Origin of the sequence: Deinococcus sp. QL22, assembly GCF_023370075.1 — a bacterium.
Taxonomy (GTDB): domain Bacteria; phylum Deinococcota; class Deinococci; order Deinococcales; family Deinococcaceae; genus Deinococcus.
Genome location: NZ_CP097150.1, coordinates 57,672 through 115,342 on the forward strand (window position 1 = coordinate 57,672; position 57,671 = coordinate 115,342).

The following is a 57,671-nucleotide window of genomic DNA, read 5'->3' on the forward strand; positions in this document are numbered from 1 at the left end:
AACAAGCGCATCGCCAGAAGTGCGCACAGGGCAAGCGAATCACCCTGACAGGATTAAGTACGCCCCGGCTCCGGGCACGGGCGGCTGGGGCAGAACAGGAGGCTTTCGAGGCTGGCCAGAGCAGGCTTTTCCTGCCCTGCTCCTTATGTCTCCAGGAGAATTCAGTATCACCTCTGGCCAGAACTGTCCTGTCGTCCCTGCGACCCTTCTACCCGGTTCTGCTCAATGGCCCAGCGGGTCAGTTCCACGCGGTTGTGCAGGCCCAATTTGCCCAGCAGATTTCCGACGTGCTTGCTGGCGGTGCCCGGACTGATGCCCAGCAGCCGCGCGACCCGGCGATCCGGATGCCCCTGCGACACCAGCGCCAGCACTTCTCGCTCCCGTGGCGTGAGCTCGAACAGCGCCGGAGAAGATACTGGACGTGCTTCCTGGATCAGCGCCTGAGCTCGCTCGATAATGGCGGGCAGCTGCAGGCGCTCGCCGCTCGCCCAAGCTTTCTGAAAGCTCGCCTCGCCCAGCGTCTCACGGGCCTGAGCCAGGAAGTCCCGGACGCGGCGATCCAGGAGACTGCGCGACTGCTCATCCGTCAGATCCCCCATGAAGGCCACGAACTGTGTGACGCTCTGCCAATCGTGGAGGTCGGCAGCCAGGAAGACCAGTCCCCAGCGGAGCGAATCCTCGACCATCCCCCGGAAGCCTTGGTCGGCTGCGTCCTGGAGGCAGGACAGCAGCTTCGGCCCGGCTTCGGAAGGGCGGTGGAGGTGCAGCAGCGCCAAGCCGACGAACACCCGAGACTCAATCTCGAACATAGCATTCCCAGCGGCCTGGAATCGCCACTGGGCTTCCTGCGCCAACTCCAGAGCCCGCGGATAGTCTCCCAGTCCCAACAGACTCAGGGCCATGCTGAGCCGGGCGTTGGCGTGGAACATCCGCTGCATGCGGCTGGGCCTGCGGTCGCCCAAGCGCGTCAGGTACTCCCGCAACTGCGTTTCCTGAAGTTCGAGGGCCTGTGCGCTGCGGCCAGCGTCGTGTTCCAGTCCCGCCAGGTTGAGCTGCACCCAGGCAGCACTCTCAAAATCCGCCACCTCTTCACACAGCGCAAGGGCCTCGCGCAGGCATACCTCCTGCTCCGAAAAGCGTCCGCTGTGATTCAAGCAAAACGCACTGACCTGGAGCGCGCGGATCAGAACAGGCCCATCAGCCGGGCGCGGCAACCCCAGCACCCGGTCTACCAGCGGCGTCTCCTGGACGGTCAAACCAAAAGGTGCCCACAGCGTCCCGATGGTTCCCAGATAGCGGTAGGCGAGGTCGGCCTCGCTCTGGGCCACCGTCCAGACCATCCCGGCGCGGATGTTGGGGTAGTGAATCAGGTAAGCGGGGCGGTCGTCGGTGTTGACGTTGACGTCCTCCCAGCCAAAGTGGTGCTGTTCAAGCCTTTCCAGGAAATACCGAGCATGCCGCTCGCGCCAGACCACGGCCTCCGGGTGGCCCTCCAGATGTTCCAGTGCCAGTTCCCGCAGGGGTTGGAGCATTTTCCAGAGGGTCTCAGGCGTGTCCAGACGGTGCAAAAAGCTCTGAGACAGCAACGATTCGGCCCGGTCGAGCACGTCCGGCTCTCCCCAGACGGCGGCCAGCGCCTGCGGGCTGAAGGGTCCCTCAAAGACCGCGCAACACTCAAAGACGGCCCGGTCTGTGTCGTCCAACAGGTCGTAGCTCCATTGCACGGCGGCCCGTAGGGAACGCAGGCGCTCGGGACGATCCCGAAAGTCGGCTTTCAGCACCTGCAGAGGGTGTGCCAGCCGGGCGAGCAGGTCACCCAGCACGTAGCTGCGCGTCCGCACGGCGGCGAGTTCCAGAGCCAGCGGCACCCCCTCGAGCACCTCGCACAGCTGGGTGATCTGCACTGCGTTGCCGTCGTTCAGCGCAAACGAAGGCGTCAGGGCCTGGACGCGCGCCACGAACAGCTGCACGGCGGGGCTGGACATGGCATCACGGAGACTGTGGGGCAGCGCGAGGGGCTCAACGGGGTACTCGACCTCATCATGCAGCTGGAGAATGGCCCGGCTGGTGACCACCAGGTGGAGCAGCGGCGACGCAGTGAGCAGATCAGCCAGCTCGGCTGCAGCGGGCAGGAGCTGCTCAAAGTTGTCGAGCAGCAGCAGGGTGCGCTGCCTGGCCGCGAACTCTTGGAGGCGTTGCGCGGCTGTTCCGGTGAAGCCGCTTTCCGGCAGGGCAGCGGCGATGTGGCCCAGCACCCGCTCAGGGTCGCGGAGGGCACTGAGGTCGATGAACTGAACGTGGTCGAACAGGGCCAGCTTCGTCTGATCGTGTAGCGCGTGGGCGAGGTGAAGCATCAGGGCGGTTTTGCCGATGCCGCCGGGCCCGCGCAGGGTGAGGAGCCGCACGCCACGGTGCAGCAGGGTCAATAACTGGCGGAGGTCGGACTCGCGGCCATAGAGCGGGGCGAGCGCGGCCGTGGGCGGCAACCCCGGCAGACGATCCATACACCAGTCTAAACCTAGGAAAGGGGGGATGGCTGAAGATCAGCCGTTCGTTGTGAACCTTAATCGATCGAATCCTGCAAGCCATTATACACTGCATTGAATGGTAAATAAGCCGTCTGGGTGAGGGCCAAACAGCTGTCGATGCATAATCTTGACCGTGGCCGCATTCCACGATATCTTTGAGAAATCAAAGGCGATCCTCCGGGGTCGCCTTTCTTCGTTGGCCTTCACCGTGCCCACGAGTTTTCTGGCGCTCCAGTCACGGCTCAATGCTGGAGTTTGCTTCTCGTTTCTTTTGATCCCGCCGCCATTGATATTCCGCCAACAAGGTGTTGCGCTCAAACTCCCAGGATTGCGTGACCAGCGCGTTGAGGTGCAGCTGTTCAGCCCAAACCTGAAACCAGATTTTTGGGGCGGGGAAGTCATCTCCTTCGTGGGGTTGCGCGACTCAGTGAACGTGAAACGAACTGATTGGGTTCACCTTTCTGTGAAAGGCTGAGTTCATAAAATAGGGGTCAGGCCGCATACGCGACTGCTTCTGCCCCACCTACCATGCCTTCCCCAAGGCCACCAGCGTCTCCAGCACCTCGCCCACAGACGCCGCGCGGGCATCTCTTTGGACTGTGACGGCTGTACGTCAACCCCATCAGAGTGAGTGATATGCGGATTTCAGTTCATAACAGCTTTTGAACGACCAATCAAGTCCTGTTATACCTGGATTGTCCCCATGAGTTCTGGTCTGAACGTACGAAAAGGCGTCGGAATATGGGTCGCTCCATCCACCCGTACTCCTCCAGTGTGTTTACACTGATTCATGAACGGACAGAAGGTAGCGCCGTTTCCAACGGCCCTGACATCTCTCCTCGGCCGTGAGCAGGATCTTCCCAGGCTCACGGCACTGCTGCACGGCCCCACACGTCTCCTCACCTTACGAGGCCCCGGCGGCATCGGGAAAACAGCACTCGCGCTCGAGGTGGCCCGCACCGTGCAGGCAACGTTCGAACTCGGGGCCGTCTTGGTTGAACTGGCCGCTCTGGCCGATCCCGCTGATGTGCTCCCCGCCGTGGCCCGCACCTTGCGGATCCCTCTCCATGGCCGGACGGCCACCGAGGCAATCGCGTCTGACCTGCAAGACCGCTCCATCTTGCTTGTGCTCGACAACTTCGAACAAGTGCGCTCTGCCGCCCTGGACGTCAAGCAGCTGCTGGACGCCACCACCCGCCTCAAGATTCTGGTGACCAGCCGTGTCGCGCTGCATCTGCACGATGAACAGGAATACCCCGTCGAACCACTGGGACTCCCAACTTCTCCCCGCAAGGTGTTGTCCAGTCCGGCCGTTCAGCTGCTGCTCGACCGCATCCGCCACCATGATCCAGCTTTCGTCCTCACCCACGTCGATGAGCGTGCTGCCCTGCAGGTCTGCCAGAGTCTGGAAGGCATTCCCCTGGCATTCTTCCCGCAAGCGGGAATGACAGCTCTCGGCAAAGCCGTTCTACCAAGGCTTGCCCGGGAGGGTGTTCCGGGTGCTGACGTCTTGCACGGCCAACCAGATGCCCAAATCGCGGGCGATGACCTCAGAACCATGGTCGCTGCGCAGAAAGATGGGGGCACCCCTCTCTTTGATGACGTCGTCTAGGACGGCGTTCACGTCCATGGACGTGAACGCCTTTGCGACGCGGATCGCGAGCGATTGCCGACTAAACAACCCTGCACTGAAAGTACAGGGGTTTGGGAGCGACTAAAGTCGCTTTGACGCCATGACGCTTACGCCACTCTCTTGGACGAGTCGCCTGTCATTCGGTATCGGTTGCAGGGTAGTTTTTACCTCCTCTGGAGTGACACCCTCTGACAGGACCATAGACCAAGACACTTCGCCCCAGTCAGCGGATACGCTGATTGCATCGCGAAGGAGATCGTATGCCCGGACGGAACCACAGCCGCGAATTCAAACTTGAGGTCGTCAGCCAGATCAACAGCGGCCAACAGACGACCGCCCAGCTCAGTCGCACCCACTCCCTGGCACCGGGTCTGATGTACCGATGGCGCAAAGAGGTCGAAGCACGTGGTGAAGCTGCGTTTACGGATGGGGCTACCACGGATCGCAGCGACGAACTTCGCATTGCCGAGCTGGAACGGTATTGCGGTCAGCTCGCTCTGGAGAATACGATCCTGAAAAAATCGTTAGCGACGTACCGCTTGAAAAGCGGCACCAAATGATCACGGATGCGCGCTGCGCGCATCCGACGGTGTCGGTACGTCGCTTGTGTGAGTTGCATGCGGTCAGTCGGTCTTGGTATCTGGGTCAACAGACTCGGACAAGGGTGAATCCAGATTTGGATCTCACGAAAGAGATTGAAGCCATCGTGTTGAAGTGGAATGGTTACGGCTACCGACGCGTGACCCATGAGTTGGCCCGTCGGGGACATCGAACCAACCACAAGCGCGTCTTACGGGTCATGAGGGCACAGGGGTTGTTATGTCGTCCCAAACGACGGTTTCAGGCCACCACGGACTCGACGCACAGCGAACGTCGTTTTGAAAATTTGCTGCCGACCGTGGTTCCGACTCACCCCAACCAAGTCTGGCAAGTTGATCTGACCTATGTTCGGGTGAAAGGTGGTTTTGTGTACCTGGCCTGCGTGTTGGACAGCTTCACCCGAGAAATCGTGGGCTGGGCCATGTCCAGGTGCATTGACGCGGCGCTGGCCTTGAAAGCACTCAACAACGCGCTTGGGGCGCGCTGCCCAAGCCCAGGCTTACTGCACCATTCTGACCAAGGGTCTCAATATGCAAGTCGCGTCTATGTCGATCGGCTTCGGGAGGCTGGGTTAATCCCGAGCATGTCCAGAAAGGGAAACCCATACGACAACGCCCGCATGGAAAGCTTTTACAAAACCCTGAAAACAGAAGAAGTCGATCTGCAGGACTATCTTGATTTCGACGACGCACATTGCCAGATCAACCACTTCATCGGTCGGCTGTATAACCAGGAACGTCTGCATTCCAGTTTGGGGTATGTCCCACCTGCCGAGTTCGCCACTCGGTATCATTGCGCCTAGAAGTGACTTGACTGCTGGCCCGGTACTTTGGGTTCATTCCACCTCTGCCGAAATGCCTGATCTCACAGCCGCTTGCACTCCAGTACATGGCTTCAGACCAGCGCGTTGGAACAGTGAATTCATCCGTGAGGGTAAGGATGTTCAGGGTGGTGCTTCCGAGGGTCTGGTCGAAGATGAAGTCGTACGTCCACACGTGATTGGGGAACTCTGCCTTCATGGGGATGGTGTTACCGGTGCGAATTTTCCGGCTGGGGTTCTTCTTGATCACCAGTCCCGCCGCTCGCCAAATCCGTCTGACCCTTTTGCGGTTGATCGTTTTGCCTTCTTTGACAAGCAGCGCGTGGATGAACCGAGAACCGCGTCGTGGATGTGGCTCTGCCAGTTGACGGATCCGATCCAAAAGTTCACCGTCCTGACGTGGGTTGGGGCGATAGTGCCACGAGGATTTGGGTCAGCCCACCAAGAAGCAAGCCCGAACGGGCTTGACCCGGTGTGCGATCAGTTCTTGCACCAGGGCACGCTTCTCGCTGGGCGTTATCGCTTTTTTGCCAAGACCGCCTTGACCGCCTCAATCAGGGGGCGCTGCTGGCCGACGATCCGTAACAGGCGTGCATTTTCCTTTTCCAATTGACCAAGCCGCTTGGCTTCATCCGGCGTCGTGTCGCCGTATTTCTTTTTCCACGTGTCATACGACGCCGGACTGCATCCGAAGTCCCGGCACAATTCCTCTATGGGCTGTTGACCTTTCTTGGCGTCCTGCAGCAACTTCCCGGATTTGCTCTTCTGTGAACTGCTTCTGTTTCAGGACGTCTCCTCGCCTTCCAGCCTGACAAATCAGGGCGGGGATGGCGAGCCTTCGTCTCTCCTTCACGCCGTCCAGTTTTCGGGGGGCACTCCACGTCCGTATTACCCCAGCGGTCTGCCTCCATCAACGGCAATGATGCAGCCTGTACTGAATGAGAGGAGGGTCGCGGCGGCCAGCACGGCGCGGGCCACCTCTTGCGGCTGCGCCAAGCGGCCCAGCGGCGTGCGGCCCAATTGTGCCGCCACTATATCCGGCATCCGTTGGGCATATTCGCCGTCTACAAAGCCTGGTGAGATGCTCAGAACCCGGATATCGGGGGCTAGGGCGCGGCCTAGACTGCGGGTGACGGAGTCCAGCGCAGCTTTGCTGGCACAGTAGGCCACGTTGCTGCCCACACCCGTCTGCCCGGCGACGCTGCTGATATTGACGACCAATCCGCGGCCCTCAGCACGCAACAGCGGTGCAAACGCACGGGTACAGGCAAACGCGCCGCGTACATTGATTCGCAAGATGGTATCGATCCGGTCGTCGGTGAGTCCATCCAAATCGTCATGCGGAACAGGCATGGTCACACCAGCATTGTTGACCAGAATGTCGAGGCGACCTTCAGTGAGGCGCACACTCTCGGCGGCGGCGCTCAGGGTGGCGCTGTCGTCCACGCGGGCCAGAAGTGCGCGGTGATGTCCTGGCCCGCTCAACTCGGAGGCCAGGGCCGCTGCCCGCGCCTCGCCTCCCGAAAAGCCCACCAAAACGCTGGCCCCGGCCTCGGCCAGTGTCCGGCAAATCACTGCGCCAATACCTCCCGCGCCGCCTGTCACGAGGGCCACCTGTCCAGTCAATTCGCCTGCGGTCATCCCATTTGCCCCTTTGCCGTGTCTCGCCAGATCAGTTCGCCGGGATGCAGGCGTGGGCCGTGTCCCGGCTGTGGGTCGTCGAGGGCCAGCAGCGCGTCCTCGATCATGGTTTCCAACGGCTGCCGGATGGTGGTCAGGCGGTAGGCCAGCCGCGCAGATTCCTGAATGTCGTCAAATCCGATCACACTCACGTCTTCCGGCACACGGCGGCCCAATTCCCGCAGAGCGTCCAGTACCCCGATGGCAATGATGTCGTTGGCCCCAAAAATGGCGTCTGGGCAATGTCCGTCGGCGTGTATCTGCCGGGTCGCTTCGACTCCCCAGTCGTACTGAAAGGCGCGGGCAGGCGCGGCCAGAGGACTCAGCCCGGATTCGGCCAGCCGCTCGGTAAAGCCGCGCAACCGGTCTTGGTGGGTAGAGGTGTCGGGGTCGCCGCCGATAAAGGCCAGCCGGGTCGCGCCGCCGTCCAGCAGGACTTGTGCGGCCAGCCTTCCGCCCGCATGGTTGTCGCAGGCCACCGACAGCAGATCTTGCCCCGGCAAGTGCCGATTGAACAGCAAGACTGGAACGCCGCCCCTGGACACGTCTCCCAGGCTGGGCGGGGCCGCATTCAGGCGGGTAGGAAACACGATAGCGGCCTCTATCTGGTAACGGCTGGCCGCGTCGAGGGTGTCCTGCACGTCCCGGCGGGCGTCGTGGGTCAGCAGCAGCGCCCGCTTGCCTTTGGCCTCCAGCGCCTGTGCGAACTGTGACAGGGCCTGCGGATAAAACGGATTGTGCAGCTCGCCCACGATCAGTGCCACGATGCCGCTGCGCTGCGTGACTAGGCTGCGGGCAATGGCATTGGGCTGATAGCCGAGTTTCTGGGCCGCTTCCAGCACCCGCCGCCGCGTTTCCGGGCTGATGTGCGCCCCCGGGGTAAAGGCCCGTGAGACCGCCGACTGCGACACGCCAGCCTCGCGCGAAACGTCGTGCGACGTGACCCGTTGTGCGGGGAGAGCAGGGGATCGGTTGGTCATGGTTCTCCGCACAGCATAGGCCACGCACTGCCGGACGGGACAGAGCAGACGGCGATTCTGAGTCCTGAGCATCATCGAATGGTGTCGATTAGTGGGCGTGCTGATTATTGGGTGTACTGCCGAGCTTCCCAACTCAGGAGGTGGGCGTCCTTTCCCGTCACGCTCACGGTTCAGTCTGCCGCCCCGACTGGCCCGGCTTGGACAGGCTGACTGTACCGTTCCACCCGCAAATCGGCCTGCCGCTGATGCCCGGCAAAGCCTTCTATGCCGCAAATGACCGAGCAATGCCGCCCGATGATGACGCTGGCTTCACGGGTGGCCCGCTGATAGGTCACTGTTTTGAGGTACTTGCCCACCCACAATCCGCCCGTGTACCGAGCCGCCCGTCCGGTGGGCAAAATGTGGTTGGTGCCGATTGCTTTGTCGCCGTAGGCCACGTTGGTTTCTGGCCCCAAGAAGAGAGAACCGTAATTGGTCATGTGATGTAGAAAATAGTTGGGGTCTCGGGTCAAAATCTGCACGTGTTCGCTGGCAATTTCGTCGGCCACGCGCACCATTTCGGCGTCGTCTTCGGCCAAGATGATCTGGCCGTAGTCCTGCCACGCGGCCCGCGCCACGTCTGCGGTGGTCAGGATGCCCAGTTGCCGCTTAATTTCCAGCAGCACTCCGGCGGCCAGGGCTTCAGAGGTGGTCAGCAGTACGGCGGGACTGTTGGGGCCGTGTTCGGCTTGCCCCAGCAGGTCGGTGGCGACCAGTTCGGCATCCACCGAGTCGTCGGCAATAACCAGCGTTTCGGTGGGGCCTGCCAGCAGGTCGATGCCCACCAGTCCGAACAACTGGCGTTTGGCCTCGGCCACATAGGCGTTGCCGGGGCCAACCAGCATGTCTACAGGCGCAATCGTTTCGGTGCCGAGGGCCAGGGCCGCCAACGCCTGAACGCCGCCCATGATGTAAATTTCGTCGGCTCCGGCAAGGTGCATGGTAGCGACGGTGGCCGGGTACGGTTGGCCGTCCTTGGGCGGAGTGACCGCCACCACACGCCGCACGCCCGCGACTTTGGCGGTGGCGACACTCATGATGGCGCTGGCGACCATCGGGTAGCGCCCGCCCGGTACGTAACACGCCACCGAATTCATAGGCAACACCTTGTGGCCCAGCGTCACACCCGGAATGGTTTCGATCTCGACTTCATGAATAGAGTCGCGCTGCGCCTGTGCAAAGGTTCGCACCTGATCCAAGCTAAACCGGATCGACATGAGCTGTTCTTCGGGCACCTGGGCCACAGCGGCGGCGATCTGTTCGGGCGTGAGGCGAAAGGCCTGCGGACTCCAGCCGTCAAATTTTTGCGACAACTCGCGCAGTGCCGCGTCGCCGCGCGTGCGGATGTCGGCGATGATGCCGCGCACTGTCTGCTGAACCCCCTCGTTGATGCTGAGCTGCGTTTCTACGTTCATACCGGACTTGAGGATGCGGGCCATGTGAGTTCTCCTGAGCTGAAAAAGGGTTAGAAAAGGTTAGTAGGAAGGCGTGCCGGAAGGGATCGGCAGGGCGCCGCGCAGATCGCTGAGGACACTGCGGGCCGCGCCAGAGAGCAGCGCAACATCCGAACCGGCGGTGACGAAGCGGTAGCCCAGCGAGATGACGTGGCGGGCGAGGTCGCCGCCCTGCGTAAAAATGCCGGGAATCAGGCCACGGGCGGCGGTTTCTGCGGCGATGTGGGCCACCGCCTCTGCGGTTTCTCCGGTGCGGAAGTCCAGCGAAGCGGTTCCAGTTAGGCTCAGGCTCAGGTCTGCGGGGCCGACGTAGACCCCGCTGAGGCCGGGAGTGTCCAGGATGGCCTCCAGGTTGTTCCACGCGGCGCGGGTTTCGATCATGGCGAAGATCAGCGTTTGCGTGTCGGCCCGCTCTGTGTAGGCGTCGCCGTACAGCAGGCGGGCGCGGGTGGGGCCGTAGCTTCTGCCGCCAAGCGGTGCGTAACGGCAAGCGTGCACCAGGGAACGGGCCTGTTCAGGAGTGTCGATCATGGGGCAAATCACGCCCACGGCTCCGGCGTCCAGCGCCCGCATCAGGTCGGGGGGATGCAGCCACGGCACCCGCACCAGCGGCGCAGCAGGCGTGGCGGCAATGGCCTGAAGCGCCGGCACCAGTCCGCCGTCCCCGATCAGGCCATGTTGCAGATCGATGGTCAGGGCGTCGTATCCAGCGTGCCCCATCAGTTCGGCGCTCACGCCACCGGGTAGATGCAGCCAGCCGTTCAGCAGGGTTTCCCCGGCACTCAAGCGGGCGTGCAGGCGGGCCAGAGCGTCAGGTGCGGCGTTGTTAACACTCTCAGGCATAGGCCACCTCGCGCAGGACTTCCGAAACAGCGTGTGGGGCGTCAAGGGGCAAGTAGTGCCCAGCGTTCGGCACCACCTGAATGACCGTTTGCGGGGCCAGTTGCTTCATTTCTTCGGCCAGATGCGGCGGGGTAATGGTGTCGTTTTCTCCGACCAGCACTGTCAGCGGGCCTCCCCAGTCTGCCAGCGTGGGGCAACTGTTGGGCCGCAGACGGAGGAAGGACAGTTGCTCCAGAAACACCTCTGGCCCCACCCGCCGCGCCATGTCCAGCACGGCCTGACGATGTAATCCCACAGCCACCGAATCCACCACTTCTGCAAACTTTCCCGCCTGTACCTGACGTTCTTGCGCCCCCCACACCTCCAGTTGTGCGGCGGTGGGGGCGTGCGGATTGGCACTGATCACGGTCAGGCGGGCCACCCGCTCCGGGGCGCGGCGCAGTACCTCGAAGGCCACGATGGCGCCCAGCGAAAACGCTACCAGATGCACAGCGGCGGGCGCATCCTGAAGTGCCACGGCCGCTGCTTCGGCCAAACTGTGGCCCTGCACCGCGCCACACACCCGCGTTCCGGCAGGCAACGCCACCGCCCCCCACAAGGCCGCGTCGCACAGGGTTCCCGGCAGCAACAGCGCAGGTACGGGTAGCGCAGGCAGACTCATAGGTTCAGGTATCCCCGAATTGGCCCAGCAATTCCCGCTCCAGCTCGGCAAAGTTGTCGGGCTTGATCATCTTGCCGTTGTCGCTGGCCTCGAAGCCATATTCGCGGGCCTTGCGGATCACTTCGGGTGCCCAGTAGGGGTCTTTGCCCTCATAGGCCTCGTGCTTTTCGAGCACCGCAAAAATCCAGCTTTCGCCCTCGTCGATGCACTCGAAGCCGCGCCACAATTTCGCGGGCAGGGTGATGTAATCGAACTCTTCCAAGATGGTTTCGCCGTCCACCTTGTCGGCGTGTTCTCCCCAATAAAAGCGCCAGCGGCCCCGCAGCGGCAAAAACGATTCGATGTAATCGTGCGTGTGGTATGCCGGGCCGTTGCCCTGCCGCGCCCGCACCACGCCCACCTGAAATCCGTGCGGAGAGGTGATGAACGGCGCGTAACTGTCGTTTTCGCTGGCGGTGTCGCCAATGACCGCGTAGTTGTGGCGCTGGTGGCCGGGCAAAATAGAATCAATAAACATCAGCGGAATCGGGCGCGACTTCAGGTCACGGAAGCGCACCACGTTGCCGGTCATCGCGCCGAGGTCTTCTGGCGCCTGAGCAGGGGTGGGCAAAGCAGAGGTAGGCAGATCGGAGGGAGCGGGATCGGAGCCGGGCAGCGTTGTCATGGATTCTCCTGTGGACTAGGACCAGCGGATTGAGCAACAGCCCGTAGCGTGAGTTTGGAGCGACCTGAGAGCGGCGCAAGACCTGCCGGACACTGCTGGGGCCGAGGCCGGAAGCCAATGGAAAAGGGCGGAAGCGGAAGCTAAACCACTGACAAAACGCAATTGTGCATACGTATGCATTACCGTACTCTGCGTTGATCCGTTCGTCAAGGAGGCTCCAGCGCAACCACTCGCCGGCTGCTGACGGGGCGTGTAGACCGCTGCAATAGTAAGGGACTTGACAAAAGCAAAACAGCACATCTATGGTATGCATACGTATGCAAAACACGTGAGGGAGGACACCATGCCATACCTATTCCGGTCTGATCCGAACCCCATCAGAGCGTGCAGGGCGCTTTGATTACCTCAGACGTTTCCCGCCGTATTCCTGAACTCGTGGCCTGTACTGGGCAGTAAGGCGACCACATTCCGGTGGCTGAGGGTAGCGGCCGCACAGAGCATAGGCATGCGGTAGTGAGCGGGCCTGCCATACGGCAACAGTAAACCGCCTTTCTGATCAACGCAGGTTCGCCTGATCTCGGTGAACGAGCAGCAACCTTCCGACTGATGTGGATGCTCAAGATTTATTTCGGGAACTTTGGTCTAGCGTGCCTCGGCGCGCTCCCAGTCACAACGTTCTGTCATGAGACGCTTTTCAGACCCTCAATTCAGTAAGGCTTTGTCAGGAGGAAACGAGATGATCACAGCAGACAAGAAAGTTCGGCAGCGTATGGGATTGGCTCTCGGAATGCTCGGCGTGTTGGCAATCGGTTCGTTGGGCGGCGCACAAACGGCTGCCAGCTACGGCCTGAAGCCCGGCAAACCCTACGACGGCACCAAACTCAAGTTCCTGATCTGCTGCTTGGGGGCTGGGCAATTTGCGCAGCTGTCCAAAATGACCGGTGAGGGCAGCGAGTTTCAGAAGCTGACGGGCATTACAGCGCAGTGGGAAAATACGCCCTACGAAGGTCTTCAGCAAAAAATTCTGATTGAGGCCACCACGGGCAGCACCTACGACGTCGTGGCCTGGGTCGACTCCTGGGGCGAAGCATTCAAGTCTCAGATGTTGCCCCTGAATGACCGGATCAAGGCCGACAAGATCAACATGAAAGACTATCCGAACTCGTACATCACGGCGTCGAGCGACTCGGCGGGCAATATTGTCGGCATGCCGTTCCGGGGTCACCCCTTAGTCTTGTTTTACCGCAAAGACGTCTTTGCAGAGCTGAAACTGCCTGTGCCCAAAACGTGGCAGGACGTCGTCAAAACCTCTCAAACCATCCAGCAAAAGAAGCCTGGCCTGACTGGTCTTTCGACCATGTACGGCGTCAATGCCGGACAAAATCTCTTTTCATGGACGAGCATGTTGTGGGGCAACGGCGGCGACATTCTGGACAAGGGAAACCGGCCCGTCTTCAACAGTGCCAAGGGCGTGCAGGCCACGCAAACCTACATCAACATGCTCCGGAAAGACAAGATTACCAACCCTGCAGCAACCACGTTTGGCGAGCCGGAATCATCTACTGAACTCCTTCAGGGCCGCGCCGCGATGTGGGTCGGCTGGTGGTGGTACTGGGCACGCTTCTCCGATCCTAAATCCGTCTCCAAAGACGTGCTGAACAACGTGGGCTTTGCACCTGCGCCCGGTTGGGCTGGCGGCTCGACCCAAAACTACGCCCTGATCTGGCCCATCGGCATTTTCAAGAACTCCAAGAAAGCCGACGCAGGTTGGGAATTTATTAAGTACGTGACCAACACCACTATTCAGAAACGGGTCGCCTCTAACCGCAGTATTCCTGCTGAAGCCGACAACACCATCGTGACCTTTTCGGGCATGAACGACGCCAAAGTGAACGCAGCCAACGGCGGCATTCCCAAGGTCGGGGCACAGGCGCTCCGTACCGCCCGCACGCTGCCGCAGGTCAAGACGTGGGCCGAAATTCAGAGCGTGCTGGAAGTCGGTATCAATCAGATGGCGACGGGCGCACAAGTGAAAGTGACCCTCGACCGCATGGCGAAGGAAGTCGACGCCATTCAGAAACGGGCGGGGTATTACAAGTAAACCCAGTTCGGTGAATTGATGAGGGGGCCGGACCTAGACTCGGCCCCCAAATTCATTCAGCCGCACAGAGCCGTCACGATTCGCCTACTCAACGTTGGGTTTTGCTGAGGTGAGCACTATGGATATTCCTCAAACGTCCGCAGACGGTTCGACCAACAAGCCGGGAAGTGCCCCTGTGCTGCTCATCAACAAACCTTGGAAGCCTCAGAGCGCCTCGCTCCGTTGGGTCATGTTGGCTCCGGCCTTGGTGGTCATCGGCGCGACCATCATCTATCCGCTGGCCGCGTCTTTCGTGACGTCGTTCCGCGACTGGCGACTGATCAACTCGCCGACGCCCGGCCCTTTCGTGGGGTTCGACAACTACACACGGGCTCTCACAGACGCCAATTTCCTCAATAGTTTGCAGGTCAGCGCCGTGTACATTTTTATCTCAGTTGTTCTGACACTCATTATCGGTTTGGGCATCGCGATGCTGCTCTCCAAGCCCACCAAACTCAACACTTTTGCACGGACGCTACTCATCTTTCCCTTTGCGGTCGCGCCTGTTCTGAAAGGATACAGTTGGAAATTCATGCTCAACCCGGAATACGGCATATACGCCAAGATGATCGGTGACGTTTTTGATCCTCTTAAAGGATATGTGTGGCTGGGACACGAATTTAGTGCGCTGATCGCCATCGCTATGTCGGAGGTTTGGGGCTGGGCACCATTGTTTGCGCTGATGTTTATCGGGGCACTGGGTTCGATTTCCACCGAGATCAACGAGGCCGCCAAAGTTGATGGAGCCACCAACTTCCAGATTTTTCGCAGAATTACCCTGCCACTGCTGGCTCCGGTGATCTATATCGTGGCCCTGCTGAAGATCATTTCGGCGTTCAAGATGTTCGACCAAGTGGCCGTTATGACCGGCGGCGGCCCCGGCGACTCAACCCAAACCCTGTATTTTCATGTCTTCCAAACGGCTTTTCGCAATCTGGACATGGGGTACGCATCGGCCCTGTCTTACATTTTGGTCGTTTTGATGGGCATTATCGCCACGTTTTACGTCCGCACACTGATGTCCAAGGGGGACTGAATGCAAAGTTCTTTGAAACCCAGCTCAGGCAAACCTGGCGTCTTGAAACCCAGCTCAGGCGCACGTGGCCCCAGCCCGCTGGCCCGCAAACGGTTTGGTCAGGGAGTCGATATTTTCGCGACCCTGATGGTGATTTTCTTTGTCATGTTTCCGCTGGTCTGGATGATTTTGGCGGCCTTCAAAACCGAAATCGATGTGTACTCGACTCGGCTGTTCTTTCAGCCGACCCTCGATAATTTCCGCGCCGTTTTCGCCCACCCCACGATGCTCGGCTCGCACACTTGGATCAGCGTGATGGTGTCGTTCCTAACGGTGGCTATTACGATTCCTCTGGGGGCTGCCGCGTCTTACGTGCTGTCCAGACACCGTTTCAAGGGCCGCAACACGCTCTTTTTGCTGATTTTAATTACGCAGTTCGTTCCAGCAGTCGTGGTTGCCATTCCTTTTTTCAACCTGTTCCGCACGCTCGGCCTCATCGATACGCCGATTGCGCTGGTCATCGTGTACCTGTCGTTTACCTTGCCCTACGCCATTTGGATGCTGCGCGGTTTTTTTGATTCTCTGCCTGTCGAAGTCGAGGAGGCGGCGTTTATCGACGGCTGTAACGAGTTGCAAACCCTGCGCTACGTCACTCTCCCGCTGGTCATGCCGGGCCTGATCGTGGCGGGCGTGTTCGCCTTTATTTCTGCTTGGAATGAATACTTTTTTGCCCTGATCCTGACCAAATCCGATTCGCTGACACTCCCGATTGCCATTCAAACCATTTCTGGGCCGCGTGGCCCGATGTGGGAGCAGGTCTCGGCAGCCGGGATCATCGTGATGGTGCCGATTATGGTGATGTCGCTGTTTATCCGCAAATACTTTGTAGAAGGCATCACGGTGGGGGCCGTCAAGTGAGACGGATTCCGGGCAAGGCACGGACAGGCGGTGGCTTTCCAGGTGTGCGGTCAGCACACGGAATCCAGATGAGGCTGTGCGTGTGACCCGAAAAGCTCAGTCTATTCGCACAGGCCAGCAACCCGCTTCAGATCAACGCAAGGCGCATCTGCCACGCAAAAGGAAGGTTATGGAAGACACCGCTCCCCTCGTTTCTGCCCCTGCCCTGCCCGTGTTCGATTTTGCTGACCGCCCCGACTATTCCGAATTTGTGCGGGCAGCGAACACAGGCAGGCGGCAACCCCTGGCGGGCTTTGACCCCGACTACACCGATATCGTGGATTATATCGTGCGCTGCACCCATAAAATCTGGGAAGAAAAAGCAGTTGGCCTGATCTATTCCCACTACGCCCACAATATTTTGGTGCACTATTCCAGCGGCATCATGTACGGGCGGGAAGCGATGGTGAACAACACCCTCCAGCGCATCGCCCTGTACGCCGAACGCCGCGCTTACGCCGACGACGTGATTTGGAGCGGCAACGAGAATGACGGGTTTTACAGCTCGCACCGGGTATCCAGCACGGGCGTTCATACCGGCTACAGCGAGTACGGCCCGCCCAGTGGACGCCGGATTCACCGTTGGGGCATCGCCGATTGCTTTATCAGAGAAAACCGGATTGTCGAGGAATGGCTGGCCTCCGACACCCTGACCGAGATTCGGCAGATGGGCTTTGACCCGGTGGCATTGGCAAAACGGGCGGTCTTGCCGAACCAACCACACACACATGGCGAGTTAGACCGCTTGCCCACCGGCCAGCAATACCCGACGTTTCTGGATGTCCCGAGTGCCAATGACGACCCACAAGCCTTTGTCGCTGCCGTGCTGCACAACATGTGGAACGCCCGCCTGATCAATATGGTGCGCGAGTATTACGCCCCGAACCATGTGGCCTTCGTTCCTGATTCGCGCAAGCTCTACGGGCATGGCGACTACGAAAACTTTGTGATCACACTGCTGGCTTGCTTTCCTGATCTGGCCATGCATATTGATCATCAATGCGTGCTGGGCGACAAGCGGCGCGGATTCCGGGTGGCGACGCGCTGCACGTTTCAGGGCACGCACGAGGGCTACGGCCCCTACGGCGCACCCACTGGGCGGCGCATCTTCCTGATCGTGATCAGCCACCACGTCATCCGCAACGGCCAGATCGCTCAGGAATGGACGATTTTCGATGAATTCGCGCTGCTGAAGCAACTTCACGCCCAAGTGGCAGGCTGAGTGGTGAGTCAGATCGCCCGCACCTTCGACGTTGCAGACCGTCCCGATTATTCCAACTTCGCGCTGGCCGCTGGCACGGGCCGCCGCCAACCGATGCACGGCTTCGACGCCGATTACGTGGACATCGTGGATTACATCGTGCGCTGCACCCACAAGATCTGGGAAGAAAAAGCCATCGGGCTGATCGATACGCACTACGCGCACAATATTTTAGTTCACACCGGAAATGGCGGCACCATGTACGGGCAGGAAGCGGTGGTGGCGCACACCCTCCAGCGCATTTCTGGCTTGGCTGACCGCCGCCTGTACGCCGACGACCTGATCTGGAGCGGCAATGAAACGGACAGTTTTTACACTTCGCACCGCCTGTATACGGTGGGCCGCCACACCAGACACACCGCACTCGGGCCGCCCACCGGACGCCGTTTTCTGCTGATCGGCATGAGCCACCACACCATTCAGGGTGGCCAGATCGTCAAGGAATGGACGGTTTTCGATGAATCTGAACTCCTCAAACAGTTGTACGGCCAAGTGGAGGCTTAATCCGTGTCAAAAGAACTTCCCCTTCCCGTCTTCGATTTTGCTGATCGGCCCGATTACGCCGACTTTGTGGACGCTGCCAACACGGGTCGTAGGCAGCCGATGCAGGGCTTTGATGCCGACTACGTGGACATCGTGGATTATATCGTGCGCTGCACCCACAAAATTTGGGAAGAAAAAGCAGTGGGCCTGATCTATACCCACTACGCCCACAACGCGCTGGTGCATCTGCCCAGTGGCGGCATCATCTACGGGCGCGAAACGGTGGTCAGAAATACCCTGCAGAATCAGGCAATCTGGGGCGATCTGCGGGCCTACGCCGACGACGTGATCTGGAGCGGGAACGAGGACAAGGGGTATTACAGCTCTCACCGCCACGTGAACACCGCCACCCACACGGGCTACACCGAATATGGCCCGCCCACAGGCCGCAAAATTTCCTACTGGGGCATTGCCGATTGCCTGATCCGCCGCAACCTGATCGTGGAAGAATGGCTGACCCACGACGGCGTGACGATTATCAAGCAGATGGGGTACGACCCGCTGACCCTGGCAAAGCAGACCATTTTGCCCGCCAAGCCACACACGCACGGGGAGCTGGATCGGCTGCCGACGGGTCAGAATTATCCAACGTTTTTGACCGTGCCAGACGCCAACGAAGACCCACAAGCCTTCATTGCCGCCATCTTGCAGAACATGTGGAATGCCCGCCTGATCAACATGGTGCGCGAACACTACGCCCCCAACCATGTCGCCTTCGTCCCCGACTCGCGCAAGCTCTACGGACACGGGGATTACGAGAATTTCGTCATTACCCTGATGGCCTGTTTCCCTGATCTGGTAGTGAATATCGACCACCAGTGCGTGCTGGGCGACGAGCGGCGCGGCTTCCGGGTGGCGACCCGCTGCACGTTTCAGGGCACGCACCAGGGCTACGGGCCTTACGGCGCACCCACTGGGCGGCGCATTTCGATGATCGTGATCAGCCATCACACCGTTCGGGGCGGCAAAATCGTGCAGGAGTGGACGGTGTTCAACGAATTTGAACTGCTGAAGCAACTGTATGGGCAGATCGGTGAAGGCCATGCCCTCTGAACCATCCGCTGACTTGGATGCACTGGGCCTGAATCGGCGCGACATCAGTGAATTGCTTGAACCGGCGAACGTGGGCCGTCAGCAGATGCAGGGCTTTGACGCCGATTACGCCAACATCGTGCAGTACATCATTAGCTGCACACACAAAATTTGGGAAGACAAGGCCATTGGGCTGATTTACACGCATTACGCGCACAACGCCTCTGTTCACCTGACCGACGCCGAGCTGTACGGACGCGATCAGATGGTGACAGGAACCCTGCGGACGCTGGCGGCTTACCCCGATCTGCGCCTGTACGGCGACGAAGTGATCTGGAGCGGCAACGATGTGGAGGGCTTTCACACGTCCCACCGGGTCACGTGGAGCGGCCACAATACGGGCCACAGCGTCTACGGCCCACCCACCGGAGCGCGGATTCAGCGGCGCGAAATTGCCCACTGTATCGTCATCAACAACCGCATCGTCGAAGAATGGAGCGTGCAGGACGAGACCGCCCTGATCCGGCAACTGGGGCTGGATGAGGTGGCACTGGCGAAAACGCTGGCGCAGGCCGAGGCCGACAGCGGCGTACCCGCCTACGCCGCTGGCCTGGGCGAAGTGCCGCGCCGTACTGGGCAGATGCACCCGCCGATCTCGCTGGACGGTGACCTCGCCAACCCCGCCGAGTTGCCGGGCCTGCTGTACGCCCTGGTCTGGAATGCCCGCATGCTCAATTTCCTGAGCGAGTATTACGCGCCGGACGCAGTGATCTGGGTGCCGGGCAACCGCCGCCTGGAAGGTTCCGGCGACCTAACCGCCTACATCCTGCAACTGCTGGCCGCCTTCTCAGATGGGGCCATGCAGCTTGAACACGTGAACTGGATCGGCAGCGAAGCCGAGGGCTACAGGGTCGCGGCCCGCTGGACATTTCAGGGCACGCACGACGGGCCGGGCGGTTACGGCGTCCCCACGGGCAAGCGCGTGCGTGTTCTGGGCATCAGCCACTTCGAGTTGCAGGGCGGCAAGATCGTCCGCGAATACATGGTCTGGAACGAATTTGCCTTGCTGAAGCAGTTGCATTGGCCAGGCTAAACGGCCATCTCTGTCCTTCCTTAGACCCTTCGACCTTAGACCCTTATACCGCCCCCGACCTACCCGGAGTTCACATGGAATATTTCAAAAAAGCCCCACCGCAAGCCGCCGCCGTCAACCAAGAAATCCGCGACACCGTGTCCCAGATCATTTCGGATGTAGAAAAAGAAGGTGTGGACGCCGTTCGCCGCTACAGCGAGAAGTTTGACGGCTTTGCGCCCGCCGACTTCCGCCTGTCGGAAGCTGACATTCAGGGCCAACTGAGCGGCATCGACGAGGACGTGGCCCGAGCCATTGACTTCAGCATCGCGCAGGTCAAGCACTTTGCCGAATTGCAGCGCCGCACCCTCACCGATTTTGAGGAGGAAACGCTGCCCGGCGTGACCATTGGGCAAAAGCAGATTCCGGTGAACGCGGTGGGATCGTATATTCCCGGCGGGCGGTATCCGATTCTGGCGTCAGCGGTGATGACCATCGGCGTGCCGAAAGTGGCGGGCGTGCAGCGGATCGTGGCCTGTGCGCCGATTCAGCGCGGCACGAGCAAGGTCAATGCGCTGCAACTCTACGGCATGGTCAAGAGTGGAGCCGACGAAATTTACGCGATTGGCGGGGCGCAGGCGATGGCGGCCATGGCTTTTGGGCTGGACGGTGCGCCGCCGCTGGAGGCTGTGGACATGATCGTGGGCGCGGGCAACGCGTATGTGGCCGAGGCCAAGCGCCAACTGTTCGGCGTGGTGGGCATCGACCTGTTGGCTGGCCCCACCGAAATCTGTATTTTGGCCGATGAAACTGCCGACCCCGAGAAAGTGGCCGCCGATCTACTGGCGCAGGCCGAACACGGCACCAACTCGCAGTCGGTACTGGTTACGTCGTCGCGGGACATGGCCGAGGCCGTGACCCAAGAGATTGAGCGGCAACTGGCGACGTTGCCCACCGCGGACGCTGCCGGACAGTCATGGCGCGACTACGGCGAGATTATCCTTGTCGCAGACGACGCCGAGATGTTGAAGGTGTCCGATCAGGTGGCCTCCGAACATCTGGAAGTCATGACCCGCGACCCCGACTGGTATTTGCAGCGGTTGACCAACTACGGCTCGCTGTTCTTGGGTCAGAACGCCACCGTCGCGTATGGCGACAAAGGCATCGGCACCAACCATGTGCTGCCCACCAGCCGCGCCGCACGCTACACCGGGGGCCTCTGGGTGGGCAAATTCATCAAGACCGTCACGTGGCAGCGTGTCAGCGACGCCGCCAACCACACCGTCGCCCCGCCCTTTATTCGCATGGCTGACACCGAAGGCATGATCGGTCACGCCGATTCCATGCGCCTGCGAATCCAGTAAGGTAACCCGCCCTGGGGCCAGCAAGGACACGCGACTTGCTGGCCCCGTCGTCTCAAGCTCAACTATTTACGGAGAGCCTATGTCAAGAGTGCTGCCCATCGCCGTCGTGCAGGACGCACCGAGATTGCCCACCGAGCCTCTACAGAAATTTAGCGAATCGGTGGAAACGTTGGTCAGGTCTTTTCCCCAGACTCAACTCCTGATTTATCCCGAACTGCACCTGTTTGGAAACGCGCCGGGCCATGCCGAGCTGAACGCCAGCGCCGAATCTCTGGACGGCCCGCGCATCAACACACTCGCGCAATTGGCGGGCGACTTGGACGTCTGGCTGGTGCCGGGCAGCGTGTGCGAACGGGGGCCAGCGGGCCAGCTCTTTAATACGGCAGTTGCCTTTTCGCCGCAGGGCCAACTGGCCGCCTCCTACCGCAAGGTGTTTCCGTGGCGGCCTTACGAACCCTTTGATCCAGGCGACCGTTTCGTCACCTTCGAGATGCCCGGAATCGGCACGGCGGGATTTTCGATCTGTTACGACGCCTGGTTCCCGGAAGTGACGCGGCATCTGGCGTGGATGGGGGCCGAAGTGGTACTGAACGTGGTCAAGACGACGACCTGTGACCGAGCGCAGGAAGTGGTAGTGGCGCGGGCCAACGCCATCGTCAATCAGGTCTTCGTGGTCAGCGTGAACTGTGCGGGGCCGACGGGCACAGGCCAGAGCGTGATCGTGGATCCCGAAGGGCTGGTGCGGGCCTCCGCTTCCGGCGCAGACTGCACAGTGTTGACCGACGTGCTGGACATGGAGCATGTGGGACGGGTTCGCAAGTACGGCACGGTGGGCCTCACGCGCCCCTGGAGTCAATTTCAGCCGGGGGACGCTCCGCTCAGGCTGCCGCTGTACGGCGGGCAGATCACGCCAGAGCGCTGGACGCCAGAACGTGACCGCTTGCCTGAATAAGTACAGTGGAGCTACCTCCGTGTTGCGCACTTGAAGAAACGCCTTGAGAACGCGTTGAGAATCAAGGCGAATTGATAACCGACAGCGTCGACATTCGACTCTGGGCTGTAAAACACCGCCAGAATTCGAGCAGCTCAACCTTCACGCCGTGGCATCACTGCAAGTCCGTCCAGCTTTTTGGGGGCACTCCACACCGCAAAGCCCCTACCGATCAGCTCCGTAACCGCATGCTGGGTCTGCTGAATCAGAGTGTTGGACTCCGTTTCCTGACTGCGGGCCAGTTGAGCAAAGCGTTCCAAGGCCAAGGTGCGGGCTTCGAGCTCCGTGTTCTGGGTGGCCAATCTCCGGGCCTGCTCGGTTCGCTCCAACGCGAGATTGAGGCCGCGCCCACGGCACGGAAGACGGCCCGGTCGCGCTCCGCACAGTGGTGGTGTCTCAGGCCGAGCGAGAGAATGGCCTGAACCTCGCCCGCCAGCATCAGCGGGTAGTTGGTGACGGCGCTACAGGCCCCGGAAGGCTGGATCTGACCCTGGGCGGCGTCCCAAAGGATCACAACCTCGCGGGCGTTCTCCGCGGGGCGTGTTGACCCGGGTGCTCAAGCTCAGACCCTTAAGAAATGTGGGCTGGCGTGACGCATCCAATCCACTACGCAGCGGGGCATAGTAGAAGCATGTCAACTGCCAGCGCGAAAGTGGAGCGGGCCAGCCAGCAGGTTGCGCCGGGCCTAGAAGCTCTGGCCCGTTTCGGGTATGCCAGCAAGGGCGTGGTGTACGGCACGGTGGGCGTTCTGGCCCTGAATCTGGCGCTGGGAAGTGGGGGCACCACCACTGATAGCAGAGGAGCTTTGCTGCGTTTGCAAGACCTTCCGGGAGGCAGCGTCGTGCTGTGGCTGCTGGTGGTTGGTTTGGTCAGCTACGCGCTCTGGCAACTGCTGCGGGCCATCCTGGATCCAGAACACCAGGGGACGCAGGGCAAAGGACTGGTTAAACGCACAGGGTATCTGATCAGCGGCGGCGTTTACCTGACCCTGGCTGTGTTCAGCGCCCGCCTGGCCGCCCAGGGTAGCGCCCCCCGCGACCAGAACAGTGAAGCCCAAGCCGCCTCGCAGGTGCTGCAACTGCCGGGCGGCCAGCTGCTGCTGGGCCTGGCTGGTGTGGCGCTACTGGCGGTCGCGGCCAACGAGCTGCACAGTGCATACGGGGCCAAATTCATGAAGCGTATGGCCCTGACCGACAGAGGCGCGCAGTACCAGGGCACCCTGAAACGCATCGGCCAAGTGGGGGTTGCGGCGCGCGGTCTCATCCTGAGCATCGTGGGCATCTTTTTGCTGGTCGCGGCCTGGCGGGATCAAGCCAGCATCGTCATCGGCACCTCCGAGGCGATGGGTTGGCTGCGCGAACAGACCGCCGGACAATTCCTGCTGGGGGCAGTGGCACTGGGAACGCTGTGCTACGGCGTGTGGTGCATTATTCAGGCCCTCTACCGCCGTATCAAAGTACTGGGCTGAGGCCAGCTGGGCACCGTATTTCCCGTGCGCTGCGGACGGTAGGATTCTGGTGCGACGGAGTCCCTTTGACCGCCGCGTTGGCCTTGTGACAATCCGTGTGGATTGTCACAGCTGCGCAGCAAAGCCAGGAGCGAGCCCTAAGGGATGCGTGTTGCTTCATCTCGCTCGCACCCATCGCTGAGCCTCAGCGCACAGTCATGCTCAGGTATTTGGTGGTCAGGTATTCCTGAATCCCCTAGGGGCCGCCCTCTCGCCCATAGCCGCTTTGCTTGACGCCGCCGAACGGGGCCTGCGCAGTGCTGGGAACGGGGTCGTTCATGCCCACGATGCCGTATTCCAAAGCCTCGGTAATGCGGAAAGCCCGGCCCAGATTCTGAGTCCAGAGGTACGCGGCCAGCCCAAATTCGGTGTCGTTCGCCGCCTGCACCGCTTCTTCTTCGGTGTCGAAGATCAGCACCGGAGCCACCGGGCCAAACGTTTCTTCGCGCATCAAGACCATGTCGGGTGTCACGCCGGTTAATACGGTGGGTTCAACATACAGGCCTGCCCTGACTGCGCCGCCCGTGGTTACGTGTGCACCCTTGTCCTGCGCGTCCTGCACGTGGCGCTGCACCTTCTCCAGCCCCTGCTGATCGACCAATGGCCCGATCTGGGTGCTGGCGCCGAGTGAATCGCCCACTTTCAGGGCAGCCACCGCGTCTGTCAGCTTGCGGGTAAATTCCTCGGCAATGCCGCGCTGCACGTAAATTCGGTTGGTGCAGACGCAGGTCTGCCCGGCATTGCAGAATTTGCAGGCGATCACGTCCGGCACCGCCTGATCGATGTCGGCATCGTCGAAAATCAGGTAGGGCGCATGGCCGCCGAATTCCAGCGACACACGCTTGAGGGTCGGCGCGGCCTGTGCGGCCAGCAGCCATCCCACCTCGGTGCTGCCAGTAAAGGTGATTTTGCGGATGCGGGCCTCCTGCATCATCACCTGCGTAACGGGAACGGGGTCGGAGGTGGTCAGCACGATAAAAGTGTCTGCCGGGCCGCCTGCTTCCGTCCACAACGCCTGCATTTTCAGGGCGGTCAGTGGCGACTGCTCGGCGGCCCTCAGGATGATGGTGCAGCCTGCCACCAGTGCCGGGGCGATTTTGCGGGTCGCCATGGCCGCCGGAAAATTCCATGGGGTGATGGCGTAGACGGGGCCGACGGGTTCATGTGTCACGAACAGCCATTTGTGCGCCGACTGACTGGGCATGGTGCTGCCGAAGATCCGCTTGGCTTACTCAGCGTACCACTCGATTCTGGCGGGCAGGAGTGGCGCTGCTCAGCCTGAACCAAGATGACCGTGACCAGATGGAGGAGGCGTCGACTACGGCACCTACCCGGCTCGTTCAAACTGCACCCGCAGGCTGGCTGAGCACGGGCGAAACCAAAATGGAGGCCGCTGAGGTGGCAAGCCTTCGTCTCCACTTCATATCGTGCAGTTTTGGAGAAGCTCCAGTCTTCGGGGGGGGCGGTTACGCTGAAGCGAATGACGGTTATGCTGAAGCGAATGAGCGTGCCTAAGGCTGAACTGAAGCAGGGTTTGATCTTCATTGCGCGTAACATCGCCACCATCGTGTGGGTCGGCTGCGCCCTCTTCGGGTTCATGTGCCTCGGCGCATTTCCTATCACTTTGGGTCATGCAGCCTTAAGTGCGTGGCAAGGCGACCTTCCCCATGCCGCCCAGTATCTCGGAGGCGCACTCCGGGCTCTGTTGATCGCTGTGGCCCTGCTCATGCCCGTGGTGTACGTCTATCGGTGGTTTGGGCGGGGCGCCGAACAGACCTCTTTGAAGGTTAGATTAAAGAGGGCAACTCACGGTCAATTCGGCCCGCATAACTAAGTAGGTCGAAGTTAACCGATTGATTTACCGAGCGAAGCGAGTATTGAAGAAAGTACCTTGCACTGGAAATAAGCTCGTAGAGCCGCTTGCGGAGCGGTTCTGGTAGTGTCCCGGAAGCGAAATGCGGGCCGCGCCTGTTCATGACGACTGTCCGTTTTCTTGTGGTGTGATGCAGTGGGCCGGGCTACCATCCCGTTATGAAACTCCTTGCCTTAGGCGTTGCGCTGCTCTCCAGTGCGGCTCTATCGAGTACGCTGCTGGACTTTCAAGCCAGTGAGCCTGCTTGGTATGCCCGCAACGATACCGTGATGGGCGGCGTCTCCAACAGCCGCGTGCGGGTCGGCGGCGGCGTGCTTCAGTTCACGGGTCAGGTACGATTAGAGAATAACGGCGGATTTTCCGGCATTCGTTCCAACCCCGCCCCCTTTGACCTGAGCCAGTTTTCAAGCCTGACACTGCGGGTCAAGGGAGACGGCAAGCCCTACGCCCTGCAACTTGGCACCAGCACCTCTAACGGCGTCACGTACCGCAACGAATTCAATACCGTGGCAGGGCGGTGGATCGAGGTCACGATTCCGCTGAACTCGCTGAGGCCCACCCGCTCGGGCGAACGGGTCGCGGGGCCGGTACTCAATCCCGGCAAGGTGGTGTTTTTTGGCCTTGTGATCGGCAACAACCGCGCCGAACGGTTCGCGCTGGAAGTGGACTGGATCAAGGGGCAGTAAACAGGAGGCAGTGAAGACCGGCTTTCATTCCCCATCACCGCACCCTCAGCTCCGGAGAGCCTGGCCCACTGTTTTTTACATCCGGCGCTGTACCGAAGGATGCGGAATGGATACCTGCTGGATACGAGGTCACCCCCTAGACTGAACTGGAGACTGAGCGCGATGTCTGATCATTCAGAGAAAGCGGGGCGACAGACGTTATTTCAACGGGCTGAGCCCCTGATGCTTTCGGACTCCGGGCAGACTGAAACGTTGCTGCTGAACCCCCTGGCCTGTGCCCGCGCCGCCCAAGATCAGCCCGACGAAGCCCTCGCCTTGGTGGTGCTGCGGCGTACGCGACATCGGTTTGGCGGCCATACCCAAGCGGCCCGGTGACACGTTCTCTGAGCCAGCACAATTCAAACAATTCATGCGGATTCCGGTTGAAAACGCCCTATCGCAGGGTTCGTATGGGGCACCTGCAAACCCTATTGAATGAGCGGCAATTGGCTCAACTAGGCTGGAAGGAGGAGGTGACGGGGAGAACGCTCCCGAACGAATTTGAAGGATTGTTGGGCAAATTAGAGCTGGTTGTACAGACCAAAATCAAACGCTCTTAACGTTAAGAGCAGAGTGCAACTTGAGGCGATCATTGGGAACCCCAGCTTGCTCTGAACGCCAACGCTTTGAAGCCGCAGGATCGTGTTGTCGAGATAAACAGCGCTCTGGGCACCGTGGGGCCAGCAAAATCAAGGTGAGCCACATGCGGCGGGAATGTGATGATTCGCAGACACTTAATAAGGTTCCGAATGTCATCCCAAACGTCTTTGGTAGAAAGTGTCGAAAAGCGGGGAAAAGGTAGACGGCGGGCGATCAAATCCTGTCCGGCAGTCTTATGAATTCAAGCTCTGTACCGGACAACTTCACTTCAAGCGGTGCCCGATGCATGAAAAGGAGTAGTCAGCAGCTGGATCAGTCCGCCTGACTCCGGCAGATTCCACCGCAGGGCATGGCAGAGCCGTTCGGCGCCCTACCGTACGAGACCCAAGGCCGCTCGGCCCTGGGCCTTCACCTTGACCTTGAGCTGAGTGTGGATCCACACGCTCACCCGCAAGCAACTGACCCAGGCGAGGATGACCAGCCCAAAGAGGCGTTCCAGGCGCTCGGGGCGAGTGATGCCCGTGCGCTCCACATCAACGCCACGAACCTTGAGGCTGGCGAACGTGCATTCCACCGACCAGCGCGCCCGATACAGAACACATGTGTCCCAGACGTTGAACTCCGTAGCGATCACGACCTGCATGACCTCGCCGTACACCTAGGCGTTCTCCGCCAGGCACCGCACTTCTGCGACCTTGAGGTCACCGAACCACTCATCCACGCGCAACTCGTCGATCATGGCGTTCTTCCGGATGCGGATGGCCCGCTTGATGCTCTTCCGTTTCAGGAAGCCAAACCATTCCCCGCCGATGAACTCCCGGTCGGCAACTCAGCCCTTCCAGCGTCCCACTGGAAGGGCCTTCAAGGGTGGTGAAACAAGTTGAAGGCGCTTCGCAGTGTCGCTGTGTCCATCGTGATCCAAGGCGATCCAGACCAGAGGCACCGTGTACCCGTGCAGGACAACACCGAGCACCAAGAGATTGAGCGGTGATTCTCCGCGTTCCCATGTCGTGCGATCTAGGCTAAGCAGCCGTTTCCCGGAGGGCAGCAGGGCCAGGAGGAACGTGAGGAAGACCGACTCGGTCAGTTGTGGGTCCTGGCATCCACGTTCCACCCGGCGTTTCTTCGCTTCTGGAGAGCTGGCTCCAGGGCGATGGGTGCAGAGATTGTTCTGGTTCACACTCTGGGCAGTGCCCATCGCGAGGATGACGTCCACGACACGCTGCAGCGTGTCGTACCGGAGGAAGGGAACGCAGGTTTTGAAGTGGCGCGTGAGTTCGGTACGCTGAAGATCGGCGGGTTTTGGAGTCGTCACACACCCAAAACACCGCCGTTTTTCATACCGCTTCGCAACCATTCATACGTTTATAGATTCCTCGTTCAGCACAGCCTCAATCTGAAGTTGTCCGGTACAGAGGAATTCAGGAGAACCGGACACCGTTCGTGGAAATCTTCATCTGTTCACTAATTGGACAAGACATAATTCAATCAAGTCTTCACTTGTTAACTCCCCCCAATCCCCCCCAACAGCGAGCTAAGTTAGTAGGAGACCCCACAGAGTTGATCCACTGCGGTCATCACACTAATCAAGACTCATGTTGACCTCACTTCATTCATGATTCATGTACGGCCTCTGTTTTCACTGAGCAAGAGCGCTTTATTTGTACTGAAGAGTTAATTGATTCCTGGCGATGCCATCCACAGAGAAGAGACGGTGAGTGGCCGATCAGATGGCATCACTGCGGATGAGCAAAGACGGCGTCCCAGCCGAATACACACCACACGACCGCCTTAGGCGGCAAGACCCAGACTCCTCCACCACGTTCTCGACGTTGTGGAGAGAGCCAACCTGTGGCTTGCCGTATCCAGGCCGCGTCCTCTCACGACAGGCTGCCCGCGGCAGTCCGGTCACACTCAAGGAGCCGTTATGGATGACATGCAACATCTCTCCCACACCTGGAACTGGGGGTACATCGCCCTCTCCTACGTTATTGCGGCGTTCGCCTCATATATTTCACTGGAATTGGCTGGCCGCATCGGCAACCACCGAGATGGGCGCAAACGGCGACTGCTCGCTCAAGGGGCGCTTCTCGGCTACGGCATCTGGGCCATGCATTTCGTCGGCATGTTGGCCTTTGATCTGAACGCGTTGGTTCAGTACAACTTGCTCCTGACTGTGGTCTCAGGCTTGGCCGCCGTCGCTTTTATCACGGCAGCCCTGTTTATCGTCGATGTCAGCACACCTACGCTGGGCCGCTTTCTCACCGGTGGCGTGGTGGCGGGCTTCGGCATCAGCGTCATGCACTACGCCGGCATGATGGCCCTTCAAACCGGCGGAGCTTCCACATACCTTGCTTTCCCGTTCATCCTCTCGGTCATCATCGCTATTGCCGCCGCTACCGTCGCTCTGTTCCTGTTTGCTCAGGTCAACAGTGAACGCGCCCTGCAACTGCCCAAAAGAACGCTGCTCAACCTCAAAGTGGGGGCTGGGATGGTCATGGGGGCGGCCATCGTGGGCATGCATTACACCGGAATGGCAGCCATCACCTTCAGCGCTGTGTCCACGGCCTTGCAGACCACCGTATTTGCCACAGACACCACCGTTTTAAGCATTCTAATCTTGTTCGCGACCTTCCTGGTCTTGGGCCTAGCATTGGTCTATATCGTGACTGGCAACGATGACAGGCCATTGGTGGGCAGAAGCGGGGACTGATATTTCGGAGGTTCAACCTATCCTGCAAGGTTGAGAAACCCAAGATTTCCGCCTTGGCGTGCCACCATCAACATAGATTCTCTGTCCGAACCAATGCAGTCAATTCACGCTGATATAAGACCACCGCCGATTGAATTCCAACACAACGGGATTCAATCGGCGGTGACTTTGGCCTTGCCCACTCCCTCCCTGCGCGCTGTTCCAGTCAAGGGTGAGGCGCGAAAACACGGTGTCCTTAGGTCAGGATGGCGAGAGGTTGGAAACTGTCATAACCATTGTTCACAGGCTCTGCGTCTGCTAGCGCCGCTTGTCGTCTGCTGACTTTCGCCTCAGCCAGTGCTGCACGGTGCCGACCAGGCCAGCGCGGAAAAACAGCACGGCCAGTACGAACACCAGCCCGGTCACAATGCCTACCGGAAGGTTGGCGGTCGTGAGCAGGTCGCGCAGCAGCAGCACCAGCCCCGCGCCAATGACTGGGCCAAACAGGGTGGTCGTGCCGCCCAGCAGCGTCATCATCACCACTTCGCCCGACGTGCGCCAGTTCACCACTTCCAGACTGACGACCCCGTGCCCAAAGGCGTACATGCTACCCGACAGCCCAGCCAGCCCCGCGCTGATCAAGAAGGCAGTGAATTTGAAGCGGAACGGGTTGTAGCCGATGCTTTGGGCACGTTGCTCGTTGTCACGGATGGCCTGTAGTGCCTGACCGAACGGGCTGCGAACCATCCGGTAGGCCACCAAAAAGCCCGCAGCAAACAGGGCCAGACACACGTAATAGCGGGTGGTGCTGTTGGAAAAGTCCAGCCCCAGAAAAGAAGGCCGCGCAAAACCCTGAAGACCGTTTTCACCGCCCGTGACCGCTGTCCATTGCAGGGCCAGAAACGACACCATTTGGGCAAACGCGAGCGTGATCATGCTGAAGTAGATGCCGACGCTGCGGACACTGAGAAAACCGATGGGCACGGCCAGCAGCAGCGCACTAAGCAGGCCGCCCAGGATCGCCACCGGCACACTCTGGCCATGACTGAGCAAAAAAGCGGTGGCGTAGGCGCTGCTGCCCCAAAACGCGGCGTGACCGAACGAGAGCAGGCCGCTGAATCCGAACAACAGGTCGAACGCCACAGCAAACAGACCCCACGCCAAAATGTCCAGCGCCAACACCGGATACACCAGTCGGGGCAACACCAGCAGCAGCAGCCCCAGCAATACCAGCCAGACGGCCCGGCTGATCCTGTCCCGCTGTGAGGTGGCCGCCCGGCGAGACAGCACGGTCACCTGGCCCCCTCCGGCAATCCAAACAGACCTGTGGGCCGTACAAGTAGGACGATGGCCATTAGCACGAACACCAGCGTATTGGCCATCGGCGGGTACACGGCGGCCCCCACTGCGGCCAGCACGCCCACCGCAAAGCCGGTCACGATGCTGCCCAGAATGCTGCCCATACCCCCGATGACCACGACAGCAAAGGTGGTAATGATCAATTCCGCGCCCATGTAGGGTTCCACCGAATAGATCGGCGCGGCCAACACGCCTGCCAACCCCGCCAACCCTACGCCTACCCCGAAGACGCCCGTGACCCATTTGCCCACGTCGATGCCAAGCGAGCGGGTCACCACCGGATTTTCCGTACTCGCCCGGACGATGGCTCCCACACGGGTTTTCTCGATCACGAACCACGTGACCAGACAGACCACCAGCGCGATGGCGATCACGAACAGGCGGTATTTGGGGAATACCACGAAGCCGAGATTGACGACTCCGGTCAGAACTGCGGGCGTAGTGTAAGGAGCGCTGGACACTGCGTACTGCGACAGCATCACCTGTTTCACGAGGTCTTGGGTCAGCAGCGTGAGGCCGAAGGTGAGCAGCAGGTTGTAACTCGGCTCTAGGCCGTACAGCCGCGACAGCAGCGTGCGCTCCAGTACCATGCCCAGCAGCGCCACCAACAGGGGGGCCAGCACCAGCGAGGGCCAGAAGCCCAGGCCGAGAATCTGCCCCAGCGCAAACGCCACGAACGCGCCCAGCATATACAGCGCCCCGTGCATAAAGTTGACGATACGGAGCATGCCGAAGATGACCGCCAACCCCAGCGACAGCAGGGCATAAAACGCGCCGTTGACCAGCCCGTTGAACACCTGAATCAGGAGGAACTGGGTGTTCACGAGCGCGGGCTCCGGCCCAACTCTGTCACAGCTGGGTCTGCCTCAGTTGGGGCTGTGGGCGTCACCCAAACCCCCATCAGAACTTGCATTTGCTTTCGGCCAGCGGCATGAACGCTTTAGCCGCCGGAATGGTAGCGACCTTATTAAAGTAATCGCCGTTTTCCTTGGCCTGCGCCTTGGGTTTGATCTGCACGGTGTACACGTCCAGAATCATGCGGTGGTCTTGGGGCCGGATGTACGCGCTACGGGCAAAGAAATCGCTGAAACGGTGGCCTTCCAGCGCTTTGACCACGGCGTCTCCATTGTCACTCTTGGCCCGCGCCACCGATTGCAGATAGGTCGTGCTGGCGCTGTAGACCCCGGCCTGTGCCCAAGTCGGCTTTTTGCCGAAGGCTTTTTCAAAACGGGCGGCCCAGTCGCGGCTGCGCTGGTCCAGGTTCCAGTACCAAGGCACAGTCGCAATCGCTCCGGCAAAGGCGTCTTGTCCCAGCGCCGCCACATCGGTTTCGAACAGCAGGCCGATGCCCAGATTGATGCCCTGCTGCCGCAAGCCGAACTCGTTGTACTGCTTGACCACGTTCACAAGGTCGTTGCCCGCCTGCATGGTGCCGAAGATTTTGGGTTTCAGGCTCTGCGCTTTCAGGAGGTAGGTGGAAAAATCGGTGTTGGGAAAGGGAGTCGCGTCGCTGGGAGCCACTAATTTGCCCTTGTTTTCCTGAATGGCCGTCGTCATCTGGCGGTTGAGATCCTGCCCAAATGCGTAGTTGGGATAAATGATGTACCACGACGTGCCGCCCCGCTTGGTCACAGCGCTGCCCGTGCCGTTGGCCAGCATGTAGTTGTCGTAGGCGTAGTGGAAGGTGTATTTGCTGCACTTCTCGTTGGTCAGGGCAGTGGTGGCCCCCGTGACCACAAAGGTCGGAATTTTCTTGGTTTTCGCCACTTCGGAGGCCGCCAACGCCGCGCTGCTGGTGGGCATATCGACCAGCATGTCCACATTCTGCCGGTCAATCATCTCGGCGGCCTTGTTGCTCGCCACGTCTGCTTTGTTCTGATGATCGACCCCGATCACCTGCACCTTGCCTGCGAAGCTCTTGTTCTTAGCCATAAAATCTTCGGCGGCCATCTGTGCGGCCTTCACACTGCCCTGCCCCGACAGTTCCGAATACACGCCGGACAGGTCGGTCAGCACCCCAATTTTAATCAGGTTGTTGCTAAGCTTGAGGCTTTGGGCCGATGCAGCACCGAGCGGCGACAGAACCAGGCCAGAGAGGGCGGCGGTGGCGATCAGGGTCTTGATGTTGGAACGCTTCATGGTGAACCTCCGGTGGAGTGAAAAACTGTGGGAAGGGAGAAGAAATTCAGGTGTGGAGGAAGGGCATGTCAGACGCTCAGGTAGCGCACGAGGTCGTCACGGCGGGCCTGCACCTCGTCCCGCCGCACCTCGTCCACGATCCGTCCGTCTACGAATACGTAATGGCGGTCAGCCAAGCGGGAAGCAAATTTCAGGTTTTGTTCGACCAGCAGCACGGCCAGCCCTTCACCGCTCAGGCGCTCCACCATGTCCCCGATGCGCTGCACGATCACGGGCGCGAGGCCTTCGCTGGGTTCGTCGAGCAGCAGCAATTTTGGGCCGCTGCGGAGCACGCGTACGATGGCCAGCATCTGCTGTTCTCCGCCCGACAACTTGCTGCCGGGATGCTGCCCACGTTCGCGCAGCACGGGAAAAGTCTCGTAAACCCGCTCGGCACTCCAGCCGCCGGGCCGCGCTGGAGGCAATTCCACGTTTTCGCGCACACTGAGACTGCTCAGAATCCCGCGTTCTTCGGGCACCCACGCCATGCCCCGTGCGGCGACCCGGTGGCTGGGCAGGCGCAATACGTCTGCACCGTCAAAAGTCACGCTTCCGGTGCGGCTTCTGAGCACGCCCATGATGCTTTTGAGGGTGGTGGTTTTGCCCGCTCCGTTGCGGCCCAGCAAGCTGACCACCTCGCCCGGCATGACCCGCAGATTCAGGCCGTGCAGCACGTGGCTCTGGCCATAATAGGCGTTCAGGTCGCGTACTTCCAGCAGGGCCGCCGTCATGCGTGCGCCTCCTCGCCCAAGTACGCCTCAATGACCCTTGGATCACGCTGAATCTCGCTGTATGGGCCGCTGGTGAGCACCTGGCCGTACTGAAGAACCGTGATGCGGTCGGCCAATTCGCTGACCACGCTCATGTTGTGCTCGACCAAGACCACCGTGCGGCCCTGCGCGACCTGCCGCACCAGCCCGATCACGCGGGCCACGCCCTCAGACCCCATGCCGGAGGTCGGTTCGTCAAGCAGCAGCACTTTGGGCCGCTGCGTCAGCGAAATCCCGATTTCCAACTGGCGCTTTTCGCCGTGACTGAGGTCGGCTGCGAGACGGGTCTGTGCGCTTTCCAGGCCCACTTCGGCCAAAATCTGGTCAGCCTGTGCGCCCAGCGTTTCTAACCGGGACAGCGGTGTCCAGAACTGGTGCGGCAGGCGCGTGACAGATTGCAGCGCCACCAGCAGGTTGCCGCGCACACTCAGGCTCTGAAACACGCTGCTGATCTGAAAGGAACGCGACAACCCACGCCGCACGATCTGATGTGGCGGCAGGCGGTCAATCCGTTCCCCGAACAGCCTGACCTCGCCTGCCGTGGGCCGCAGGAAGCCCGACAGCAGATTAAACAGTGTGGTCTTCCCTGCCCCGTTCGGCCCGATGATGGCGTGTATTTCTCCCTGCTGAATTTGGAGGCTCACGTCGTTCGTGGCCCGGAAGCCCCGGAACTCCTTGACCAATTGACGGGTTTCGAGCGCCAGTAGAGGCGCGGCGCTGTGGTTTGCGTCGGTACTGTGGCTCAGGTCGGAGCCAGCCTGAACCGCCGAAGCTGGCTGGTGAGAGGCCGAATGACCCGTCATAGTCGTATGGATAACTGGGTGGATGCAGTGTGGGGCATCATCCTGGTCTGGCCTCCTTGTGTGGGTTGTCGGTACAGGCCAGAGGCTACGCCCGACCCGTTACACCAGCGTCACACCCAGTTTCGAAGGTCCCGTCTCCAACCCTCAGCGGGCCGTCCAGCCCAGATCCAGGTCAAGTACCGCGCCCGTCATGCCCCACGCGGCGGGACTGGCGACGTAACTGGCGAGGGCGGCCACATCCTGCGGCTCCAGCAATTTCTTGATGGCGGCGGGTTCCAGCATCACGCGTCGCTCGACTTCCTGAACGCTGAGGCCACGTGTGCGGGCCTGATCGGCCAACTGGCCCTCCACCAGCGGCGTGCGGACGTATCCCGGACAGATCGCATTGACCGTAATCCCCTGCTCGCCCGCTTCCAGCGCCGCCGTGCGGGTCAGCCCGATCAAGCCGTGTTTGGCACTGATATAGGCACTTTTGAACGGACTGGCGACATGCCCGTGGATGCTGGCCATATTGATAATCCGGCCCTGCCCGGTGCGCCGCAGGTGCGGCCAAGCGGCTTTGGTCAGCACAAACGGTGCGGTCAGCATCACGGCCAGCATCGCGTCCCAGCGGTCTTCGGGAAAATCGGCAATCGGGTCGATATGCTGAAATCCGGCGTTGTTGACGAGCACGTCCAGTGCGCCCAGTTTGGCGAGCATCTCGCTGACGGCGCGGTGGCACTCGGTCCGCACTGACAGGTCAGCGGCGATAAAGGTCAGGCCGTGCTGCGCGGCGATATCGCGGGCCTGCGGACGGTCGAGATCAAGGACAGCCACACGCATTCCATCGGCCTGAAGGCGCTGGGCAATGGCGAGGCCGATGCCACTCGCACCGCCCGTGACAAGGGCGCAGCGTTCACCGTGTGCGCTGGGTTGTTCAGAGGTCATGCGCCGGAGTGTACGGGCGGGGCGTCACTGGGGCGTTACCGGGTCAGGGTACGGTACAACCCCTCGGTTTCCGGCAGGGCCTGAAGGCCGAGGTCTGCCAAGGCGGTGCACAGGCCCGCGTACACCCGCTGCACCGCCGATTGGTTGGCGCGGGCTTGGTGGGCACGCATCAGGCTGCGGGCGGCGGGTTCGTGGGCCGGATCGAGGGTCAGGGCACGTTCGGCGGCGCGGGCAGCACGGTCAGGCTGACCCGCAGTCAGGGCGGCCACCGCTTCCTCGGTCAGTGCGTCGGGCAAGCAGGCAGCGTAACGGGCGGCCACCTGCTCGGCAGCCTCCAAATCGGTGGGAGCCAGAGCGGGAGGCAGGGCCAGCAACGCCTCCAAGCGGCCCGGCGTGGCGGCTGACTGCTCCAGCACCGCCTGCGCCGCATGCAGATCAAGGTGCAGGTCAGGGCCGTGGCGCAGGCGAATCCACTCGCCGCGCTCCAGCAGCGAGCCACTCGGCCCGCCCTCTTCCAACACCTGTCCGAGGGCGTGCAGCGTCACCCGGAAATTTCGTTCGCCCACCCCCGGATCGGCCCCCGGAAAAAGGGCTTCCTGCGCGGCCTCGCGGCTGAGGCCCCCGGAATGCACGGCCAGCAAAATAAGCAGATCCCGCGCTTTGGCCCGGCCCCAATCGCGTGGGCGGCTTTCCCTCTCCCGCATCACGGCCACGCGCCCCAGCACCCGCACCTGTACCTCGAATCCCGGCGTGTCGTTGGGAGCCGGCATGTCGGCGTAGCCGAGGGCGTGGGCTGTGGGCAGCAATTCGGCGCGGTGGCCCGGCGAGGCGGCCACCAACCGGGCCAGCAGCGCCGCCCGCCGTGCCCGGTCTGGAGAAGGCGAAAACAGAGAGCGCCCGCTCAGCAAGAACGGATACGCCGCTGCGCCGTGGGCCGCCTGCGCTGCGCTGCCTTCCCCGGCGGCGCAGCGGGCCAGCGCGACACATGCCAGCCCGAACGCGTCGGTGCAACTCCTGAAGGCTCGCTCGGCGGCGTCCAGCGCGGCGGCGTCCGGGTGTCCGGCGTGCCACTGGCCCAGCGCGGTCATCAGGTGCAAGAGGGCCAGCATGTAGCCGTCACCCTGCGTTTGGGCCAGCGCCTCGGCCTTCAGCGTCCCAGCCAGTTTGTCATCGCCCGCTTGTCCGGCCAGATAGGCCAGCCCCATCAACGGCTCGGCTTGGAGCCGCCCGGCCACGCCCTGCGCCAGATCGAGTGCCTGACCGTAGACCTGCCGCGCCGCCATCAGGTCGCCTGCTGTCAGGTGGGCGTGTCCCAACCGCGCCAGTGCCAGCGACCTCACGAAGGGGCTGCCCAGCCGCTCGCCTTCGGCCAATCCCGCCTCGGCGCAGCGGGCCGCGTCCGGCGCGTCTCCCTGAATGGCATAGATAAAGCTGGCCAGCAACAACCCTTCGCGGTGGTTTTGGGCGGCCCGCGCTCCTCCCGCTTCGCCCTGCGCGGCTCCCAACGCCAGGTGCAAGGCCCGGTTCAGGTCGCCGGTTCGCAGCGCGTACCGTGCGCCGGAAGCCAACTCTGGGGCGAGCGCGACTGCCTGTGCCAACTGTCCGGCATTCAGCAGATTTTCGGCCCGAAACCGCCTCACCCGGTAGAGGTCGCTGCCGCTGGCCCACGCTTCGGCGGCGTCCAGCGGTGCCCAGGTCTGCGTGGGCTGCACCGTGTCGAGGCCCACCTGCACTTCTCCGAGGGCGCGGGCCAGCGGCGTGGCCTGAGCGTATTCGGTCAGCGCCTCGGCGTAGCGCGACGACAGCCGCAGGGCGTCTCCGGCCAGCGCGTGCAGTTGCGGTGTCCAGACGGTGCGGGGCAGGCGCTTCAGGCTGCGCTCGACCAACGTGGCCCGCCCCAGCGCCAGCCACGCCGACCCATGCACCGAGAGCAGCGCCGCCGCCCGCGAGGTGTCTCCGGAGAGCAGGTGGGCCGCGAGGGCACGGCGGGGCCGCCCCGTCTGCTCGAAGTAGGCCGCGCCGCGTGCCGCCAAGTCCTGTGCGGTGGGCGGCTCCAGCAACCGCCGCAGGTGCGCCCGCAACAACGGATGGGCGCGGTACACCTGCGCTCCGGCCTCTCCCGAACGAATCAGGAACGTGCCGCTGTCGGCCAGCGTCTCCAGGAGGGCCGCCGCGTCCGGCTCTTCCAGGACTGCTTCCAGGAGTTCGGGCGTCAATTCTTCAAAGACACTGCTGCGCGTCAGCAGGCCCCTGACCGCCGGTTCCAGCGGCCCCAAGACTTCCTGCGCCAGATAGTCGAACAGCGTGCCCAGCTGCGCCTCACCGCCGTCGAGGTCGGCCAGATCGCTGAGGCGGACGCGTCCCTGTGCCGCTGCCTGCGCCAAAAACCGCGCCGCAATCGGCCAGCCTTCGGTGACGGCGTGGGCCAGTTGCACCTCTGGGCCAGAAGGCGTGAGGCCGTGGGCACGCCACAAATCACCGATTTCAGGCACCGTGAAGGCTAAGTCTGCCGCTGAGAGCCGCACCACCTCTCCGGCGGCCTCCAGCGGCGTCAATTCCAGCAGCGGGAGCGGCGTGCGCGACAGCAGCGCCACCCGGCCCGCCCCGCAGTCCAGCAGTTCGCGCAGCATCACGCCGGTCAGGGGACCGCTCAGGTGTTGAGCCTCATCCAGCACCAGCAGGCCCGCGCAGGCGTCCAGCACGTCGGCCAGCCGCGCCGCCACCCGCCGGGGAGGACTGCCTCCGTCCAGCAGCGCCCCCACCGCCGCGCCGCCCGGCAAACTCTCGGCGGCCAGTGCCAGCCCCGCCGCCAGCACCTGTGGGTCGGCGTCGTCGGCGTCGAGGGTCAGCCATGCCAGCGGCTCCCGCTCCTGCCCCTGGCCCCGGTCTGGCCTACCCGCGGCGAGGGCGGTGGTTTTGCCGTAGCCCGCTGGAGCCACCACCACCAGCACGCGCGCCGCCGCCAGCGCCTCGCACAGCCGGGGCCGGGTCACTGCGCCGCGCACAGCAGGCCACCGCGCCCGCCGCGAGGAGGTCAGATCACGCCAATTGGAGGTCATGTGTCCGGGAATGCTATCAGGGACAGCAGCGGCGAAAAGATCTTCTGAAGTTGCAGCGCCGGGAATCACAGCGCCAGATACGCCGCCCGCACACCCGGATCGGCCAGCAGCGCCTCCCCCGTGCCTTCTTTGACCACCTGCCCGTTTTCCAGCACGTAGGCACGGTGGGCCAGCCGCAGACTCAGGCCCACATTCTGCTCGACCAGCAGCACGCTCACGCCCTCGGCATTGACGGCCTTGAGTGCTTCAAACACCGTCTGGGTCATCAGCGGCGAGAGGCCTAAGCTGGGTTCGTCGACGACCAACACGCTGGGAAGGCCCATCAGGGCGCGGCCCACTGCCACCATCTGTTGCTCGCCGCCCGACAGGGTGCCCGCCAACTGCTTCGAGCGTTCCTGTAGGCGTGGAAACAGGGCGTACACCTGCTCCAGCGTCTGCTGCTGGGCGGCTCTGGCTTCCGGACGCATGGCCGCGCCGAGTTCGAGATTTTCGCGGACAGTCATCATCGCAAACAGTTCGCGACCTTCTGGGACATGGCCCAGCCCCAGCGCGACCACATCGCTGGGCGCGGCGCGGGTAATGTCGTGCCCTCCCAAACGAATGCGGCCCCCAGTGGGCTTGACCACGCCGCTGACGGCACGCAGCGTGGTCGTTTTGCCCGCGCCGTTGGCCCCGATCATCGCCACGAATTCGCCCGGCCCGACCCGCACGCTCACGTCCCACAGCACCTGCACCTTGCCGTAGCCTGCGGCCAGCTGTTCGATGACGAGTTCTTGTCCGGCCCTGTGAGGTTGAGTTTGATTCACGCGCGGCTGTTGAATGTTGGTCATGCGTGTAGCCCCGCTTCTGTACCCAGATAAGCCGCCACGACCTGCGGATTGGCCGTGACCTCGTGGTAGGTGCCCTCGGCCAAGACCTGTCCCTGATCCATGACCACTACCCGGTCGGCCAGGTCGCGCACCACCGGCATGATGTGTTCGATAAACAGGACGCTGATGCCGCTGTCCCGCACGCCGCGCACCAATTCCACGGCTTCCTGCGCTTCGGCAGGTCGCAGTCCGGCCATCACCTCGTCCAGCAGCAGCACGCACGGCTGGGTCGCCAGAGCGCGGGCCACTTCCAGCCGCTTGTCTTGCAGTAGGGTCAGCTCATGGGCGGCGCGGTCGGCGTGGGCCGCCAGTCCGGTGCGCTCCAGCAGGTCATAGGCCCGCTCCCGCGCCTGTGGCAGCCGCATCCCCCGCTGACCGAACAAGGCTCCCACCGTCACATTTTCATGAACTGTCATCTCCGGAAAGGGCCGCACGATCTGAAAGGCCCGGCCCAATCCGGCGTGGCAGCGGCGTTCCATCGGCGCGTCGGTGATGTCTTCTTCTTGCAGCCACAGGCGGCCCGTGCTGGGGCGGTACACGCCCGACAGCAGATTGAGCAGCGTGGTCTTGCCTGCCCCGTTTGGCCCGATCACGGCCAGAATCTCGCCTGCATACTGGGTGAAACTGACGTTCTGCACGGCGCTCAGCCCCCCAAATCGCTTGCTGAGGTTCTCGGCCCGCAAGACAGCTTTGGCTTGAACGGAGCTCACAGATCGCCCCCCTGCCGCCCGCGACGCCACAGGCCCACGATGCCGCGTGGCAGCCACAGGATACTGAGCATCAGCACCAGTCCGTACACCACCAGATAGCCGTTTTTGACGGTGTTGTGCAGCAGTTCTTCGGCCACCCGCAATACAGTTGCGCCCAGAATCGGGCCAAGGGTGGTGTACAGGCCCCCAAAAATGCTGGTGGTCAGCGGCGAAATGGAATTGGCGAGGCTAAAGGTGTCGAGCGGACTGATAAAAAAGGTCTTGCCCGCGTACAGCACGCCTGCCAGCGCCGCCAAGACGCTGGACAGGAAGAAGGCCGCCAGCTTGTACCGCACCACGCTCACGCCCAGCACCCGCGCCGTTTCTTCGCCCTGCCGGATGGCCGCGAACGCATGGTGCAACTTGCTGAGGCGCACCGCCAGACTGACCCCCACCGTGAGCAGCAGCAGCGCCAACGCCAGCAGATACTGCCCTCGCGAATTGCCGCCCAGGAGCGCCGGAACCAGCAGCCCGTTGGCCCCGCCCGCCACGCTTTCGGGTAAGTTCTGAATCACGGTCCTGACCACTTCGGTAAAGGCGAGCGTGGCTATCGCAAAGTACATGCCGCTGAGGCGCATGGTGACTGCGCCCAGCAGCAGACTGGCAAAGCCCGCCCCCAGCGCGGCCAGCGGCATGGCGGCCCCCCACGGCAGTCCCGCTTTCAGGAGCAGCGCGTACCCGTAAGCGCCCAACCCATAGAACGCCGCGTGCGCCAGCGAAACTTGCCCGCTGCGGGCCAACAAGTCCCAAGACAGCGCCATGATGCCCGCCACCAGCGTAAAAAAGCCGATCTGAAGCAGGAATTCGCGGCGGTCTCCGAGCGGCAGGAAGGGAAAGGCGAGGGCCAAGATAAAAAAGATGCCCAGCGCCAGCAGTGCCCGCCACGCGAAGGTGGGCCTGCGGGCCGGAGTCGGGCGCACCGACACGGCACTCATCGGGTGCCCCGAAAAGAGCGCAAGACCAACGTGCCGAAAATCATCAGGAAGAACACGGCGTCACTCCAGCCGCCGCCGCCCGGCACGTAGGTCTGCACCAGGGCCTCGGAGACGCCCAGCAGCACCGAGGCCCACAGCACGCCGGTCAGGTTGCCCAGGCCCGCCATCACGATGATGGCAAACGCCTTGAGCGCAAAGACCAGCCCCACCGTAGGGCTGGCAAACAGCAGCACACTGACCAGCACGCCCGCCACCGCCGCCAAACCGCACGATGCCGCAAAGGCCAGCAGATACACCCGGTCGACATTGATGCCGATCAGTTGTGCGCCCCGGCGATTCTGGGCCACCGCCCGCATTTGGCGGCCCAACGTGGTGCGGTACAGCACGAAATACAGGCCTGCCAACAGCGCGACGGCAAAGGCAAAGGCCACCGCTTTGGGGCCGCCCACCGTCAGTTCGCCCAGTTGCAGGCTGCTGGCCTGATACGGCGTGCTGACGGTGCGGGTATTGCCGCCCAGCAGCATCAGCGCCAGGTTTTGCAGCAAAATGCCCAGCCCGAAGGTCAGCAGCATCTGGTTCAGTTCGGGGGCCAGCAGCACGTGCCGGATACTGACCCGGTAAGTGAGTGCGCCCACGCCGAACACGGCCAGCGCCACCACCGGCAGCGAGAGCAATGGGTCAAGGCCCAGTGAGGCACTCGCGGCCCACGCCAGAAACGCCCCGATCATCAGAAACTCGCCGTGGGCGAAGTTGACGATGCCGACCACGCCCACCGACAGGGCCAGCCCCGAAGCGACCAGCGCGTAAATTCCACTCTGAAGCAGACCGTTCAGGAGCGTCTGCAAAAAAAGATCCATCTAGTGTCGTCCCTCCAGATGTGCCGTAAACGCGGCCAAAAACTCCTGCGGCGCTTCCAGGAACGGTGAATGGCCCACGCCGGGCAGCACTACCTCACGATATTCGCCACCCTGCTGTCTGGCCCGTTCCAGCATGGCGCGGGTCTGCCCCAGCATCGGCTGAGGCGGACACGACTCCGCTCCGGGCCAACCGGGAACCACGCCCAGCGCCCCCAGATGCGCCAGATCGAACAGGCTGCTGTCGCCAATAATCGCGTCGGCGTCGCCGCGCACCCACAGCACCGGGGGCGGCGGGTTCAGGTCGGCAAAGGCCGACACGTTCATGTACTGGGCGCTGAAGGCATTGGCGACTCCCCGCGTGCCCGGCGCGACGTGCGGCCAGTGGGAACTCGGCAGGGCGTCGCCGGGATAAAAGTCGTCTCCGGTACGGGTTCTCAGCATCGAGTCTACCCAGCGGTCTTCCTGTTCGGCAGTGGGCGTAAAGCGGGCCGGATTCACGTAAAACTTTTTCAGCACGTCGCGGGGGCTGCCCGGCGCATCCGAGCGGTCTTCGGCAGCCACCGAGGCCACAAACGCCGCATTGACGGTGCCTCCGCCAGACCCCGCGAAATCCGGGCTGTTGGGCGTGCCTGCCGTCCCGTGCGTGCCGCCAAACCCATACGGACTGACCGGCGCGACCAGGGTCAGCGAGAGAACCGTCTGGGGGCGATCCAGCGTCAGTTGCAGCGCCACGCCCCCGCCCATGCTCCAGCCCAATACGTCGGCGTCAACCCAGCCCAGCGTATCCAGCACAGCCGCCAGATCTTCGGCCCACTCGTGCACGCCCCGCACGGCGTCTATGGGCGCGGCCTCGGTGTGGCCGTAGCCGCGCAGGTCTGGAGCCACCACATGCCACTGGGCGGGCAGGCTCGCCATCAGCTCACGGAAAAACTCGCCGCTGGACACGTTGCCGTGAATCAGCAGCACCCGCCGCGTGCTCGCCCCAGCCGCCGCCCGCTCCAGCACATGCGTTTGCAGGCGCGGGGTGTTCAGCTGTCTCGAAACAATATCTGTCCTCAACGTGTTCATGCCCGTGTGTTCCTCCGTCCCTGTGATGCTTTGTCGCGTGACGCCAAGGGGCCGCACCCAGTCTGTACGGCGCGGCCCCGCTGACTTCTGGCTTTCAAACGAGGATTACTTACCCCACACCATCGGCTTTTGGGCGAACCGGATCGGATACACCGGCACGCGGGCGTCACCGAGGAACTGAAAATGCAGCCAGTTGCCCGATTTGAAGCCCTGATACTGGGTTTTCAGGCTCTTGCTGAAGGTCAGCGGGCCAAAGGGCGTGGGCATATTGGTTTTGGCGAGTTCGGCAGCCACTTTGTCCTTGTCGGTGTTGCCCGCCGCATTGATGGCCGCCGACAACGACTTGAGATTGACGTAGGCCAACGGAGCAAAATACTCCTCGGTGGTATTGCCGAATTTCTTCTTATAGGCGGCCACGAATTTGCGGCTCTCGGCCTGCGGGCTGCTGGGCAACCACAGGCTCAGGCCTGCCACGTTGTCCGACAGCTTGTTTTTCTCAAATCCTACGGGCCAGCTTGGGGGCGTGCCGTACAGCAGACCCAGTTGCAGGTTTTGCTGTTTCACTTCGGTGGCGAGCGGCAGAGCGTCGGTGTCGTAGCCAATCCAGTACAAAATATCGGGTTTGGCGGCCTTGGCCTTGCTGACCAGTGGCCCGAAATTGCCGCTGCCCGTCTTGAATTTTTCGGCCATGACCACATTGAATCCGGCTTTTTTGAAGGCGGAGATGGTGGCGTCTATGCCCGCACTCCCAAAGGGGCCGTCCTCGTAGGCGATGGCGATATTTTTGGCCTTGCGCTGCGTTTTGAGAGTCTTGAAGTAGCCCAGGATGGCTTCAAAGTTGTAGTAGGCCCACGGGTGGTAATGAAAGAAATACTTGTGATCGGCAAAGGCGTCTTCGACGGGCACAGCCGCCGCGCCGATCCATGCCATAAAGGTGTTGTACTGCTTGGCCGGGCCGCTGATGGCAATGGAAGTGGCGCTGCTGACGCCGCCCACCATGAAATCCACCTTGTCCACCGTGACCAGCTTGACGAATTCCGGCACCGCTTTGGCCGGGGCGCTGCCATCGTCGCCAAATTCGAGTTCGAGGGGTTTGCCCAGCACGCCGCCCGCACGGTTGATCTCGTCGAGCGCAAGCAGGTAGCCGCTGCGGGCCGCCTGTCCAGAGACGCTGCCTGCCCCACTGAGGGGAAGCAGCACGCCGACCTTCACCGCACCCGCGCCGGACAGCGCGAGCATCAAGCCCGTCAAAAGCATCTTTTTCATGTTCGGGTGCAGTGTAGAGGGGCGGCGTCACGAATCTGTTACAGCGGCAATGGGATGAGTGCGTTTATCAAAAGGGTTGTTGATTTTTGACCGAACGGAGTGGGTGAATTTCAAGACGCAGTGGGGAGAATGGAAGCGTCAGGGGGCTTTTTCTGACGCCGTACTTCGGACAAGTGCTCCAAGGCCGTGTGGTCAAGGCTGGGCGACTGGGTTTAATTGGACTGGCTGGAGTTGAGCAGGCCAGCACAACCCAGTCGGTGTGATTGCCCCGTAACACCCAGCGTCTACCCTGAGACCTGATGCGAAACGATGAGGGTGAGGGCGGGGAAGGTGAACCGTTGGGCGGACGAGAAGCCTTCGGGGCAGTCTTGCCGCGCAGCGTTCAGCCGGACAGTGTTCAATCCGGCGTTTTGGAGTGCGCCGCCCTCGTCGCTGGAACCCCAGTTTCGGTGCGCCTAGGTTGGCAGGCCTGGGGCCAGCTGAACGCGGCGCACGACAACGCCGTGTTGGTCTGTCATTACTACACCGGTACCATGCGTGCGGCGGGCTGCTCCCCTGACGGCACACCCGGCTGGTGGTCAGCCCTGATCGGGCCGGGAAAGGCCGTAGACACCGATCAGTTTTTCGTGGTGTGCATGAACACCCTGTCGAATGTTCAGACTCACGAAGACGCCGTTATCACGACGGGGCCAGACACCCTGCACCCCGACGGCACGCCCTGGGGAGAGCGCTTTCCGGCCTGGGAGTTTGCCGACCTGCACGCCCTGCAACTGAACCTGATGCACGCCCTCGCTGTCCCGCGCTGGCACGCCGTGATCGGCCCCAGTTTCGGGGGAATGCAGGCCCTTCAGTGGGCAGCCCGAACCCCTGAATTGGCTGTGCGGGTAGCGGCGGTGGCAGCCAGTCCACAGTCAGGAGTAACACTGCGGGGCGTCTTCGGCCCTCTCATGCGTGAGGTCACGCCGACAGGTGGAATTGACGCAGCGCTGCGGCTGATCTCGTTTTTTGGCCTAGGGGCCGATGGACTGCATCACCTGTTCGGGCACACCGATTTCGATGCTTACCTTCGCAGCCGCGCCCAGACTGCCAGCCTGCCCCACATTCTGGATATCGCGCGGGTGGTTCAGACGCACCGGATGCCCGGACAAGCCCAAGACCTGTTTGCCCGCTGGCAAGAGTCCGGCCTGCGTCTGCTGACCGTAAACATCAGCGGGGATCAGTTTTTTCCGGCCGCCGAGATGCGGACATTTGCTGGGGCCAGCCACATTGCCGGGGTCGCCCACCAGCATCTCGAATATGCCTCGGCCTGCGGGCATCTGGGCTGCGTGCAAGACACCCTGCCTTTTGCCGCCGCCCTGCGCGACCTGCTCCACGATCAGGCCTCCGGGCTTGCGCCGGCGCACTCTGCCTTAGCTGATCGTGGTCAAGAGTCGGTGGCCGAGCTACTAACGAAGCGGTGGACTGATCTGGATTCCGCGCTGTAAGGGCGAAGTTGTAGCGAGTGTTGACGCCTTGACCACAAATCCGCGCCACCGGGACAAGTCGCCCTAGCCGCACACCCGCTTCTCAAGGTTGAGTCCACTTGACTGTGAACGATCACATTGTATGCTGAAGGCGTCTGTGTTTCCCCTCACCGTTCGCTTTGGGCGGGTAGTTCCACTGCTTTGGCCCATGCAGGTGTCGTCTCTCATGCCGGGTAGCTGCACGTACTGCGGCCCGAAAAGGATTTGATTCTCTTGACCCAGTTCCAATCCAGTCCCTCCGCCGTTCCCGCTCAGGCCAGCGTCGCCCTTCATACGGGGCGTACTGTCGGTGAGATCTCTCCCCTCATTTTTGGGGGATTTGCCGAGCACATGGGCCGCTGTATTTATGAGGGCATCTATGATCCCGAGTCTCCCCTGTCCGATGAGCGCGGCCTGCGCCTCGACGTGATGGCGGCCCTGCGCGAAACCAATTACCGGATCATGCGTTATCCGGGCGGCAATTTCGTGTCGGGCTACCGCTGGACAGATGGCATTGGCCCCAAGGCCGAGCGCCCGCGCCGACGTGCGCTGGCCTGGCGCTCCATAGAAACAAACCAATTCGGGCCACACGAATTTATGGAATTTGCCCGCGAACTGGGCACCGAACCGATGTGGGCCGTGAATCTCGGCACCGGCAGCATTCAAGACGCCGCCGACCTGGTGGAATACATGAATTTGCCCACAGGCACGCTTTACAGCGATCTGCGGGCCGCCAATGGACACCCTGAACCCTACGGCGTGAAGTACTGGTGCCTCGGCAACGAGATGGACGGCCCCTGGCAGATCGGGCAGATGGACGCGGCCACCTACGCCGAAAAAGCGGTGCAAGCGGCCAAGTTGATGCGCTGGATGGATCCCAGCATCAAGACCATCGCCTGCGGTTCGTCGGCCACTTCTATGGCAGGCTACCCCGATTGGGATATGACCGTGCTGAACCAAGCCTACGACCAGATCGACTATTTTTCCATGCATCACTACGCGGCCAACCCCTATCCCACCATTTCTAATACTGAAGGGTTGCCGCTGGACACCGATTCTTACCTCGCCAGCAGCATTCACTTTGCTGAACACGCCGATACGCTGGCCGCCGCGATCCGGGTCGCCAAGGCCAAAAACCACTCCAAGCGGGACGTGCACCTGTGCTGGGACGAGTGGAACGTGTGGTACCGCGCCAAAGGCGGCGACGGAGACTGGAGCGAGGCCCCGCACATTCTGGAGGAGGAATACAACCTCGAAGACGCGCTGGTGGTGGCGACATGGCTCAACACCTTCCTCAACAAGGCCGATGTGGTCAAAATCGCCTGCATCGCCCAGATCGTGAACGTGATCGCGCCGCTGATGACCCGCAGAGACGGCATGTTCCGCCAGACCATTTTTTACCCGCTGACCCTGTTCAGCACGCACGCGGCAGGCCACGCCCTCGACGCGCTGGTCCGTGCGCCCATGCGCGATACCAAGCGGTACGGCGGTGTAAGTCAACTCGACGTGTCGGCCAGCTTCGACGAGGCCACCGGGCAGGGCGCGACCTTTCTGGTCAACCGCTCTCAGACCGAGGCGCTGGAAGTGACCGTGACCTGGGAAAATGGTGCGCCGCAGGCTATTACGCAGGCGTGGCAGATGAGCGGCCCCGACCCGATGGCAGGCAACTCCTTCGATACGCCCGACGCCGTAACCGCCCAGCCTATCGCCGCGCCCGTACTGGACGGCGCTCAGGCCACATTGCTGCTGCCCCCCCTCTCGTTCACCACCCTGCTGTCTCAACATCCTCAGCCCTGAAGTGAGCGGGGTGGACTTGACAATCCTCTCCGCTTGTCCTTAAGATGTGATCGTTCACATATCCAAATAAGCTGTGTTGGCCGCGTCTGTGCGGCTCCCTTCTCATCCTGTGTGTCCGTGCGGCACACCCCTTTTGGAGGAAAGTTATGCGTTTATCTCCCTTGCTCGCCCTCGGTTTGGCTCTCACCAGCGCCGCTCACGCCCAGACCAACGTGGTTTTCTGGGACTTTTTCGCTGGCGGCGACGGTGCCCGCATGAAGCAGATCGTGGATAATTTCAACGCTTCCCAAACCGCCATCAAGGTGCAGCGCACGACCCAGACGTGGGGCAACCCGTTTTACACCAAAGTGCATACGGCGGTCATTGCCGGACAGACGCCCGACTTGATGACCTACCACCTGTCGGCCACGCCCGCCGGACTCCAGAGAAAAGATTTGCGGGCGTTCAGCACGGCTGATTTGGCCCTAGGCGGACTCAAGAGTACGGATTTTCAAGCCAACCTGGTGGCTACCCTAAACACCGATGCCAAAAACGCCGGCACGACAGGGCTATACGGGCTTCCCCTCGATACCCATACCTTCGTGGTTTATTTCAACAAAGACGTGCTGAAAAAAGCGGGGGTGTTGGGCGCAAACGGCAAGCTGCTGCCCATGAAAAGCGTGGCCGACCTGACCAAAACGCTACAGACCATCAAGACCAAAACCGGCGTAACGCCGCTCGCCCTCAGCAGCAACCAGGATTCAGCGTCGGTTTGGCGTCTGTGGTACAGCCTCTTCCTTCAGCAGGGCGGCACACTGGTCAAAGACGGCAAACTCTCGCTCACCGACCTCGATACCAAAGGCCGCGCCGCGCTGCAAATCATGGCCGACTGGAGCAAAGACGGCCTGATCACCAAAAACGTGACTTACCCGGCGGGCGTTGCACTCTTTACCGCCGGACGAGCCGCCATGATGCTCAACGGCAACTGGGAAGTGCCCACGATGGTCGACGCCAAAGCCAAAAATCAGTTGAAATTCGACTACGGCATCATGAGTTTCCCCGCCCTGTACGGCACCAATCCCAGCACGTGGGCCGACTCTCATCTGCTGGCTATTCCCAACAACGCCAAAACGGTCATGACGCCTGAAAAACTAAAAGCAGTGATGACGTTCATCGCCTACGTGAACAAGCAAGGCGGCAACACCTGGGCGGGCGGCGGCCACATTCCCTCGTACCTGCCCACGCAGGCCAGCGCGGCCTACAAAGGCATGCAGCCCAACACCCAGTACTCGGCCACCTCTGCCAAAGCGGCCCGTTTGGAACCCACCAACGCCATCTTCGGTGTGGGTGGCCCCGTGTATGACGCAGTCGGCGTGAACTTTACGCCCGTGCTGCTGGGCCAAGCGACTGCCCAACAAGGCATCGCCAAGCTCAAAACCGCCCTGCAAAACTTTGCGAAGTAAGCGGTCTAATTCGGGCACCACTACGAAGCAGAGCTAGAAGCACAACCTCTGAGAAAGCAGACGGATTCCGCAGAATGCACGTGTAGAGGAACGGAGTCCGTCTCAGGGGTTCAGAACAGCGGGATACAGCAACGCACGCCCCGCCTGCACACGCACGGCGGGGCATGCCTTTGTTACAGATCCCCAGCTTGAGATGTCCGGCGACCCGGAGGTTTAGCCTATGACCAGTTCTCCCGCCCCTGCCCCGGCTGCCGTGCCGGGACGCGCCGCGCAACTTCGCCAGCGGTATCTCACGGCGGCGTTGCTGGTGGTGCCGTTTTTGGCGCTGTACGTGTTGTTCCTGATCTATCCCACCTTCCGCGTGCTGCAACTGAGCTTTACCAACGCCGACCTCACGGGCAACGGCTCTTACGTGGGCCTGCAAAACTACGTGCGGCTGTTCGGAGAACCCACCTTCTGGACGGCGCTGCTGAATACCCTGCTGTTTATTGCGCTGACCGCCGTGCCCAATACCCTGATCGGGCTGGGGCTGGCGCTACTGATCTTGAGGCTGAACCGCCTGAAAAATGTGGTGCTGGCCGCGTTTTTCTTGCCGTATGTGCTGCCCGTCAGCGTGGTCACCAACGTCTGGAACTGGGTGCTGGATTCCAACTTCGGCCTGTTCAATTTCCTCACGGGCAGCACCGTCACCTGGTTTCAAGACCCGGTATGGGCGTTGCCCTCGGTGGCCTTCGTGACGATCTGGTGGACGGTAGGCTTCAATATCCTGCTGTTCATTGCCGGGCTACGCAACATCTCACCCGAAATCTATGAGGCGGCGGCGCTGGACGGTGCGGCGGGCTGGCGGCTGTTCCGGTCTATTACGTGGCCCAACCTGTGGCCCGTGACCAGCCTGATTTTGCTGCTGCAACTGATCGCCCAATTCAAGATCTTCGACCAGATTTACCTGCTGACTCAGGGCGGCCCATTCGATAAAACGCTGGTGCTGCTGCTCTACGCTTACCGCGAAGGCTTTCAGCAACAGCGGGGCGGCTATTCGTCCACCATCGGCGTCGTGCTGATGGCCGTGATCTTGCTGGTGTCGGTCATTCAACTGCGCCTGCTCAACCGGGGGGAAAAATCATGACCAGTAGCCCGCCGCTTTCTCCCGCTGTTCCGGTGGTACGCCCGGCCCCCTCGCTGCGCCGCCGCCTCTCGCATCTGCCCGGCGCGGTGGTCACGTTCCTGACGCTGCTGCTGGCTGGTGCATGGGTCTTTCCGCTGTACTGGGCCTTCGTCACCTCGCTCAAGCCTGAAAACGACACCGTGGCGCTGCCGCCGACGCTGTGGCCTACCACCATAGATTTCAGCGCCTACACCTATATTTTTGAAAACAGTCCAGTGGTGCGCTGGTACCTCAACAGCGTCGTCAGTTCGCTGATCATTACGGTGCTGGTGCTGCTGCTGTCCATGCTGTGCGCCTACGCGCTGTCGCAGATCAACTTCCGGGGGCGGCGCTGGCTGTACTGGCTGATTCTGGCCGGATTCATGATTCCGTTTCAGGCCAGCCTGATTCCGCTGTTCATCCTGGTGAACAAGCTGGGGCTGGTCAACGACTCGTTGGGACTGATCCTGCCGCAATTGGCCGCCCCAGTCGCGGTGGTGATCTACAAGCAGTTTTTTGACCAGATCCCCGGAGAACTGGGCGACGCGGCCCGCATCGACGGAGCCAGTGAAGCGAGAGTCCTGTTCAGTATTTTCTTGCCCCTGAACTGGAGCATCACCTTTTCGCTGGCTATCGTCACCTTTATTGCCGCCTGGAACAACTTCCTGTGGCCGTTTATCGTCATGAACGACACCGCTAAACTGACCATTCCGGTGGGTATCACGCAGGTGCAGTCGGCCTACGGTGTGGCCTACGCCAAAACAATGGCGACCGCCGTTACTGCCGCCGTGCCCACCATTTTCGCCTACCTGATCTTTCAGCGCCGCGTAACCGAAGGCGTGATGGCGACGGCGGGCCTGAAAGGCTAGAGCAGCAGCGGGCGCGGCTGACCTCTGAGCCGCGCCACACGTTATCCGCCAGCATTCCATGAGTTCGTGAACGTTCACATCTTCCCCAGTCCTATCCCCTCAAGGAGCCCGTTATGGCCGCACTTCCCCTCTACACCATCGGCATCGATTACGGCACCGAGTCGGGCCGCGCCGCCGTTATCCGTACCAGCGACGGCTTTGCACTGGCCGAAGCGGTTACGCCCTACGCGCACGGGGTCATGGATCGCCGCCTCCCCGACGGCACGCCCCTGGGCCGCGAGTGGGCGCTGCAACACCCGCAAGATTATCTGGACGTGCTTCAGCAGGCCGTTCCCGCTGCGCTGGCCGCTTCCGGTATCTCGCCTGATCAGGTGGTCGGGATCGGTATTGATTTCACGGCCTGCACGGTGTTGCCGACCCAGCGTGACGGCACGCCGCTGTGCTTCCTGCCCGAATACGCGGGCCGCCCGCACGCCTGGGTCAAGCTCTGGAAACATCACGCCGCGCAGCCGCAGGCCGACCGCATCAATGCGCTGGCTGAAGCACGAAACGAACCCTGGCTGGCCCGCTACGGCGGCAAGATCAGCAGCGAATGGCTGTTTGCCAAAGCCTTACAGGTGTTGGAAGAAGACCCGGACGTTTATGCCCACGCGGGGCGGTTTATCGAGGCCGCCGACTGGGTGATCTGGCAACTGACGGGCGTGGAAACCCGCAACGCCTGCACCGCTGGTTACAAGGCGATGGTTCAGGGCGGCGAGTACCCACCCGCCGACTATTTCGCCGCGCTGAATCCGGCCTTTGCCGATGTAGTGAACGAAAAACTGAGCCGCGACCTGAGTCCACTGGGCGGCCTGGCCGGACACCTGACCGAGCAGGCCGCCCAGTGGACAGGCCTCTTGCCCGGAACCGCCGTCGCGGTGGCGAATGTGGACGCTCACGTGACTGCCCCCGCAGCGGGGGTGACCGGGCCGGGGCAACTGGTAGCGATCATGGGCACGAGTACCTGCCATGTGCTGATCAGTGAAACGCTGGCCGACGTACCGGGCATGTGCGGCGTCGTGGACGGCGGCATCGTGCCCGGCCAGTACGGTTACGAGGCGGGCCAAAGTGGGGTGGGCGACATTTTTGCGTGGCTGGTGAAGCATCTGGTGCCGCCCGAATACGTTGACCGGGCGCGGGAAGCGGGAGTCTCGCTGCATAGCATTTTGGAGCAGGACGCCGCGCAGCAGCGCCCCGGCGAACACGGCCTGATGGCGCTGGATTGGTGGAACGGCAACCGCAGCGTACTGGTTGATGCCAACCTCAGCGGAGTGATCGTGGGCCTGACGCTCGCCACCCGCGCCCCCGACATTTACCGCGCCCTGATCGAGGCCACCGCCTACGGCACGCGGATCATCATTGAGAATTTTGAAGCCAGCGGCGTGCCCGTGCATGAACTGGTGATCGCAGGCGGCCTGAAGAAAAACCGCATGCTGATGCAGATCTATGCCGATGTCACCGGGCGGCCCCTGAGCGTACTGGACGTGGAGCAAGGCCCAGCGTTGGGAAGTGCCATGCACGCCGCCGTTGCCGCTGGGGTGTATCCCGATATTGGGGCCGCCGCCGCCGTGATGGGCCGGGTGCAGCGCGGCGTGTACACCCCCAATCCCAACCATCAAGCCGTATACGACAGGTTATATGCCGAGTACCTGACCCTGCACGACTACTTTGGACGCGGCCTGAACGACGTCATGAAGCGCCTGAAACAACTGGCTGGGGAAGCTGTCCCGCCCGCCTCTGCCCCCGACACCGTCTCTGCCGCACCCCTAGAGGTGGCCCGGTGACGCGGCCCGGTTCGCTCCAGACCGTGCGGGAAGACCTGACCCGTCTGCATCTGGAACTCCCCAAAAACGGCCTGGTAACGTGGACAAGCGGCAATATCAGTGCGCGGGTGTCGGGCGGAATGCTGATCAAGCCCAGCGGCGTCACGTTCGAAGACTTGAAGCCAGAGCAGATGGTGCACACCGATCTAGACGCCCAAATTCTGGAAACGCACAGCCTCAGCCCCAGCAGCGATACCGCCACCCACGCTTACATCTACCGCCACCTGCCCGATGTGGGCGGCATCGTGCATACCCACAGCCCGTATGCCACCGCCTGGGCCGCCAACGCCCGCGAGATTCCCTGCTTCCTGACCGCGATGGCCGACGAGTTCGGCGGGCCGATTCCCTGCGGCGGATTCGCGCCCATCGGCGGCGAGGAAATCGGCGCGGAGGTCGTGCGGGTGCTGCGCGGCCACCGTTCGCCCGCCATCATCTTGCAAAATCACGGGGTCTTTACGGTAGGAAAGACGCCGCAGGCCGCCCTCAAAGCCGCCGTGATGTGCGAAGACGTGGCGAGGACAGCGTTTTTAGCGACGCAACTCGGCAACCCTGTTCCCCTTGACCCCGCCGACATAGACCGCCTCTACACCCGCTATACCACCGTGTATGGTCAGCGGGCCGCCTCAACCGGAGAACCCACGCCTTGAAACACCTCGACACTCCCAAACTCTGGTTCGTCTGCGGCTCACAGCATTTGTACGGCCCCGAAGTGATTCAGCAGGTGGCGGCTCACGCCCAGACCATCGCTGAGGCGCTGGACGCCGCGCCTGCCCTCCCGTTGCCCCTGATTTCCAAGGGCGTGCTGACCACGCCGGACGAGATTCGCGCCCTGTGCTTGCAGGCCAACGCCGACCCCACCTGCGCCGGATTGGTGCTGTGGATGCACACCTTTAGCCCCGCCAAAATGTGGATTGGCGGCCTGAGCAGCCTCAGCAAACCCTTCGTGCACCTGCACACCCAGTTCGAGCGAGACCTGCCCTGGGACAGCATCGACATGGATTACATGAACCTGAACCAGTCGGCGCACGGTGACCGCGAGGCCGGATTCCTGCATACCCGCATGCGGCTGGAACGCAAAGTCGTGGTGGGCCACTGGAGCGACCCCGAAGTGCAGACCCGTTTGGGCGTGTGGGCGCGGGCAGCCTGGGCCTGGAACGACTGGCAGGGCGCGAAATTCGTGCGCTTTGGCGACAATATGCGTCAGGTGGCCGTGACCGAGGGCGACAAGGTCAGTGCCGAACTGCGCTTCGGCTTCAGCGTGAATACCCACGCGGTGGGCGACCTCGTGGAGCGTGTGAATGCTGTGACCGAGGCCGAGATAGACGCCCTGATTCAGACCTATGGGGTTGAATACGACGTGGCCCCCGAATTGCAACCGGGCGGCGAGCGGCACAGTTCCCTGCGCGACGGCGCACGCATTGAGGCCGGAATGCGGGCCTTCTTGGAAGAGGGCGCCTACCGGGGCTTCACCGATACGTTTGAAGACCTGCACGGCCTGAAGCAGTTGCCGGGCCTCGCCACCCAACGCCTGATGGCCGAGGGCTACGGCTTTGGCGGAGAGGGCGACTGGAAAACGTCAGCCTTGGTTCGCGCCATGAAAGTGATGGCCCACGATTTGCCGGGTGGCACGTCGTTTATGGAGGATTACACCTACCACCTCGCACCGGGTCAGCATCAGGTGCTCGGTTCGCACATGCTGGAAATCTGCCCCAGTATCGCGGCGGCGCGGCCCCGGCTGGAAGTGCATGCCCTCGGCATCGGCGGCAAAGACGACCCGGTACGCCTGGTGTTCGACGCCGAGTTGGGCGCGGCCATCAACGTGTCGTTGATCGACCTTGGGAGCCGCTTCCGGGTGATCGTGAACGAGGTGGAATCGGTGGAACATCCGGGGCTGCCCAAATTGCCAGTAGCGCGGGCCGTCTGGGAATGCAAACCCGATTTCAAAACCGCCTGCGCCGCGTGGATCTATGCGGGCGGAGCGCACCACACGGGCTACAGCACCGCCGTGACCACCGAACACATCGAGGACTTTGCGGCCATCGCAGGCGTCGAACTGGCGGTGATTGACGGGGGAACCGGGCTGCGCGACTTCCGACAGAATTTGCGCCTGAACGACCTGTATTACGTGCTGGCGCAGGGGTTGAGAGTATGAGCGGGAAGGCATGAAAGGCCGAATGGGTTTCTTGGGTCTCACGGCACTGCTGGGCGGAGCGTTGGCCTGCACAGCTTTAGCACTGGGCGGCGGCTTACCAGATGTGCAACCCACCCTGCGCGGCGACCTGAATATTCACGACCCGACGGTGCTGCGTCTGCCGGGCGGCTACGTGGCGATGGGCACCGGCTACGAGGGCATCGACGCGGGAACACTGCGCCTGAAAACTTCGGCGGATGGCGTGACCTGGGCCGACGCCGGACACCTGGGCAATACCCAGCCCGCCTGGGTCGCTAAGGTGCTGGGCGAAACCCCGCCCAACCTGTGGGCACCCAGCCTGTACCAGCGGGGCAGCGTCACCTACCTCTACTATTCCGCGTCTACCTTTGGGAAAAACACCAGCGGCATTGGCCTGATGACCCACGCCAAACTTGACCCTAAGCGCCCCAGCGTGGGCTGGGTCGACCGGGGCCTGGTGCTGTCCAGCAAAGCCGGAGACTCCTTCAATGCCATCGATCCGGCCCGCCTCGATACTGCCGATGGGCGGGCGTGGCTGGCCTACGGCTCGTGGTGGGACGGCATTCGCCTGCGCGAACTCGACCCGGTCGGCGGGCTGGTCAAACCCGGCACATCCGAAATCCGGCTGGCTTCCCGTGGGGGCCGGGCCATAGAAGCCCCCAGTTTGGTGCAGCACGGCGGCTACACCTACCTGTTCGTGTCGTTTGACCGCTGCTGCGCGGGCCTGAGTAGCACTTACCAGATCATGGTGGGCCGCTCGCGCAGTGTGACTGGGCCGTACCTAGACCGCGCCGGACGCTCCCTGTTGGAAGGCGGCGGCACAGAAATACAGGCCAGCAAGGGCCGGTTTGTTGGGCCGGGCGGTCAAGAAATGTTCCGCACGGCAAGGGGCGACGCGTTGGCCTACCACTTTTACGACGGAGATCAGGGCGGCACGCCCATTCTGCAAACCTCGCCCATCGTGTGGGGCGCAGACGGCTGGCCCACGCTGCCCGCCCTGCCCCTGGGAGAAACACCATGACCCACCTGAACCTGACCGAGACTCCACCCAAGGCCCATGACGCCGCCGTGCTGACCGCCCCCGGCACCTTTGCCTTCGTGCAGCGCGAGCTTGCCGCACCAGCCCCCGGAGAAGTCACTGTGCGAGTGCGCGCTGTGGGGGTATGCGGCTCTGACATTCACATGTACCAGGATGGGCGGATTGGCACCACCGAAATTCTGTCGCCGCTGGTGCTGGGGCACGAATTTATGGGCGAAATCGTGGCTGCACCGCAAGGCAGCACGGACGGAGAAGGGCGGCCTCTGCACCCCGGAATGCGCGTGGCGGTGGAACCCCATGTGGCCTGCGGGCACTGCCGCGCCTGCCTGGAAGGTCATCCCAACCTCTGCCCCGATCACACGTTTATGGGCGTGTTTCCGCGTGACGGAGCGCTGCAAACCTTTTTGAACGTGCCTGCCCACAACACTTTTGCCCTACCAGACCAGATCACTGATGTGGGCGGCGCGATGCTGGAACCGTTGGGCGTGGCCCTGCACGCGCTGAGGCTGGGGCACGTGCGGGTGGGCGACCGGGCAGCGGTGGTGGGCGCCGGGCCGATTGGCCTGCTGCTGGTGGCCCTCCTGCGCCTGAACGGAGTCACGGCCCTGCATGTGACCGAGCCGCTGGCGTGGCGGCGTGAGTTGGCCGCGCAACTGGGCGCGAGCAGCACCGCCGCCGGGTTTTCTGCCCCGCACGACAGCCTGTATGACGTGGTGTTCGAGGCCGCCTGGGCCGACGCCTCGGTGCAGGACGCGGCGCTACTGGCCCGGCCCGGTGCGCGGGTGGTGCTGGTGGGCATTCCCGGCGACGACCAGATGACCGTGCAGCATTCATTGGCCCGCCGCAAAGGGTTATCCCTCATCTTTGCGCGGCGCATGGCCCACACCTATCCGGCAGCCATCGCGTTGGTCTCAGGCGGGTTGCTGGACGTCGATCAATTGGTCAGCGACGTGTATCCGCTGGCCGAAGTAGAGCGGGCTTTCCAGCGGCACGTACAGTATGAACCGGGCGTCATCAAGGTAATGGTGACGGTCTAACTGGGACGATGTGGGTCTGGACAGGCGGCAGGGGCAACAGATGACGGCCTCAAGCTGAAGGTTATCTGTCTGACCTCCCAACTTCTTCGCGACATCCCCTCTGATAGATTGCCGCGTATGGCTGCCGCGCTCCACCTTGTTTCACCTGTTTTGAACCCACAAGGCAATCATGTCTAAAACCAGTACCACCGCCGTGACCATCCATGATGTCGCCCGCCATTCCGGCGTGTCTTATCAAACGGTATCGCGGGTCGTGAACAACCACGTCAGTGTGGCCGCCACCACCCGCGAACGT

Annotated in this window: 55 protein-coding genes (1 of these 55 only partly in view); 29 read left to right on the forward strand and 26 right to left on the reverse strand. The window is 61.9% G+C overall.

Annotated elements, in window-relative coordinates:
- Positions 1-167 precede the first annotated feature (167 nt).
- On the reverse strand, positions 168-2,504 hold the full coding sequence (locus tag M1R55_RS16340) for a LuxR C-terminal-related transcriptional regulator (RefSeq protein WP_249394617.1): 2,337 nt from the start codon (positions 2,502-2,504) through the stop codon (positions 168-170).
- 157 nt (positions 2,505-2,661) lie between these two features.
- Between M1R55_RS16340 and M1R55_RS16345 the strand changes: the two genes are divergently transcribed.
- The 4 genes from M1R55_RS16345 (at position 2,662) to M1R55_RS16360 (ending at position 5,563) form a co-directional block, all read left to right on the forward strand.
- Positions 2,662-3,003, forward strand: a complete 342-nt coding sequence (locus M1R55_RS16345; protein WP_249394618.1) for a hypothetical protein — start codon at positions 2,662-2,664, stop codon at positions 3,001-3,003.
- A 315-nt stretch (positions 3,004-3,318) separates the two neighbouring features.
- Positions 3,319-4,140 (forward strand): AAA family ATPase, encoded by an 822-nt coding sequence (locus M1R55_RS16350; protein WP_249394619.1) that lies wholly within the window; start codon positions 3,319-3,321, stop codon positions 4,138-4,140.
- 281 nt (positions 4,141-4,421) lie between these two features.
- The gene (locus tag M1R55_RS16355; protein WP_249394620.1) at positions 4,422-4,721 is read left to right on the forward strand and encodes a transposase; all 300 of its coding nucleotides are present in this window, start codon (positions 4,422-4,424) and stop codon (positions 4,719-4,721) included.
- Positions 4,718-5,563, forward strand: a complete 846-nt coding sequence (locus M1R55_RS16360; protein ID WP_249394621.1) for an IS3 family transposase — start codon at positions 4,718-4,720, stop codon at positions 5,561-5,563. Before M1R55_RS16355 ends, M1R55_RS16360 begins: the two co-directional genes overlap by 4 nt.
- On the opposite strand, the gene M1R55_RS32175 is transcribed toward M1R55_RS16360, so the two are convergent.
- The 8 genes from M1R55_RS32175 to M1R55_RS16395 form a co-directional block, all read right to left on the reverse strand.
- On the reverse strand, positions 5,472-5,963 hold the full coding sequence (locus tag M1R55_RS32175; protein WP_371827224.1) for an IS3 family transposase: 492 nt from the start codon (positions 5,961-5,963) through the stop codon (positions 5,472-5,474). The two genes, M1R55_RS16360 and M1R55_RS32175, sit on opposite strands and share 92 nt — an antisense overlap.
- A 134-nt stretch (positions 5,964-6,097) precedes the next feature.
- Positions 6,098-6,328 (reverse strand): transposase, encoded by a 231-nt coding sequence (locus tag M1R55_RS16365; protein WP_249394622.1) that lies wholly within the window; start codon positions 6,326-6,328, stop codon positions 6,098-6,100.
- Positions 6,329-6,469: 141 nt separating this feature from the next.
- Positions 6,470-7,222, reverse strand: coding sequence for an SDR family NAD(P)-dependent oxidoreductase (locus tag M1R55_RS16370; protein WP_249394623.1), 753 nt, complete (start codon positions 7,220-7,222; stop codon positions 6,470-6,472).
- Positions 7,219-8,241, reverse strand: coding sequence for a LacI family DNA-binding transcriptional regulator (locus tag M1R55_RS16375; protein WP_249394624.1), 1,023 nt, complete (start codon positions 8,239-8,241; stop codon positions 7,219-7,221). Before M1R55_RS16375 ends, M1R55_RS16370 begins: the two co-directional genes overlap by 4 nt.
- 170 nt (positions 8,242-8,411) lie before the next feature.
- Positions 8,412-9,719 carry a histidinol dehydrogenase gene (gene hisD / locus M1R55_RS16380; RefSeq protein WP_249394625.1) on the reverse strand — a complete coding sequence of 436 codons (1,308 nt, stop codon included), beginning with the start codon at positions 9,717-9,719 and terminating at the stop codon, positions 8,412-8,414.
- Positions 9,720-9,755: 36 nt separating this feature from the next.
- On the reverse strand, positions 9,756-10,577 hold the full coding sequence (locus tag M1R55_RS16385) for an HpcH/HpaI aldolase/citrate lyase family protein (RefSeq protein ID WP_249394626.1): 822 nt from the start codon (positions 10,575-10,577) through the stop codon (positions 9,756-9,758).
- Complete coding sequence (locus tag M1R55_RS16390) at positions 10,570-11,238, reverse strand: alpha/beta fold hydrolase (RefSeq protein WP_249394627.1); 669 nt, start codon at positions 11,236-11,238, stop codon at positions 10,570-10,572. Before M1R55_RS16390 ends, M1R55_RS16385 begins: the two co-directional genes overlap by 8 nt.
- A gap of 4 nt (positions 11,239-11,242) precedes the next feature.
- Complete coding sequence (locus M1R55_RS16395; protein ID WP_249394628.1) at positions 11,243-11,902, reverse strand: cupin domain-containing protein; 660 nt, start codon at positions 11,900-11,902, stop codon at positions 11,243-11,245.
- Between the two features lie 736 nt (positions 11,903-12,638).
- Between M1R55_RS16395 and M1R55_RS16400 the strand changes: the two genes are divergently transcribed.
- The 9 genes from M1R55_RS16400 (at position 12,639) to M1R55_RS16440 (ending at position 22,238) form a co-directional block, all read left to right on the forward strand.
- A complete protein-coding gene (locus M1R55_RS16400; protein ID WP_249394629.1) occupies positions 12,639-14,003 on the forward strand; it encodes an ABC transporter substrate-binding protein in 1,365 nt (454 codons plus the stop codon).
- 118 nt (positions 14,004-14,121) lie between these two features.
- Complete coding sequence (locus M1R55_RS16405; protein ID WP_249394630.1) at positions 14,122-15,078, forward strand: carbohydrate ABC transporter permease; 957 nt, start codon at positions 14,122-14,124, stop codon at positions 15,076-15,078.
- Between the two features lie 42 nt (positions 15,079-15,120).
- Positions 15,121-15,975, forward strand: a complete 855-nt coding sequence (locus M1R55_RS16410; RefSeq protein ID WP_249394631.1) for a carbohydrate ABC transporter permease — start codon at positions 15,121-15,123, stop codon at positions 15,973-15,975.
- Between the two features lie 169 nt (positions 15,976-16,144).
- Positions 16,145-17,236 carry an ester cyclase gene (locus M1R55_RS16415; RefSeq protein WP_249394632.1) on the forward strand — a complete coding sequence of 364 codons (1,092 nt, stop codon included), beginning with the start codon at positions 16,145-16,147 and terminating at the stop codon, positions 17,234-17,236.
- 3 nt (positions 17,237-17,239) lie between these two features.
- On the forward strand, positions 17,240-17,779 hold the full coding sequence (locus tag M1R55_RS16420) for an ester cyclase (RefSeq protein ID WP_249394633.1): 540 nt from the start codon (positions 17,240-17,242) through the stop codon (positions 17,777-17,779).
- A 3-nt stretch (positions 17,780-17,782) separates the two neighbouring features.
- Positions 17,783-18,871, forward strand: coding sequence for an ester cyclase (locus M1R55_RS16425; protein WP_249394634.1), 1,089 nt, complete (start codon positions 17,783-17,785; stop codon positions 18,869-18,871).
- Positions 18,861-19,943 (forward strand): ester cyclase, encoded by a 1,083-nt coding sequence (locus M1R55_RS16430; RefSeq protein ID WP_249394635.1) that lies wholly within the window; start codon positions 18,861-18,863, stop codon positions 19,941-19,943. Before M1R55_RS16425 ends, M1R55_RS16430 begins: the two co-directional genes overlap by 11 nt.
- Positions 19,944-20,017: 74 nt before the next feature.
- The gene (hisD, locus tag M1R55_RS16435; RefSeq protein ID WP_249394636.1) at positions 20,018-21,286 is read left to right on the forward strand and encodes a histidinol dehydrogenase; all 1,269 of its coding nucleotides are present in this window, start codon (positions 20,018-20,020) and stop codon (positions 21,284-21,286) included.
- A 79-nt stretch (positions 21,287-21,365) separates the two neighbouring features.
- On the forward strand, positions 21,366-22,238 hold the full coding sequence (locus M1R55_RS16440) for a carbon-nitrogen hydrolase family protein (protein ID WP_249394637.1): 873 nt from the start codon (positions 21,366-21,368) through the stop codon (positions 22,236-22,238).
- A gap of 134 nt (positions 22,239-22,372) precedes the next feature.
- On the opposite strand, the gene M1R55_RS16445 is transcribed toward M1R55_RS16440, so the two are convergent.
- Complete coding sequence (locus M1R55_RS16445; RefSeq protein WP_249394638.1) at positions 22,373-22,606, reverse strand: hypothetical protein; 234 nt, start codon at positions 22,604-22,606, stop codon at positions 22,373-22,375.
- A gap of 302 nt (positions 22,607-22,908) precedes the next feature.
- Here M1R55_RS16445 and M1R55_RS16450 point away from each other — a divergent pair, with 302 nt between their 5' ends.
- Positions 22,909-23,745 carry a DUF1206 domain-containing protein gene (locus M1R55_RS16450; RefSeq protein WP_249394639.1) on the forward strand — a complete coding sequence of 279 codons (837 nt, stop codon included), beginning with the start codon at positions 22,909-22,911 and terminating at the stop codon, positions 23,743-23,745.
- A 235-nt stretch (positions 23,746-23,980) separates the two neighbouring features.
- On the opposite strand, the gene M1R55_RS16455 is transcribed toward M1R55_RS16450, so the two are convergent.
- The gene (locus M1R55_RS16455; protein WP_371827228.1) at positions 23,981-24,988 is read right to left on the reverse strand and encodes an NAD-dependent succinate-semialdehyde dehydrogenase; all 1,008 of its coding nucleotides are present in this window, start codon (positions 24,986-24,988) and stop codon (positions 23,981-23,983) included.
- A gap of 276 nt (positions 24,989-25,264) precedes the next feature.
- On the opposite strand from M1R55_RS16455, the gene M1R55_RS16460 reads away from it, so the two are divergent.
- From M1R55_RS16460 to M1R55_RS16470, 3 genes are all read left to right on the forward strand, one after another.
- Positions 25,265-25,618, forward strand: a complete 354-nt coding sequence (locus M1R55_RS16460; RefSeq protein ID WP_249394640.1) for a hypothetical protein — start codon at positions 25,265-25,267, stop codon at positions 25,616-25,618.
- Positions 25,619-25,815: 197 nt separating this feature from the next.
- Complete coding sequence (locus tag M1R55_RS16465) at positions 25,816-26,343, forward strand: CIA30 family protein (protein ID WP_249394641.1); 528 nt, start codon at positions 25,816-25,818, stop codon at positions 26,341-26,343.
- Positions 26,344-26,565: 222 nt separating this feature from the next.
- A complete protein-coding gene (locus M1R55_RS16470) occupies positions 26,566-26,718 on the forward strand; it encodes a hypothetical protein (protein ID WP_249394642.1) in 153 nt (50 codons plus the stop codon).
- 634 nt (positions 26,719-27,352) lie between these two features.
- On the opposite strand, the gene M1R55_RS16475 is transcribed toward M1R55_RS16470, so the two are convergent.
- Together M1R55_RS16475 and M1R55_RS16480 are read right to left on the reverse strand one after the other, a co-directional pair.
- Positions 27,353-27,640: a transposase gene (locus tag M1R55_RS16475; protein ID WP_249394643.1), complete on the reverse strand. Its 288-nt coding sequence runs from the start codon at positions 27,638-27,640 to the stop codon at positions 27,353-27,355.
- A 171-nt stretch (positions 27,641-27,811) separates the two neighbouring features.
- Entirely contained in the window at positions 27,812-28,297 is a 486-nt protein-coding gene (locus M1R55_RS16480) for a hypothetical protein (RefSeq protein WP_249394644.1), read from the reverse strand.
- 612 nt (positions 28,298-28,909) lie between these two features.
- On the opposite strand from M1R55_RS16480, the gene M1R55_RS16485 reads away from it, so the two are divergent.
- Entirely contained in the window at positions 28,910-29,695 is a 786-nt protein-coding gene (locus M1R55_RS16485; RefSeq protein WP_249394645.1) for an MHYT domain-containing protein, read from the forward strand.
- 297 nt (positions 29,696-29,992) lie between these two features.
- Here the strand turns inward: M1R55_RS16485 and M1R55_RS16490 are convergent, their stop codons facing one another.
- The 13 genes from M1R55_RS16490 to M1R55_RS16550 all read right to left on the reverse strand — a co-directional run bounded on the left by M1R55_RS16490 (position 29,993) and on the right by M1R55_RS16550 (position 44,514).
- The gene (locus M1R55_RS16490) at positions 29,993-30,970 is read right to left on the reverse strand and encodes a branched-chain amino acid ABC transporter permease (protein WP_249394646.1); all 978 of its coding nucleotides are present in this window, start codon (positions 30,968-30,970) and stop codon (positions 29,993-29,995) included.
- The gene (locus M1R55_RS16495; protein ID WP_249394647.1) at positions 30,967-31,857 is read right to left on the reverse strand and encodes a branched-chain amino acid ABC transporter permease; all 891 of its coding nucleotides are present in this window, start codon (positions 31,855-31,857) and stop codon (positions 30,967-30,969) included. The genes M1R55_RS16490 and M1R55_RS16495 overlap by 4 nt, the downstream gene beginning before the upstream one ends.
- Before the next feature lie 76 nt (positions 31,858-31,933).
- A complete protein-coding gene (locus tag M1R55_RS16500; RefSeq protein ID WP_249394648.1) occupies positions 31,934-33,172 on the reverse strand; it encodes an ABC transporter substrate-binding protein in 1,239 nt (412 codons plus the stop codon).
- Positions 33,173-33,240: 68 nt separating this feature from the next.
- Complete coding sequence (locus M1R55_RS16505; protein WP_249394649.1) at positions 33,241-33,942, reverse strand: ABC transporter ATP-binding protein; 702 nt, start codon at positions 33,940-33,942, stop codon at positions 33,241-33,243.
- The gene (locus tag M1R55_RS16510) at positions 33,939-34,784 is read right to left on the reverse strand and encodes an ABC transporter ATP-binding protein (protein ID WP_249394650.1); all 846 of its coding nucleotides are present in this window, start codon (positions 34,782-34,784) and stop codon (positions 33,939-33,941) included. Before M1R55_RS16510 ends, M1R55_RS16505 begins: the two co-directional genes overlap by 4 nt.
- A 144-nt stretch (positions 34,785-34,928) precedes the next feature.
- The gene (locus tag M1R55_RS16515) at positions 34,929-35,711 is read right to left on the reverse strand and encodes a 3-hydroxybutyrate dehydrogenase (RefSeq protein ID WP_249394651.1); all 783 of its coding nucleotides are present in this window, start codon (positions 35,709-35,711) and stop codon (positions 34,929-34,931) included.
- A gap of 35 nt (positions 35,712-35,746) precedes the next feature.
- Complete coding sequence (locus M1R55_RS16520) at positions 35,747-38,770, reverse strand: AAA family ATPase (protein ID WP_249394652.1); 3,024 nt, start codon at positions 38,768-38,770, stop codon at positions 35,747-35,749.
- 65 nt (positions 38,771-38,835) lie between these two features.
- Positions 38,836-39,600, reverse strand: a complete 765-nt coding sequence (locus M1R55_RS16525; RefSeq protein ID WP_249394653.1) for an ABC transporter ATP-binding protein — start codon at positions 39,598-39,600, stop codon at positions 38,836-38,838.
- Positions 39,597-40,349, reverse strand: coding sequence for an ABC transporter ATP-binding protein (locus M1R55_RS16530; protein WP_249394654.1), 753 nt, complete (start codon positions 40,347-40,349; stop codon positions 39,597-39,599). The genes M1R55_RS16525 and M1R55_RS16530 overlap by 4 nt, the downstream gene beginning before the upstream one ends.
- Positions 40,346-41,323 carry a branched-chain amino acid ABC transporter permease gene (locus M1R55_RS16535; protein WP_249394655.1) on the reverse strand — a complete coding sequence of 326 codons (978 nt, stop codon included), beginning with the start codon at positions 41,321-41,323 and terminating at the stop codon, positions 40,346-40,348. The genes M1R55_RS16530 and M1R55_RS16535 overlap by 4 nt, the downstream gene beginning before the upstream one ends.
- On the reverse strand, positions 41,320-42,180 hold the full coding sequence (locus M1R55_RS16540) for a branched-chain amino acid ABC transporter permease (RefSeq protein WP_249394656.1): 861 nt from the start codon (positions 42,178-42,180) through the stop codon (positions 41,320-41,322). Before M1R55_RS16540 ends, M1R55_RS16535 begins: the two co-directional genes overlap by 4 nt.
- A complete protein-coding gene (locus M1R55_RS16545) occupies positions 42,181-43,248 on the reverse strand; it encodes an alpha/beta hydrolase (protein WP_249394657.1) in 1,068 nt (355 codons plus the stop codon).
- Between the two features lie 105 nt (positions 43,249-43,353).
- Positions 43,354-44,514, reverse strand: a complete 1,161-nt coding sequence (locus tag M1R55_RS16550; RefSeq protein ID WP_249394658.1) for an ABC transporter substrate-binding protein — start codon at positions 44,512-44,514, stop codon at positions 43,354-43,356.
- A 299-nt stretch (positions 44,515-44,813) separates the two neighbouring features.
- On the opposite strand from M1R55_RS16550, the gene M1R55_RS16555 reads away from it, so the two are divergent.
- The 11 genes from M1R55_RS16555 to M1R55_RS16605 all read left to right on the forward strand — a co-directional run.
- Positions 44,814-45,998, forward strand: coding sequence for an alpha/beta fold hydrolase (locus M1R55_RS16555; protein ID WP_249394659.1), 1,185 nt, complete (start codon positions 44,814-44,816; stop codon positions 45,996-45,998).
- 252 nt (positions 45,999-46,250) lie between these two features.
- Positions 46,251-47,813, forward strand: coding sequence for an alpha-N-arabinofuranosidase (locus M1R55_RS16560; protein WP_249394660.1), 1,563 nt, complete (start codon positions 46,251-46,253; stop codon positions 47,811-47,813).
- Positions 47,814-47,959: 146 nt separating this feature from the next.
- Positions 47,960-49,255, forward strand: a complete 1,296-nt coding sequence (locus tag M1R55_RS16565; RefSeq protein WP_249394661.1) for an extracellular solute-binding protein — start codon at positions 47,960-47,962, stop codon at positions 49,253-49,255.
- Positions 49,256-49,475: 220 nt separating this feature from the next.
- Positions 49,476-50,381, forward strand: coding sequence for a carbohydrate ABC transporter permease (locus M1R55_RS16570; protein WP_249394662.1), 906 nt, complete (start codon positions 49,476-49,478; stop codon positions 50,379-50,381).
- On the forward strand, positions 50,378-51,268 hold the full coding sequence (locus tag M1R55_RS16575) for a carbohydrate ABC transporter permease (RefSeq protein WP_249394663.1): 891 nt from the start codon (positions 50,378-50,380) through the stop codon (positions 51,266-51,268). Before M1R55_RS16570 ends, M1R55_RS16575 begins: the two co-directional genes overlap by 4 nt.
- A gap of 113 nt (positions 51,269-51,381) precedes the next feature.
- The gene (locus M1R55_RS16580; RefSeq protein ID WP_249394664.1) at positions 51,382-53,091 is read left to right on the forward strand and encodes a ribulokinase; all 1,710 of its coding nucleotides are present in this window, start codon (positions 51,382-51,384) and stop codon (positions 53,089-53,091) included.
- Positions 53,088-53,777 carry an L-ribulose-5-phosphate 4-epimerase gene (locus tag M1R55_RS16585; RefSeq protein ID WP_249394665.1) on the forward strand — a complete coding sequence of 230 codons (690 nt, stop codon included), beginning with the start codon at positions 53,088-53,090 and terminating at the stop codon, positions 53,775-53,777. The genes M1R55_RS16580 and M1R55_RS16585 overlap by 4 nt, the downstream gene beginning before the upstream one ends.
- Positions 53,774-55,282, forward strand: a complete 1,509-nt coding sequence (gene araA, locus M1R55_RS16590; RefSeq protein WP_249394666.1) for an L-arabinose isomerase — start codon at positions 53,774-53,776, stop codon at positions 55,280-55,282. The genes M1R55_RS16585 and araA overlap by 4 nt, the downstream gene beginning before the upstream one ends.
- Positions 55,283-55,292: 10 nt before the next feature.
- Positions 55,293-56,321 (forward strand): arabinan endo-1,5-alpha-L-arabinosidase, encoded by a 1,029-nt coding sequence (locus M1R55_RS16595; RefSeq protein ID WP_249394667.1) that lies wholly within the window; start codon positions 55,293-55,295, stop codon positions 56,319-56,321.
- A complete protein-coding gene (locus M1R55_RS16600) occupies positions 56,318-57,376 on the forward strand; it encodes an alcohol dehydrogenase catalytic domain-containing protein (protein WP_249394668.1) in 1,059 nt (352 codons plus the stop codon). Before M1R55_RS16595 ends, M1R55_RS16600 begins: the two co-directional genes overlap by 4 nt.
- A gap of 169 nt (positions 57,377-57,545) precedes the next feature.
- A protein-coding gene (locus tag M1R55_RS16605) for a LacI family DNA-binding transcriptional regulator (RefSeq protein WP_249394669.1) crosses the window boundary here: on the forward strand, positions 57,546-57,671 show its 5' portion. Its footprint extends 903 nt past the window's final position; 126 of the gene's 1,029 nt are visible here — the first part of the coding sequence; the start codon lies at positions 57,546-57,548; its stop codon lies beyond the right edge, outside the window.

Coding starts and splice junctions, on each gene's coding strand:
- M1R55_RS16595 (WP_249394667.1), top strand. CDS start 55,293: ATGAAAGGCCGAATGGGTTTCTTGGGTCTCACGGCACTGCTGGGCGGA.
- M1R55_RS16430 (WP_249394635.1), top strand. CDS start 18,861: ATGCCCTCTGAACCATCCGCTGACTTGGATGCACTGGGCCTGAATCGG.
- hisD (WP_249394636.1), top strand. CDS start 20,018: ATGGAATATTTCAAAAAAGCCCCACCGCAAGCCGCCGCCGTCAACCAA.
- M1R55_RS16600 (WP_249394668.1), top strand. CDS start 56,318: ATGACCCACCTGAACCTGACCGAGACTCCACCCAAGGCCCATGACGCC.
- M1R55_RS16395 (WP_249394628.1), bottom strand. CDS start 11,902: ATGACAACGCTGCCCGGCTCCGATCCCGCTCCCTCCGATCTGCCTACC.
- M1R55_RS16565 (WP_249394661.1), top strand. CDS start 47,960: ATGCGTTTATCTCCCTTGCTCGCCCTCGGTTTGGCTCTCACCAGCGCC.
- M1R55_RS16540 (WP_249394656.1), bottom strand. CDS start 42,180: ATGGATCTTTTTTTGCAGACGCTCCTGAACGGTCTGCTTCAGAGTGGA.
- M1R55_RS16350 (WP_249394619.1), top strand. CDS start 3,319: ATGAACGGACAGAAGGTAGCGCCGTTTCCAACGGCCCTGACATCTCTC.
- M1R55_RS16360 (WP_249394621.1), top strand. CDS start 4,718: ATGATCACGGATGCGCGCTGCGCGCATCCGACGGTGTCGGTACGTCGC.
- M1R55_RS16450 (WP_249394639.1), top strand. CDS start 22,909: ATGTCAACTGCCAGCGCGAAAGTGGAGCGGGCCAGCCAGCAGGTTGCG.
- M1R55_RS16485 (WP_249394645.1), top strand. CDS start 28,910: ATGGATGACATGCAACATCTCTCCCACACCTGGAACTGGGGGTACATC.
- M1R55_RS16500 (WP_249394648.1), bottom strand. CDS start 33,172: ATGAAGCGTTCCAACATCAAGACCCTGATCGCCACCGCCGCCCTCTCT.
- M1R55_RS16455 (WP_371827228.1), bottom strand. CDS start 24,988: ATGCCCAGTCAGTCGGCGCACAAATGGCTGTTCGTGACACATGAACCC.
- M1R55_RS16505 (WP_249394649.1), bottom strand. CDS start 33,942: ATGACGGCGGCCCTGCTGGAAGTACGCGACCTGAACGCCTATTATGGC.
- M1R55_RS16525 (WP_249394653.1), bottom strand. CDS start 39,600: ATGACCAACATTCAACAGCCGCGCGTGAATCAAACTCAACCTCACAGG.
- M1R55_RS16390 (WP_249394627.1), bottom strand. CDS start 11,238: ATGAGTCTGCCTGCGCTACCCGTACCTGCGCTGTTGCTGCCGGGAACC.
- M1R55_RS16340 (WP_249394617.1), bottom strand. CDS start 2,504: ATGGATCGTCTGCCGGGGTTGCCGCCCACGGCCGCGCTCGCCCCGCTC.
- M1R55_RS16465 (WP_249394641.1), top strand. CDS start 25,816: ATGAAACTCCTTGCCTTAGGCGTTGCGCTGCTCTCCAGTGCGGCTCTA.
- M1R55_RS16515 (WP_249394651.1), bottom strand. CDS start 35,711: ATGACCTCTGAACAACCCAGCGCACACGGTGAACGCTGCGCCCTTGTC.
- M1R55_RS16460 (WP_249394640.1), top strand. CDS start 25,265: ATGACGGTTATGCTGAAGCGAATGAGCGTGCCTAAGGCTGAACTGAAG.
- M1R55_RS16400 (WP_249394629.1), top strand. CDS start 12,639: ATGATCACAGCAGACAAGAAAGTTCGGCAGCGTATGGGATTGGCTCTC.
- M1R55_RS16520 (WP_249394652.1), bottom strand. CDS start 38,770: ATGACCTCCAATTGGCGTGATCTGACCTCCTCGCGGCGGGCGCGGTGG.
- M1R55_RS16570 (WP_249394662.1), top strand. CDS start 49,476: ATGACCAGTTCTCCCGCCCCTGCCCCGGCTGCCGTGCCGGGACGCGCC.
- M1R55_RS16440 (WP_249394637.1), top strand. CDS start 21,366: ATGTCAAGAGTGCTGCCCATCGCCGTCGTGCAGGACGCACCGAGATTG.
- M1R55_RS16405 (WP_249394630.1), top strand. CDS start 14,122: ATGGATATTCCTCAAACGTCCGCAGACGGTTCGACCAACAAGCCGGGA.
- M1R55_RS16580 (WP_249394664.1), top strand. CDS start 51,382: ATGGCCGCACTTCCCCTCTACACCATCGGCATCGATTACGGCACCGAG.
- M1R55_RS16550 (WP_249394658.1), bottom strand. CDS start 44,514: ATGAAAAAGATGCTTTTGACGGGCTTGATGCTCGCGCTGTCCGGCGCG.
- hisD (WP_249394625.1), bottom strand. CDS start 9,719: ATGGCCCGCATCCTCAAGTCCGGTATGAACGTAGAAACGCAGCTCAGC.
- M1R55_RS16470 (WP_249394642.1), top strand. CDS start 26,566: ATGCTTTCGGACTCCGGGCAGACTGAAACGTTGCTGCTGAACCCCCTG.
- M1R55_RS16575 (WP_249394663.1), top strand. CDS start 50,378: ATGACCAGTAGCCCGCCGCTTTCTCCCGCTGTTCCGGTGGTACGCCCG.
- M1R55_RS16375 (WP_249394624.1), bottom strand. CDS start 8,241: ATGACCAACCGATCCCCTGCTCTCCCCGCACAACGGGTCACGTCGCAC.
- M1R55_RS16370 (WP_249394623.1), bottom strand. CDS start 7,222: ATGACCGCAGGCGAATTGACTGGACAGGTGGCCCTCGTGACAGGCGGC.
- M1R55_RS16555 (WP_249394659.1), top strand. CDS start 44,814: ATGCGAAACGATGAGGGTGAGGGCGGGGAAGGTGAACCGTTGGGCGGA.
- M1R55_RS16510 (WP_249394650.1), bottom strand. CDS start 34,784: ATGACGGGTCATTCGGCCTCTCACCAGCCAGCTTCGGCGGTTCAGGCT.
- M1R55_RS16385 (WP_249394626.1), bottom strand. CDS start 10,577: ATGCCTGAGAGTGTTAACAACGCCGCACCTGACGCTCTGGCCCGCCTG.
- M1R55_RS16355 (WP_249394620.1), top strand. CDS start 4,422: ATGCCCGGACGGAACCACAGCCGCGAATTCAAACTTGAGGTCGTCAGC.
- M1R55_RS16545 (WP_249394657.1), bottom strand. CDS start 43,248: ATGAACACGTTGAGGACAGATATTGTTTCGAGACAGCTGAACACCCCG.
- M1R55_RS16535 (WP_249394655.1), bottom strand. CDS start 41,323: ATGAGTGCCGTGTCGGTGCGCCCGACTCCGGCCCGCAGGCCCACCTTC.
- M1R55_RS16415 (WP_249394632.1), top strand. CDS start 16,145: ATGGAAGACACCGCTCCCCTCGTTTCTGCCCCTGCCCTGCCCGTGTTC.